The organism is Spirillospora sp. NPDC029432 (assembly GCF_040703975.1).
Classification (GTDB): domain Bacteria; phylum Actinomycetota; class Actinomycetes; order Streptosporangiales; family Streptosporangiaceae; genus Spirillospora.
In genome coordinates this window covers 1-57,020 of the sequence record NZ_JBEZWH010000033.1, presented here as the reverse complement: position 1 = coordinate 57,020, position 57,020 = coordinate 1, and the positions used below count along the sequence as shown (strand labels likewise).

Genomic DNA, 57,020 nt, shown 5'->3' with positions numbered 1-57,020 from the left:
CAGCTCCGGCTCGGCGAGGAGCGTTCTCTGCTGGCCGGAGTCGTGGAGGAGCGCGACCGTGCGGGACGTGCCGGAGGCCCCGGTCTCGGTCCCCGCGATGGCCAGCAGCGTCGCCAGCCCGCGCGCCAGCGGCACGCCGAAGCCCATCTCGCGGCAGCGGCCCAGGATCGTGTCCGGGCCCGCGGTCCGGTACGCCTCCTCCACGCCGGCCGTGATGTCGTCGACGATGGTCCTGGCCTGGGCGAGGACGCCCGGGGCGAGTTCGGTGGAGGCGGTGGTCCCCATCGCCAGGGCGGCGAGCCGCTCCCCGGCGGCGAAGATCCTCCGGTACGCGTCGTCGTCGCGGCCGGCGGGCAGCCCCAGCAGGTCCGCGACCAGCCGCCCGGCCAGCACGCGGGTCGCGTCCGCCACGTCCACGGTGCCGCCGCCGGCCAGCCGGTCCGCGATGGCGGCGTAGTGCGCGCCCTGCGAGCGTTCCACCAGTTCGCGGGCGCTCTCCTCGGTGAAGAGGTCGCGCGCCCTGGTCCGCACCTCGGTGTGCCGGGCGCCGCCGAACAGCTCGCCCATCTCGGCGCCGAACAGCTGGGTCCACATATGGCCGACCCCGCCCTCGCCCGTCATGCCGAAGGCCGCGTGGTCGTTGAGCACCCGCCGCGCCAGGAGGGGGTCCGTCACCACCCAGCCGAGCCGCGGGATGCGCGTGATGGGGCCCGTGTGCCGGGCCGCCTCCAGCAGGGCGTACAGGCCCTTGTTGCCGTTCCAGAGCAGCCGCGCCTCGTGCCGCGCGGCGGGGTCCCCGAGCGTGTTCGTCCTGATCACCCGGCCAGTGTGCCGTCCGGCGGGCGGTGAACCGACCGTTCATATCACCTATTCAGGGGGCGTGGTGGTACTCACTCGGACCTGGGGTAGAACGCCCCCTTTGGGTTACGTAGGGTGCCCCTGGCGACGGAGGACGCGGCCCGGCGAAGGTTTCGGTACCGGGACCGGCACCCGCCGATCTCGGATCTAGGCGAACGGGGGTCCGGACCACCATGAGAGCGCGCATCGCGGGAGTGGCGGCGTATCTGCCGCCGCGCACGGTGAGCAGCGCCGAGGTCGAGGCGCGCGTGGCGGCGTCCGGCGGCGGGTACCGGCCGCATCCGACGATCGTCGAGCGGATGACCGGGATCGCGTCCCGCCACCTCATGCGCGACGACCAGCAGGCCTCCGACCTCGCCGTCGAGGCCGCCCGGCGGCTGCTGGACGAGCACGGCACCGCCCCGGACCGGCTCGACCTGCTGATCTTCGGCTCGGCCTCGCAGGACATGATCGAGCCCGCCACCGCGCACATCGTGGCCGCCAAGCTCGGCGCGGACTGCCCGGTCTTCGACGTCAAGAACGCCTGCAACAGCTTCCTCAACGGGCTCCAGATCGCCGACGCGCTGATCCGCACCGGGCAGCACGAGCGGGTCCTGGTCTGCACCGGCGAGTCCCCGTCCCGCGCGATCCGCTGGAAGGTGAGGGACCGCGCGCAGTTCGTGGACGCGTTCGCCGGCTACACGCTGTCCGACGCGGGCGCCGCGATGCTGGTCGAGGCCGCTCCGGACGGCGGGATCTTCTACCGCGACTTCGCCGCCGTCTCCACCGCCTGGGACGTCGGCACGCTCCCCGGCGGCGGCTCGCTGCACCCGCGCGACCCCGAGTTCTCCTACTTCAGCGGCGACGGCCGCCGGCTCAAGGACGCGTTCGTCGGGCACGGCCCCGAGATCTTCCACACCGCCCTGCAGAAGACCGGCCTGACCTGGGACGACTTCGCCTTCATCGGCGTCCACCAGGTGACGGTGCCGTACCTGGAGGTGCTCCGCTCGATCCTGGACGTCCCCGCCGACCGGCTCGTGGTGACGCTGCCCGAGCACGGCAACGTCGCCTCGGCCTCGCTGCCGCTCCAGCTCGACACCGCGATCCGCGCCGGCCGCTGCGGGCCCGGCGACCGGATCGCGCTGGTCGGGCTGGCCGGCGGCGTCAGCCTCGGCGTCACGTTCGCGGAGCTGTGACGGTGGCCATGACCGCGCGGGACCTCTGGGTCGTGATCCCCGCGTACGACGAGGAGCGCTCGATCGGCGCCACGCTGCGCCGGCTCGCGGAGCAGACCGACACCGGCTTCACCCTGGTCGTCGTCGACAACGGCAGCACGGACCGCACCGCCGAGGTCGTCCGGGAGTTCGCCGCCGCGAACCCCGCGCCCGAGGTGCGGCTCATCGCCGAGCCGGAGAAGGGCACCGGCGCCGCCGCCGACACCGGGATCCGGCACGCGATCTCCGCCGGGGCCACGCACATCGCCCGCACCGACGCCGACTGCCTGCCCGCCCCGGACTGGATCGCGGCGGTGCGGCGCGCGTTCGCCGAGGGGCTGGAGATGGTCAGCGGGCCGCTGCGGCCCCGGACCGACGAGTTCGACCTGAAGCTGTGGGAGCGGCGGCTGCTCCCCGCCGTGATCGGCGTCGCCGCCATGTTCGGCCGGTTCCGGCCGGGCAACCAGGACCCGCTCGCGCTCGGCCCGTACATGATGATGCCCGGCTGCAACGTCGCGATCACCGCCGCGCTCTACGAGCGCGCGGGCGGCTTCCCGCGCACCCGCATCGAGGACGTGCACGAGGACCGCGCCCTGGTCAACGCCGTGCGCCGGCTGACCACCGCGTACGGCCTGCGCGGCGACGTGACCGTGTACGGCTCGGTGCGGCGGCTGCGCGCGTACGGCCTGGTCGGCACCCTCGGCTGGTACGCCGACCACCGCTACAAACCGGAGGTCGTCGACATCCGCATCGGGGACGTCCGGTGACCGGCTGGGAGCGGCGGCTCTACCTGTCCGCGCACCCGTTCGCGTACCCGCTGCTGCGCGGCCTGGCCCGACGCGGCCCCGTCGTCCGGGTACCGGGCGTCGGGGTGGTCGTGAACGACGCCGCGCTCGCCCGCGACGTCCTGATGGACGGCGCCGCGTTCCGCAAGGACGGCCCCGGCTCGCCCGGCGACCTCTGGACGCCCGTGCTCGGCCCGTCCGTGCTGCTCAACATGGAGGGCGAGGCGCACCGCGCGCTCCGCCGCCGCCTCACCGACCTCTTCACCCCCTCGTACGCCGACGCGCTGTGCGCGCGCGTGCTGGCCGGGCCGCTGGAACGCCTCGCCGGCCGCCTCGCCCGCGGCGCCGTCGTGGACCTGGTCGACACCATGCGCGTCATGGCGGGCGCCGTGATGAGCGAGGTCATCGGGCTGGAGGCCCGATCCGAGGACGAGAGCCGCCGGCTGTTCGAGCAGGGCGAGCGGGTCGTCTCGATGATCTCGCTGCGCACCCGCCGGCTCTCGCCCGCGCAGGTGGCGCGGGCCCGCGCCGTCCTGGACCCGCTGGGCGACATCGCCGCCAAGGCGTACGCGGCCGGCGACGAGGGCACCGTCATGGGCCGGATGCGGCGGCTCGGCCTGTCGGAGGCCGAGGCGCGCGGCGCCGCCGGGGCGTTCTTCCTCACCGGCACCGAGACCGTCGCCACGCTCGTCCCGCGCCTGGTCGCGCTGCTGCACGACACCGGCCGCCTGGACCCCGGCCGCCTGGACCCCGGCATCGACCTCGACCGGGCGATCGACGAGGCCATGCGGGTCGCGACGCCGACGCCGGTGATGCTGCGCGGCGTGCACGCGGCCGCCACCATCGGGGACGTCGCGGTCCGGCCCGGCGACCGGGTCCTGATCGCGACGCACAACTGCTGCCGCGCGTACGGCCCGTTCGACCCGGACCGGCCGCACCCGCCGGAGCTGCGGCGGCTGTGGTTCGGCGCGGGCCCGCACTTCTGCATCGGCTACCCCCTCGCGATGGCCGAGACCCGCGCGGTCGCCCGTACCGTCCTCGCCGCCGCGCCACTGAAGATCACCCACCGGCGGGCGGCGCGCCGCGTGCTGATCCCGACGTACGCGCGCCTGGAAGTGAGGGCCGTATGACGCTCGTACGGCGCCTGCTGGACCAGGCCGCCGAGACACCCGCCGCCGTCGCGCTCGTTGCCGGGGACGGGCGGGAGCTGACGTACGGCGAACTGCGCCGCCAGGTGCTCGCCGTACGGCACGGGCTGCTGGCCGCCGGGATGGAGCCGGGGGACGGGGTGCTGTTCTCCGTACGGCCCTCGCCCGAATCGCTCGTGCTGGCGCTGGGCGTGGTCGCGGCCGGCGGAGTGGTCGTCTTCGCCGACCCTGGGGCCGGGCCGGAGATGTTCACGGCCCGGCTCCGCCTGGCGAGCCCGCGCTGGTCGGCGGCCGAGTCGCTGCTGTACGCGGCGAGCCGCCTGGGACCCGTCCGGGCGTACGCGCGGCGCCGCGGGCTGCTGCTGCCCGACCTCGCCGACCTGGGCATCCCGCACCACATCCACGTGGGACGGTGGCTTCCCGGCGTGCCGCGCGGAGCCCTGCCTTTCGCGCGGCTCGCGCGCGGCACGGCCCCCGAGCCGCGCGACGACGGGGACGCGGACGCGCCCGCCGCCGTCATCTTCACGTCCGGCACCACCGAGAACCCGCGCGCCGTCGTCCACACGCAGGGCTCGCTGTCGGCGGCCCTGGACCTGTTCCGCGAACGCCTCCCGCTGGGGCCGGGCGACGTCGTCCACACCGACCAGCTCATGCTGGGCCTGCCGACGCTGATCTCGGGCGCGCGCTGGTCGATGCCGCCGCTTTTCTGCTCGCCGGGCGACTTCGCGCGCCTGCTGGAGGAGCGGGGCGCGACGCACACGTTCTGCGTGCCCGTCCACCTGGCCGAGATCCTGGACGCGCGCCCGCGGCTGCCGGACGCGCTCCGGTACGTCCTGCTGGGCGCGGCGCCCGCCCCGGCCGCGATCCTGCGCCGCGCCCTGGCCTCGGCCCCGTCCGCCGAGGTCCTGTCCGTCTACGCGATGACCGAGATCCTGCCCGTCGCCATCGCGTCCGCCCAGGAGAAGCTCGACCACGCGGGCGAGGGCGACTTCGTGGGCGCGCCCCTAGCGGGGACCTCCATCGCCGCGGACGGCGAGCTGCTGCTGTCCGGACCCAACCTCTGCCGCGGCTACCTCGGCGACCCGCCCCTCACGGAACTGCCCACCGGCGACCTGGCCCGGCACGACGCCGCCGGCCGGCTCGTCCTCCTCGGCCGCAAGAAGGACATGCTGATCAGAGGCAAGTTCAACCTCTACCCGGGCCTGTACGAGCCGGCCATCGCCGCCCTCGACGGCGTCACCGAGGCCGCCATCGTCGGCGTCCCCGACCCCGGCACCGGGGACGAGGAGGTCGTCCTGGCGATCACCGGCGACGCCGACCCGGACCGCCTGCGCGCCCGCCTGCCCGGAGTGATCGACCACGGCGCGCTCCCGGACCGCATCGTCGTACTGCCCGAGTTGCCCCGATCGGGCCGAGGCCGCAAGCTCGACCGGGACCTGTTGCGGGCACATGTACGGGAGGCACGGTGAAGGTCGCGGTCACGGGGGCGTCGGGGTTCGTCGGGGGCGCGGTCTGCCGCGCCCTGCGGGACCACGGGATCGAGACCTACGCGTACGGGCGGCGCGCCGAGATCCCGCCCGGCCATGTCGGCGGCGCCCCGTACCGCTCCTGGGACATCACGCGCGGCCCGCTCCCGGACGCGCCCGAGGTCGGCGCCGTCGTCCACTGCGCGGGCAGCGTCACCGACTGGGGCCCGGCGGCCGCCCTCTTCGCCGCCAACCTGACCGGCACCAAGAACGTCCTGGACGCCTTCCCGCGCGCCCGCTTCGTGCACGTGAGCACCGCCAGCGTGTACGACCCGTACCGCCCGACGGTCATGGCCAGGGAGGAGGACGCGCCCGCGGCCCGCCACCTGAACGCCTACGGGGCCTCCAAGGCCGCCGCCGAACGGGCCGTCCTCGCGGTCATGCGCGGCCACGGCCGCTCCTCGTGGCGCGGCCCGAACCGGCGCGAGGCGATCGTCCTGCGCCCGCACGCCGTCTACGGCCCCGGCGACACGACGCTGCTGCCGCGCGTGCTGGCGTCCGTGCGCGGGCCGGTCCTGCCCGCCGTGGGGAGCGGGCGGCGGCGCGTCAGCCTCACCTCCGTCGGCAACCTCGCCCAGGCGTGCCTGCTCGCCGCCTGCGGCCCGGTCGGCACCGGCGTCTACAACGTCACCGACGCCGAGCCCGTCAGGCTCGGCGACGCGCTCCGCGCCATCCTCGCCGAGCGGGGCGTCCGGGCCCGGCCGGTCTACCTGCCGGCCCTGCCCGTCCGGCCGCTCGCCGCCGCCGTGGAGGGCGCGTACCTGCTGGCCCGCCGCCCGGAGCCGCCCCGGCTGACCCGGTACGCCATCAGCCACCTGGCCGTGGAGCGCACCCTCGACATCACCGCCGCCTGCCGCACCCTCGGCTACAAGCCCGAGGAGACCGACTTCACCGGCGCGGCCGCCTGGTAGAGCGCCGCCGCGCTGGGCAGGAACGCCCGCATGGAGATCGAACTCACCGGCCGCACGGCCCTCGTCAGCGGGTCCACGCAGGGCATCGGCCGCGCCATCGCCGCCGGCCTGGCGCGGGCCGGCGCCCGTACCGTGATCAACGGCCGTTCCGGGCCCGGCGTGACGGCGGCCGTCGAGGAGCTGCGCGCCGAGGTCCCCGGCGCCGACCTGGCCGGCGTGGCCGCCGACCTCGCCACCGCCGCCGGCGCGCACACCGTCGCCGAGCGCTTCCCGGCCGTCGACATCCTGGTCAACAACCTGGGCGTCTTCGGGGCGCGGCCCGTATTGGAGATCGACGACGCCGAGTGGCGCCGCTACTTCGAGATCAACGTGCTGTCCGGGGTACGGCTCGCCCGCCGGTACATGCCCGGGATGATGGAGCGGGGCTGGGGGCGCGTCCAGTTCATCGCCAGCGACTCGGCCGTGGTGACGCCCGAGGAGATGGTCCACTACGGCATGTCCAAGACCGCGCTGCTGGCCGTCTCCCGCGGCTACGCCAAGGCCGCCGCCGGCACCGGCGTCACCGTGAACACCGTCATGGCCGGCCCCACCCACACCGAGGGCGTCGAGGACTTCGTCGCCGAGATGGTGGACGGAGACCCGCCCTGGGACGAGGCCCAGCGCCGCTTCATGGCCGAGCACCGCCCCCAGTCCCTCCTGCGCCGCCTGATCGAACCGGACGAGATCGCCAACATGGTCGTCTACCTCGCCTCCGACCGCGCCTCCGCCACGACGGGCGGCGCGCTACGCGTGGACGGCGGCTACATCGACGCGATCCTCCCCTAGCCGGGCGAACCGGGCCCGTGCCGCGGCGAGCGGTGTTCCTCGGGGGTGCGGAGGCCGGCCCCGTCCGCGGTCCGTACGGGGGGCAGCGGCCGGTCGATGGCCTCGATCAGCCAGGTGGGGAGCCGGGCCGGCGGGATGCCGCCCTGGACCTGGCGCAGCCCGGCGCGCCAGAGGGCGTCCGAATGCCGGCCGACGAGTTCCCGGACGCCGGCGGGCCAGAGCGTGTCGTCGGACCAGATGACCCCCGCGAGGGCCTCGAGATCGACGTCGGGCAGCTCCGACAGGTCGGCGCCGACCGCGTTGACGGGGATCTCGGCGAGCTGCTGGAGGAGGCTCCGCGCCAGGAAGAGCGCGCGCTCCAGCTCGCCCTGGAGCCTGCGGGCCAGTTCGAGATGGTTCTCGAGCACGGGACGGATGTCGATGGCGAGTTTCAGGACGGGCGAGCGGTCGGGGTCCAGGTGCCAGGCGATCGTGAGCGGCTCCCCGAGGGCGTGCAGGAGCGAGAGCTTGCGGTGATGGGCCGCGTCCTGCCGCAGCAGGCCTTCGGCCTGTTTGCGGGCCGCCTCGATCCGGCGGTTCAGGGCGCGGCCGTGGAGGTTGACGATGTCGTAGTTGCGTTCCAGGTCCAGGTCGTACCTGAGCGCGTTGCGGACGGTACGGATGAAGCTCTCGACGGACGATTCCGCGTACTTGAGCGAACTGTGGATCCCGCGCACCTGGCCGCGCATGGTGATCACGGCCGTCGTGTCGCGGGCGCGGTCGTCGAGGGAACGCTGGCGCCGCAGGAGCATGTCGGCGGCGATGTCGCCCTGGTCCTCGTCGATCAGGGTCAGCAGCACGGTGGTGGAGCCGGGGGCGGTGCCCGCGTAGTCCAGCAGCTCCTCGCCGGAGGCGGCGATCACGGTTTCCAGCGGCTCGTCGCCGGTCTCGAGTTCGCGGGCCAGCGACGACAGGATCCCGTCCCACTCGGCGGCGACGGCGCGCGGGCCGGTTCCGAGCCGTTCCGCGATGTCCTCCGCGGGGACGCCTTCGACGCGAAACGCGGCGATCGCCCTCGCCCGTTCCGGCAGCGCGGTGATGAGGGCGTGCATCCGCCGGGTGCGCGCACCGAGGCCGGGGGCCGCGGGCAGGGCGCGCCGGTCCACGGCGAGCCGCCGGTCCGTCTCCAGGATCCGGGACCGGAGCCAGAGGGAGATGTCGGCCGCCTTCTCGTGGCGCTGCGGATCATGCCGGAGCCCCCAGGCCTCGAGCAGGGCCCCGTCCGCCAGCATGCGCGCCTGCTGGAGATCGGCGCCGTTGAGCAGCGCGAACCGGATCAGCCGGGGGAGCTCGCCGTCGTAGAAGTCCAGGAAAGCGGCCCGCCGGGCGAGCAGCGCCCAGTCGGACGATCCCTGCCGACGTCCCGCGTCCCCCGCCGGCGGCATGGCGGCGTCACCGCTCCCGCGGTCCTCCTCCTCCGGGGGCCGGTCGGTGCGGACGGGTTCCGCGACCACGGTGGAAGGGACCGAGGAGGGGACGGCGGACCGCCTCTCCCGGGCGCCGGCCGGCCGGTTGGCCCGCCGCCACAGCTCCCACCACGAGCTCAGGGGCGCCTCGAAGTCGGGCGGCGGGACGGGCCGCGTGGCCTTGGTCCACTCCTCCTCCCTCTCGCAGGCCAGGTACCAGTGGCAGCAGAGGACCCAGCTGCGGACCGTCTCCCACTTCGGCGCATTCTTACGTTCCCCGCGAAGAATGGGAGACATCGTCCCTTTTGGCAGGAGAATGTAGCTCCTGCCCTTCGCGGCGCGCAGTTGGTGCGAGATCTTTTCGATCTTGCTCAGGGCCGGCTTCCGGCACTTGACATGAAGGTCGTTCATATTCTCGATCAGCGCTGCGAGCGCCCTGTCGTTCTCTGACTCGGAAGGAGAATCGGGCATTCCCGTTCCTTGATCGCTGAGGTGGATAGGGGGCGTTCTTCGATCGGCCGGGGTATCTGGGCGGCCATGCTATCCCTTGTCATGCGGTTGGGGATCGCCGCCCATGTGGCGTACTTTTTCCTTTGGCGCACCTCCCTGTCGAGCGATGCGGGAAGGCGCGGCGCACGCGGAACGAGACGGAACGCCGTGGAACGTTCGCATGGGTTCCGCCCTGTTTCCGAGCCTCTCGTCGGGAGCGTGTGAGTTCCGCTTGATCCGGTTATCGGTCGGCTTTCCAATGCCCTATGGCCTACTGGTCGTATCCCCTTCAGGGGCCGGAGGACGGAGGAGAGAATTGAAGGTCACAAGAAAGCGAACCCGTCGTTTTCTGGGAGCCGTCTCGGTGGTGTGCGCTGCGGCCGTCGTCACGGCGATGATCGTTTATCCCGGCCTCTGGCCGTTCGTCAGCGCGGTCGGGGCGCTGATGGGCGGAGTGGCGGGCCTGGTCACCCTGCTGCGGCGCCCTCCCGCGTGCCAGGGCCACGCCCACCGCCCCGCCCCCGATCCGCTCGCCGGTGAGCGGCCGCGGGCGGTGCCGGAAGCGGACGGCCGGCCGTCGCCGGACCGTGCGGAGCCCCCGCGCGAAGGCCGCGCTGGCATCGACGGCGCGCTGCCGGGCGCCCGGGCGGATCGTGCCGCCGGACGGGAAGGCCGGCACGAGGGAGCCGACCCGGCCCGCCGCCCGCCGCCCGGCCCGCCCCTCGGGCGCGGGCGTTACGGAGCATGACGGACCCTGTCCGGCGTGCTCGTTCCGTAGGCCATGAGAGCCCCCGGTTCCTCGGAACCGGGGGCTCTCCTGTTCGCGCGTTCACACGCTCGCACGGATCACGCCGTGGCGGCGTTCTCCAGTAGTGAGCGGTGGCGGATCATCCAGGCGGCCGAGCGCGCCTGCCAGGCGAGCGCCCACAGCGGGGCGGGGTCGCGGCTCTCCTTGGTGATGCCCGCCGCCACGGCGACGTTCGCGCAGTCGCGGACCGCGTACTCGATCATGCGGTCCACCACGCCGGCCCGGCCGGCCGCGGGCAGCCGGTAGCCGTCCAGGAACAGCCGCAGCTGGCCGGCGCGCGCGGCGGCGTCCGGCAGGCCGTTCAGCTCGGCGACGTCGTCGTCGTGCAGCTGCGCGTTCCACCACGCGGTGCCCGCGACGTCGTCGAGCGCGTCGGTCGGCCCGGCGGCCGTCCAGTCGATGAACCCCACCGGCAGGCCGTCGCGCGCCACGATGTGCCACGGCCCGGCGTCCCGGTGGCTGTAGACCGCGTCCGGCGCGTCGCTGTGGAACGGCCACGGCCGCCACACCGCGCCCGGCGGCGGCCGGAAGCCCGCCGCGGCGTCGTGCAGCTCGCGCAGCATTCGGCCGGCGTTCCAGACGCCCTCGTCCGACCACGCGCGCGGATGCGGGGTCGTCCCCTCGATGAAGGTGACCGTGTCGGGATCGGCGGCGACGACGCGCGGGGCGCCGGAGAAGCCCGCGCTCTCCAGGTGGCGCAGCAGCGCGTGCACGGCCGGGGTGTACGGGGTGGCGGGGCGCACGACGGTGTCGCCGTGCCGCGCCACAGGTGTCGGTTGTCCTTCCGCGCCGGTCAGCGGCACGAAGGATGGATCGGAAGGCATGTCGCTCCTCTGTCGGTGCCGTACGGGACGGCCTCGGCGCGGGGAGCGGTCCGCGGCGGGGACTCAGCCGGCCGCGCGCTCCGTCGCCGAGGCGGAAGCGCGAACCTTGGTGTCCATGTGACCTCCTGAAGACCAGAGCCGTCACCGGCACGCTCGCACGAGCGCGCCGGTGACGGCAAAGGGTTTAGCAGTTGCCCGCCGCGGGCTTGCCGGCGAACCGGTCGGCGAGCCAGTTCTGCGCGTCACCGGCGGCCGCGACCATGGTCAGCGCGTGCTCCGGCGTCGGGTACTCGCGCCAGTTCACGTTGGCGCCCGCCGCGCACCACTCCTTGCGCAGCGTCCTGGCCTGCGGCGCGGCCACCATCTCGTCGCTGACGCCGTGGAACTGGAAGACCGGCACCGCCGGCGCGGCACCGCCGCCGAGCCGGTTGGCGCGCAGCTTCTCCTGCCAGGCCGGGGTGTTCATCAGGTCGGCGTCGAGGAAGTCCGACATCTTCTTGAACGCGCCCTTGCCCGTCGCGAACGCCTCACCGATGCAGTCGTCGCTCGCGTCCTGCATCAGGGCCCTGCCCTCCGCGTTCAGATGCTCGTCGAACGGCAGCTCCGGGTACGCCGAGTCCAGGCCCACGGCCGCGGCTCCCAGCAGGATGAAGAACAGGCTCCCGTCCAGCTGCTTCGCCACCTCCGTCAGGTCCGCCGGCACCCCGCCGGCCACCGCGCCCTTGACGGTGAGCTCGGGAGCGTAGCCCGCCTTCAGCTGCGCGGCCCACGCGCTGGACGCGCCGCCCTGCGAGTAGCCCGTCAACCCCATGGGCGATCCCGCCGGCAGCCCGGCCTCGGGCAGCCGCGTGGCCGCGCGCAGGGCGTCCAGGACGGCGTGCCCCTGCGAGCGCCCCACCATGTACGTGTGGGTACCGGGCGTCCCGAGCTTCTCGTAGTCGGTCACGACCACGGCCCAGCCCTTCTCCAAGTGGCTGTTTATGAACAGCCCCTCGTAGTCGAGCCCGATCGTCAGCCCGTACGACGGCGCGCACTGGTCGCCGAGCCCGTGCGTACCGATCGCGTACCCGACCACCGGCCGCTGCCCGGGCCCGGTGTAGGCCTTCTTCGGAACGAGCACCGTACCCGTGACCGCGTTCCGCTGCCCCTTGGCATCGGTCGACAGGTACATGATGCGCCACGCGTGCGCGTTCATCGCGATGCCGGGAGCGAGCTGCGCGGTGACGGACTGGTGGCGGATGACGTCGCCCGGCCGGCCGGCCGGGAGGGGGGATGGGGGCTTGTAGAAGGCGTCGTTCTGCGGCGGCGGGGGAGCGGAGTGCGCGGCGGGCGCGTTCAGCGACACCGCCACCAGGAGCGCGCTCACCAGCGCCGCGAGGATCGGCCCGCGTCTCTTGCCTGGTCTCATGGGCAACCTCTCTTCACGGGCGCGCCGCCCACCGGGTCCCGGCCGGAGGACGACGTCGCCGAGTGATGGTGCGCCAGATCACAGGGGTCGCGCTATGGGATCGATCCACTAATTGGACGTCGCGTTCACTAAGGAAAATACAAAGTCACGCAACGTGACGACGGCCGCGTGACCGGTCAGGCCCGGACGAGCAGCAGCGCCTGGTTCCTCGGTGGGCCGGACGGGGACTCGGCCAACGAGATCAGCGACGCCATGACGCGGGCCAGATCGCTCGCGAGCTGCCGCTGCCCGGCGTCGCGGACCTGCGCGATCGCGGCGAGGAGCGCGAAGGCGGCCGCGAACAGGACCGCCGGGCTCCCCTCGGCGGTCCGGTCGAAGACCGGCTCGATGAGGTTCTGCGCGTGCTTGATCAGGGTTCGCGCCAGCGGCGAGTCCAGGTTGCGATCACGGATCAGGAACAGGGAGGCGAGTATCTCGCGCAACGCGGCCACCGGTTGGTCGGCCGCCATCCCGCCCCTGTGTTCGGCCACGAGATCGGCGGCGAAGCGGTTGAAGGGGCTGAAGGCCCTGCCGGTCGCCCGGCGCCTGGCCACGGTCGCCGACCAGGAGTGGATCGACGCCGCGGTGGCGAGGGCCATGGTGGGCAGGATCCTGGTGCAGTCGGCGCCGTACGCCGTACCGAAGCGGTGGGCGAGATCGATCGCGCAGAGGAAGCCGGTGTGCCCCGGCGCGATGTCCTCGATGCTCCCGACGCGCTCCGCGGGAGAACGATGCATGACGATCTTCCTGGGGAGCCTGCCGAGTCCCTCGCCGGCGAGCGCGTGCGCGAGGACGAGGGTCTCGTGGTAGAGGCGGGCCCGATCCGGTTCGGTGACCATGTCCAGGACCTGGCCCCGGGCGGCGGCAGAGTCCGGCAGGGCGGCGACGCCGACGAGGGCCGTGTCTCCCGCGGCGATGGCGAGCGCCGCCCTGCGGGCGGTGAAGCGTGCGTCCTCCAGAAGGGCGCCGGTGATCCCGTGCCGCGATCCGCGCGTTCCGTACAGGATGTCGAGTAGATGCGCGGTGGACGGCCCGGGATGGTCCCGGTGGAGGACGGCGGCGAGAGGGCCGGTGGCGTCGAGGAGCGCGTCGACCGCCTCCGGATGCTCCGGGGACGAGCCGTCCTCCGCGCCGCCGGCGCGGATATCGAAGACTCGGGCGAGGCCGAGCGCCGCCAGCAGCGGGAAGGCCCGTGCGTGCGGCGGGTCGGTAGCGTACAGATGCAGGTAGGCCAGGAACTCATGGAGGTCGACGACTCCGTCCCGTGAACAGTCTTCGACCAGGTTGAGCAGCGCGCCGGTGTTCTCGTGGATCGCCGTGAAGAAGTCGGTGAGCTGCTTCTCGGTGGGGCTGTAGGGCCAGGGGGTTCCGTGCGGGCGATGGAGACGCGTGCCCCTCTCCCGCGTCCAGATGGTGTGGTCGGAGAGGTGGGGCAGCTTCTCCACGGCCTCGGCGGCCTCGGCCGGCGTGGGCAGCCGGTAGACGGTGCCGTCGTCGAAGAGGCCGTTGAGCCAGGTCGTGAATCGGACGGCGTCGGCCGCCTGCATCCCGGTGGCCGCCCCGCTCTTCCGTTCTCCGCGGCGGAGACCCAAGGCCGGGGTCCGCAGCCCGCGGGTCCGCTCCTGCTCGATGAAGGAGTCGTAGAGCAGGTGAGAGACCGGTTGCGCGCACACGGCCGTGGTGTCGTCCAGCCAGACGGGTTCGCGGAGGTTGCGGGAAGCCCTCACTGCGGCGATGAGCCGCTTCCGCGTCCGGGCGAGTTCGGCGTCCCCGTCCCCGTCATCGGGTGGGACGTGAAGGCGGTCGAGCCGTTCCAGCGTGCCCGGATCGGCCTCCAGGGCCTCCTCGGCGCAGTCGAACGCGAGGGTGAGGGCGTTGACCGTGCCCGCCTCCAGGCAGGCCTCGATGACGGCGGTGGCGTCGACCTCGGCCGCCCACAGCAGGATGGTCTCCCGCCACCACGGGTCGTCCGCGGAGCCCGTCACCAGCCCGGCGTTGGCGGACGGCTGCTGCCGGATCTGGACGGCGGCGAGGTACTCCTGGAGCGTGAGGTGGGCGAAGCCGTAGACGCCCTGCTCGCGCTCCACCAGGAGGCCGCTCTTGCGGATCTCCTCGAGGAAGAGGTCGGGCGTGAGGTCCGTGTCCCTGGCGACCTGGCGGAGCGGGCGGCGCACGGCGCGCCGCGCGTCGGCGATCGGGATGTCGCGGAGGCGTTCGCGCATCATGTGCAGGGCCAGGTGCCGCATCACGCGTTCCTTCTGCGGGCCGCGCAGGCCGGTGGCGTCGGTGAGGTTCCGGTCCTCCTGGCGGCGGTGCAGGAGCGCGTCGCACATCTCGCCGTACAGGTCCGCGCGGCTGCCGGGCAGCGCGCCCCTGTAGCGGTGCACGTTGGCGATCATGGTGAGCAGCAGCGGGTTGGCGGCGAGCTCGTACAGGGCGGGCTTCTCGCGCAGCCTGCGGACGAGATCGCGGGTCTTGCCGTCGGCGGCCGCCCGGACCTGCTTGCCGGTACGGTCCTGGGCGCGGCACTCGACGGCGTAGTACCAGTGGTGCAGGAACAGCGAGATCTGCGCGCCGGTGAAGCGCTGCACCTGGAGTACGTCGGTGCTGGGGATCGGGTTGGTCAGGTAGCCGTGGGGGCGGGACGTCACCACGTACGTGTTGGACGGGTAGCGCTCGGCCTGCCGCCTGACCCATGCCACCACCCGCTTGCGGTCGCGCTCGTCGGCGACCTCGTCCAGGCCGTCCATGAGGACGACGCACCGGCCGCGGTCGAGCCGCCCCCGCAGCCAGGAGGCGGGGACCTTCCCGTGGAGCCAGCCGGCCGCGGCGGCGACGTCCGCGAGGTCCTTCGCCGCGTCCTCGTCCAGGATGTCCGCCGCGTGGTCGCGCAGGTACAGCAGGACGGGCAGCCGCCGGCGGAGCCGGAACCGGCCGCACAGGCCGAGCGCGGTGTGGCGGGCCAGCGTGGTCTTCCCCGACCCCGGGCTGCCGAGGACCGCGTAGACGCCGCCGTCGCCGAGGAAGGACGGCAGCGAGCGCCGTTCGGGGGCCGGACCGGGCGGGGTACGGCCCACTCCCGGGTCGGCGGCGGTCTCGTGGGCGGCCTTGGGGCGGAGCGCCACGTCCACGTACACCTGGCGCATCTTCAGCGCGTACTCGCTCTGCGTCCGTATCCCGACCGTCTCCATGTGGAGGACCGAGGCGCGCAGCTGCCGGAGGTACGCCCGCCGCCGCACCCGAGCCGGGCCGCGCCCGCCCTGCCCGGGGGCCGCCGCGTAGGACGTGATCAGGGCGGCGAGCAGGGCGAACCCGAACGCCAGGTACGCCCAGTTCCAGGTCAGCTTCTCTCCGTCGAGCACCTGGTTGGTGGCGACCCCGGCCGCCACCGCGGCGGCGGCACCGGCCACCGCCAGCGTCATGCCCCGGACGTGCCGCATGCCGTCTCCCCGATGCTCGTGATCGCCGACCCCACAAGGATCCGTAGCCGATCAGGGGGGCCGGGTGGTTCCGGCGGGACGGAACTGGCCGGATCAGGACGCCTTCGCCCGCCCGGCCCGGTCCTCGAACGGGGTGACGCGGAGCAGGACGCGGTCCCAGGCGCGGTCGGGGACGAGGCGGCGGACGGTGGGCGTGATCCTGGCCTCGCGGCCCAGCCGGTAGCGGGTCCTCGGGCGGCGGGCGTTGATCGCCTTGACGATGGTGCGGGCGACGTCCTCCGGCCGCAGCGCGCCGCGGGCGTTCTCGCCGGCGGCGCGTTCCGCCATCGCGCCGACGTTGCGGAGGAACGCGTCGTACGGGCCGCCGGTGGGCTGGAGCGAGTCCCGCCCGGTGTTCATGAACTCCGTCCGGACGGCGCCCGGTTCCAGCAGGACCACGCGCACGCCGAAGGACGACACCTCGATCCGGAGGGCGTCGGAGAGGGCCTCCAGGGCGAACTTCGTCATCGCGTACGCGCCCGAGGCGGGCGGCGCGACGAGGCCGGCGCCGGAGCCGAGGTTGACGATCGTTCCGTGGCCCTGGGCGCGCATGCCCGGGAGGACCAGCTGGCACATCCGGACGAGGCCGAACACGTTGGTCTCGAACTGGCGGCGCAGCCCGTCCAGCGGCAGTTCCTCGACGGCGCCTCCCAGGGCGTAGCCGGCGTTGTTGACCAGTGCCCCGACGGCGCCGTGCTCCTCCTCGACCGCCTTGACGGCCCGCTCGCGGGACGCCTCGTCGGTCACGTCGAGTTCCAGCGTGCGGCAGCCCGCGTCCGCGAGGCCGGCGAGCGTCCCGATCCGGCGGGCGGTCGCCCAGGTCGGGACGCCGGCGCGGGCCAGGGCCAGTGCGGTGGCCCGGCCGATGCCGGTCGAGCAGCCGGTGATCAGTACGGCTTCGGACGGTGCCATGAGGTGCTCCTCCTACTGAACGGTCGGTAAGCAGCGCCAGTCTGCGTCGCTTACCGACCGTTCGTCAAGTAGAGTCGCCGCCATGAGCGCCGACCGCACCCGTGCCCGCATCCTCGACATCGCCGCGGAGCTGTTCCGCGCCCAGGGGTACGCAGGGACGTCGATCGCCGACATCGCGAAGCGGCTGGGGAGCAGCAAGGCCGCCCTCTACTACCACTTCGCGTCCAAGGAGAAGATCCTCGACGCGCTCCTCGCGGACGCGCTCAAGGCGCACGCGGGCATCGCCGACCTGGCCGGGGACGCGGGTCCGGAGGCGGTGCTCGCCGCGGCGATCGACATGGTGGCGGGCGCGGGCGGGCTGCTGGCGATCTTCGGTGACGACCCGTCGGTCCAGGCGGTCCTGGCCGGGCGCGCGGAACTCCGCGAGCGCGACGACCGGATCGTCGCCGCCCTCGCCGGTTCCGGCCCCGGCGGGAGGGTGCGCGCCCTGGCGGCCTTCGCGGTCGCCAAGGAGGGGACGAAGGACGTCATGGCAGCCAACGGGGGCGTGCTGCCGGACGGTGCCCGCGCGGAGCTGCTGGCCGCCGCCCTCCGCGCGCTGAACCCCTAGGTCAGCCGGTGTCGATGGAGCGCTGCTGGCCCGGGTAGCCGGGTTTCTGCTCGGGGAGGCCGGCCATCTCGTCGTCGTGCGAGCCCGGCTTGAACGGCGTGTCGGGCGGCCCCTCCACCGGGTCCGGCGCGATGATCTTCGCCTCCTCGCTCAGGGGCGCGTCGATCGGGCCGCCGGCGTTGACGCCCTGCGGCTCCGTGAGCAGGTCGTCCGTCTCGTCCTCGTGTCTGCGCGACATCTTCCCCACGTACCCGCCTGGATCATCATGATTCGGGAGGCCGGCGGAGGCGGAGGGCGAGGAAGAAGTCGACGCGGTCCTCCAGGCGCGACAGGTCGCGGCCGGTCAGCTCCTCGATCCGCTGGATGCGGTAGCGGACGGAGTTGACGTGCAGGTGGAGGTGGTGCGCGCAGCGCGTCCAGGAGCCGGAGTGCTGGAGGAACGACTCCAGCGTGCGGATCAGGTCGGCCCGGTGGATCTCGTCGTACGTGCGCAGCGGGTCCAGCAGGCGTTCCTTGAACATGTGCCGCACGTCGTCGGGGACGGCGGCCAGCAGCAGCATGTGGGTGCCCAGCTCGTCGTGGCCGACGGCGCAGACGGGCTCGGTGCGGGTGGCGGCCAGCCGGCGGGCGTAGCGGGCCTCCTCCACGGCGCCGCGCAGCTCGCCGGGGGCCACCAGCCCGCTGACGCCCGCGGCCAGGGAGTCCAGCGCCGGGGCGAGGTCCGCGAGGGAGCGGCGCAGCGCCGGGGCCGGGTCCTCGGCGGCGGGGACGAGGGCGATCGCCTCCTCGCCCAGGACGCCGATCAGCGGGCGGCCGGGGAGGATCTCGGCGAGCACGGTGCGCAGCTCGCCCGGGCGCAGGCCGCCGCCGGCGGTGGCGGCGACGGCGCAGTACGCCGCGCCGGGGTCGGCGCCCGCGAGCTTCAGATGGGACGCGATCTCGGTGCCTTCGGCGGCGACGAGGCGGATCAGCTCCTGGGCGAGGCGGCCGCCGGCGCTGAGCCGGTCGTCCAGGCGGGCGCGTTCCAGGGCGACGATCGCGGCGAGCTCGTCGGTGAGGGCGCGGCGCTCGGCGGGCCATTCGGTCATGTCGCTCTCGCACGCGATGAACCAGTCGGCGGCCCGCGAGGTGGTCTCGGCCGCGACGGGCAGGATCGAGAACCCCTCGTGCACGCACGGCAGCCGGGGCGCGGCCAGGTAGGCGCGGGCGAGCGCGGCCGGGTCGGCGTCCGGGGGCGGGCCGGCGATCAGGCGGCCGGTCGGGGTCAGCACCCAGCAGCGCAGCCCCAGGTCGCGGCCGACCAGTTCCAGGACGGGGTCCAGGCCGAGGCCCTCGACCAGCCGGCGGTGCCGGTCGAGGACGGCGCGCAGGTCGGCGGCGCGGGCGACCGACAGCCGCCGCACGACCTGCTCGGTGATCGTCGCGAACGCCACGTCCTCGGGCACCCGGAACAGCGGCAGCCGGTGCCGCTCGCAGGCGGCGACGAGGTCGTCGGGGATGGCGCCGCGCGCCACGTCCCAGGCGGCCAGGCCGGAGACGCCGGCGTCGGCCAGCGCCCGGACGAACGTCTCGGAGTCCTCCGGGCGGGTCCACCAGACGAGCCCGGTCAGGACCAGCTCCCGCCCGCTCAGGTAGCGGCCGGGGTCGATGAGGTCGGTCGTGACGACCCAGCGGATCTCCCGGTCCAGGCCCTCCTCGCCGGTGACCGCCCGCAGCCGCAGCTCGGGCATCGACAGCAGTGCGCGCAGCTTCACGGGACCTCCTTGGAGCAACGCACGAAAAGTACCCGCCGGGCGGGCATGTAGTTCGGACGTCCTGTCCCTCGACCGGCCGCCGGGCCGGTGTGTGTACTTCAGGGAGCGGAGGTGGGGAACGTGACGCCGGACGAGTCCGAGCTGCTGAGCTGCTGCGCGTCGCGGCGCTGGGCCGCGGCCGTCGCCGCCGGGCGGCCGTACGGCGGCTTCGAGGAGCTGTGGGCGGCGGCGAAGGCCGAGCTGGACGCGCTGGAGTGGGCCGACGTGGAGGAGGCCCTGGCGGCCCATCCGCGCATCGGCGAGCGTGCCCGGGGCGCGAGCCGGGAGGCCGCGTGGTCCCGGAGCGAGCAGTCCGGCGTTGACGGGGCCGCGAAGGCCGCCCTTGCCGAGGGGAACCGGCGGTACGAGGAGCGCTTCGGCCACGTCTTCCTGATCTGCGCGACCGGGCTGGACGCGGCGGAGATGCTCGCGGCCCTGGAGCGGCGACTCGGGAACGCCCCGGAGGTGGAACGGGCGATCGTCCGGGAAGAGCTGGGGAAGATCGTGCGGCTGCGGCTGGCCAGGCTGCCGGAGAGGGGATGAGACCGGGTGGACGTCGTGCTGGGCCCCAACCGCTACGGCAAGGCGGAGACGCGGGTCGTGCGGGTCACCAGGGACGGGGACACGCACCATCTGCGGGACCTGAACGTCAGCATCGCGCTCTCCGGCCACATGGAGGCGGTGCACCTGTCCGGCGACAATTCGGCGGTGCTGCCGACGGATTCGCAGAAGAACACCGTCTTCGCGTTCGCGAAGAAGCACGGGATCGGGGAGATCGAGGAATTCGCGCTGCTGCTCGCCCGCCATTTCGTGGACGCCCGGCCGTCGATCACGCGGGCGAGCGTGGTGGTCGAGGAGTACGGCTGGGAGCGGATCCGGGGCGGCCATTCGTTCGCCCGGTCCGGCACCGAGGTCCGTACGGCGCGGGTCGGCAGCGAGGGCACGGGCGGACGGGAGTCGGTCGTGTCGGGGCTGGCGGATCTGGTGGTGCTGAAGACGACCGGGAGCGAGTTCCGCGGTTTCGTCCAGGACGAGTACACGACCCTGCAGCCCACCGACGACCGGGTTCTCGCGACGGCCGTGACGGCGAACTGGCGGCACCGGACGGCGGACGCGGATTTCGCCGGGGCGTTCCAGGAGGCGCGGCGATGCCTGCTGGAGGCGTTCGCGGAAACGCACAGCCGCTCCCTCCAGCAGACCCTTTACGAGATGGGCCGGAGGGTCCTCGAAGGGAACGGCGGGATCTGCGAGGTGCGGCTGTCGATGCCCAACAAGCACCATTTCCTGGTCGATCTGGAGCCGTTCGGGTTGGACAACGAGAACGAGGTCTATTTCGCGGCCGACCGGCCGTACGGGCTCATCGAGGGCGGCGTGCGCGCCGGCGACGCGGCCGAGGACCCGGCCGCCTGGAGCTAGGGGGACTCCGGAGACATGGGAGACGAAGGAAGCGCGGGAGCCGCGGCAGAGGCGGGAGGCATGGCGTTCCTGCGTCCCGCGACCTGGGAGGACGCGCTGGCGGCGCGCGCGGAGCATCCGGGCGCGCTGCCCATCCAGGGCGGCACCGACGTCATGGTCGAGATCAACTTCGATGCGCGCCGGCCGGCCGCGCTGCTGGACCTGAATCCGGTCCGGGAGCTGGCCGAGTGGGACCTGGCCGACGGCCGGCTGCGGGTCGGCGCCGGCGTGACCTACACCCGGCTGATCGAGGAGCTGGGGGACCGGCTGCCCGGCCTGGCGCAGGCGTCCCGGACGGTCGGCTCGCCGCAGATCCGCAACCGCGGCACGGTCGGCGGCAACCTCGGCGCGGCCTCGCCCGCGGGCGACGCCCACCCGCCGCTGCTGGCGGGCGACACGGTGATCGAGGTGGAGTCGGCGGCGCGCGGCGTCCGGATGATCCCGGCCGGCGCGTTCTACACGGGCGTGAAGCGGAACGCGCTGGAGCCGGACGAGCTGATCCGGGCGTTCTGGACGCTTCCCGCGACCGGCCCGCAGTACTTCGCCAAGATCGGCACCCGGAACGCGATGGTGATCGCGGTGTGCTCGTTCGCGATCGCGCTGCATCCGGCGGAGCGGCGGGCCGGGACCGGGCTGGGCTCGGCGGCGCCGACCCCGCGCCGCGCGGCCGCCGCCGAGGGGTTCCTGAACGCCGAGCTGGACTGGGAGGGCCGCTCCCCGCTGCCCGCACCGGTGGCCCGGCGCTTCGGCGAGCTGGTCGCGGAGGCCGCCGCGCCGATCGACGACGTCCGGGGAACGGCCGGCTACCGCGCCCACGCCCTGGCCGTGCTTGCGCGCCGCGCCCTGACCTGGGCATGGAACGACTACACCGGAACGACCGGCCGGAGGGAGGCGTCCTGATGCGGGTGACCTTCGTCGTGAACGGCGCGGAGCAGACCGTGGACGGCGTGTGGGAGGGCGAGAGCCTGCTGTACGTGCTGCGCGAGCGGATGGGCCTGCCGGGCTCCAAGAACGCCTGCGAGCAGGGCGAGTGCGGGTCCTGCACCGTCTACCTGGACGGGGTCCCGGCGTGCGCGTGCCTGGTGGCGGCCGGGCAGGCGGCGGGCCGCGAGGTCCGCACGGTCGAGGGCCTGGCGGGGCCCGGCGGGCTGGATCCGGTGCAGGAGGCGTTCGTGGAGGCGGGCGCCGTCCAGTGCGGGTTCTGCACGCCGGGGCTGGTCGTCCAGGCGCACGACCTGCTCGGCCGGGTGCCCGACCCGTCCGACGCCGAGATCAGGGAGGCGCTGGCGGGGAACCTGTGCCGCTGCACCGGCTACGAGAAGATCCTGGACGCGGTGCGGCTCGCCGCCGCCCGCAAGCGCGAGGAGGCGGCGCCGTGACGATCGTCATCGAGAACGCCCATGTCGTCACGGTCTCCGGCGCGGAGCACCCGTCCGGCCACGTGGTCGTCGACGGCGACCGGATCACCGCGGTCGGCCCGGGACCGGCGCCGGCCGCCGAGGGCCCCGGGAGCACGGAACGGATCGACGGCACCGGCTGCCTGCTCACGCCCGGCCTGGTCAACACCCACCACCACCTCTACCAGTGGGCCAGCCAGGGCATGGTCGCCGACGGCACGCTGTTCGAGTGGCTGACCGCGCTCTACAAGCCCTGGTCGAAGATGGACGCCGAAGTGGTGAGCGGCGCGGCGACCGCGGGGCTGGCGTGGCTGGCGCTGTCGGGCTGCACGACGTCCACCGACCACCACTACCTGTTCCCGCGGGGGCGCGGCGACCTGTTCGCGGCGGAGATCGAGGCGGCGGCCGAGGTCGGCGTCCGGTTCCACCCGTGCCGGGGGTCGATGGACCTGGGCGAGTCGCGGGGCGGGCTGCCGCCGGACGAGGCGGTGGAGGACCTGGACACGATCCTGGCCGAGACCGAGGCGGCGATCGACCGGTACCACGACCCCTCGTTCGGCTCGATGCTGCGCGTCGCGGTGGCGCCGTGCTCGCCGTTCTCGGTCACGCGGGACCTCCTGGTCGAGTCGGCGAGGCTGGCGCGGGCGAAGGGCGTGCGGCTGCACACCCACCTCGCCGAGACGCTCGACGAGGAGGACTACACCCGCGAGCACTTCGGGAAGACGCCGGTCGAGTACATGGACTCGCTCGGCTGGCTCGGCGCCGACGTCTGGCTCGCGCACTGCGTCCACCTGCACGACACCGACGTGAAGCGGCTCGCCGAGACCCGTACCGGGACGGCGCACTGCCCCAGCTCCAACGCCCGCCTCGGCTCCGGCATCGCCCGAGTGTCGCACCTGCTGGAGGCGGGCGCGCCGGTCGGGCTCGGCGTGGACGGCTCCGCGTCCGCCGAGCTGGTGCCGCTCGCCGGCGAGATCCGGCAGGCGGTCTACATGCAGCGGGCCCGGTACGGCCCGCGCGCGCTGACCGCCCGCCGGGCCCTGGAGATCGCGACCCTCGGCGGCGCCCGCTGCCTGGGCCGCGAGGACGAGATCGGCACGCTGGAGCCCGGCAGGCTCGCCGACCTGGCGCTGTGGCGGGTGGACGGCTTCCACGCGGCCGTCGACGATCCGGTGGTGGCGTTGGCGTTCGGCGCGACCCCGCCGCTGGAACGCCTGATCGTCGCCGGCCGGACCCTCGTCGACGGCGGCACGCTGGTGTCCGTACCGCAGGACGAGGCCGGGCGGCGCGGCGCCGAGGCCCACCGCCGCCTGATGCGCCTCGCCGGGGAGGCGTCGTGAAGAGGCTCGACGAGCGCACCCGGCCGGCCGGCGGGATCGGCGAGAGCCCGCGCCGGCCGGACGGCACGCTGAAGGTCGCGGGCGAGTTCGCGTACGCGTCCGACCTGTGGATGGACGGGATGCTGTGGGGCGCGACGCTGCGCAGCCCGCACCCCCGCGCCCGGATCAGGTCCCTGGAGACCGCCCCGGCGCTGGCCGCGCCGGGCGTGCACGCCGTCCTCACCCACGAGGACGTGCCGGGCCGCAAGATGTACGGCCTCGACCACACCTCCGACCGGCCCGACCAGCCCGTGCTGGCGATCGGCGAGGTCAGGTACGAGGGCGAGCCCGTCGCCATCGTCGCCGCCGACCATCCCGAGACCGCCCGCCGCGCGCTGGAGCGGATCGCGATCGAGTGGGAGGTGCTGGAGCCGATCACCGACGCCCGGGCCGTCGCCGCCGACCCCGAGCGGCTCAGGGTGCAGCCGCGCGGCGGCATCACCCGCCACCAGCCGGTCCGGGCCGGCGATGTCGGGCGGGCCAGGGAGCGGGCGCCGGTCGTGGTCACCGGCGAGTACGAGGTCGGCATCCAGGACCAGGCGTTCCTCGGCCCCGAGTCCGGGCTGGCGGTGCCCGCCGAGGACGGCGGCCTCGACCTGTACGTGTCCACGCAGTGGCTGCACAACGACGTCCGGCAGATCGCGCCCTGCCTCGGCCTGCCCGAGGACATGGTCAGGATGACGCTGGCCGGGGTCGGCGGCGCGTTCGGCGGCCGCGAGGACCTGTCGATGCAGATCCACGCGGGCATGCTCGCGATGCGCACCGGCCGGCCGGTGAAGATGTCGTACAACCGGTACGAGTCGTTCTTCGGGCACGTGCACCGGCACCCGGCGTGGATGCGGTACGAGTACGGCGCCGCCGAGGACGGCCGGCTGCTCTACGCAGACGTCGAGATCGTCCTGGACGGCGGCGCGTACACCTCGTCCACCGGCGCCGTCGTCGGCAACGCCGCCTCGCTCGGCGTCGGGCCGTACGAGATCCCGAACATCAGGATCGACGCGTACGGCGTCTACACCAACAACCCGCCGTGCGGCGCGATGCGCGGCTTCGGCGCCGTGCAGGCGTGCTTCGCGTACGAGTCGATGATGGACAAGGTGGCGGCGGCCTGCGGGATCGGGCCGCTGGAGGTGCGCCGCCGCAACGCCGTGTCCCAGGGGGCGCGGATGGCGACCGGCCAGGCCATCGACTCCCCGGCCCCGATGGCGGAGATGCTCGACCGGCTGGAGGCGGTGCCGATGCCCCCGGCCCGCGCCGGGGACGACCTGCGCGAGCTGCCCGGCGGGGTGTCGCAGGCGACGCGCGGCGAGGGCGTCGTGCGCGGCGTCGGCTACGGCGTCGGGATCAAGAACATCTGCTTCTCCGAGGGCTTCGACGACCTGTCCACCGCCCGCGTCCGGCTGGAGGTGATCGGCGGCGAGCCGGCCGTGCTGGTGCACACCGCCGCCGCCGAGGTCGGCCAGGGCCTGGTGACGATCCAGGAGCAGATCGCCCGTACCGAGCTGGGCGTCGAGAAGGTCACCGTGCAGCCGGCCGACAACCGGGTCGGCGACGCCGGCTCCAGCTCCGCCTCGCGCCAGTCGTACATGACGGGCGGCGCGGTGAAGGCGGCCTGCGAGGCGGTCCGGGCCCGGCTGCTGGCCCTGGCCGGGGAGCGGCTCGGCCGCGACCCCGCGGAGCTGGCGGCCCGCGGCGGCAAGATCGTCTCCCGTGCGGCCGGGGTGCTCGCCGCCGTCGAGGACGTGCTCGGCGCGGACGCGATCGAGGAGACCCGCGAGTTCCACCACCGCCCCACGACCGCGCTCGACCCCGTCACCGGGCAGGGCGCCAGCCACACGCAGCTGGCGCTGTGCGTGCACCGCGCCGTGGTGGACGTGGACACCGAGCTGGGGCTGGTCAAGGTGGTCGAGCTGGCCGCCGTCCAGGACGTCGGCCGCATCCTGAACCGGCAGGCGCTCGAAGGGCAGATCCACGGCGGCACGGCGCAGGGCCTCGGGCTGGCGCTGATGGAGGAGATCCAGGTCGCGGGCGGCAGGGTCCGCAACCCGTCGTTCACCGACTACCTGATCCCGACCGTTCTCGACATGCCGCCGATGCGGCTCGACATCCTGGAGTATCCGGACCCGAACGCGCCGTACGGCCTGCGCGGCGCCGGCGAGCCGCCGACGCTGTCGTCCACCCCCGCGATCGTCGCGGCGGTCCGGGACGCGACCGGCCGTCCGCTCACCCGGGTCCCGGTACGCCCCGAGCACATCGCGGGCGTGGAGGGCTGACATGGGGCCGGTGGACGGTGACCTGGTCGTCCGGTCGTCGCGGGTGGTGCTGCCGGACGGGGAGCGCCCGGCGGCGGTGACCGTGCGGGACGGCCGGATCGCCGCCATCACCGGCCCCGGCACGGCCGCCGACGTCGATCTCGGCGCGACCGCCCTGCTCCCGGGGCTGGTCGACACCCACGTCCACATCAACGAGCCGGGCCGTACCGAATGGGAGGGGTTCGCCAGCGCGACCCGGGCCGCCGCTGCCGGCGGCGTGACGACGCTGGTCGACATGCCGCTCAACTCGCTGCCGCCCACGACGACCGCCGCCGCGCTCGGCGCGAAGCGGGCGGCGGCGCGGGGGGCCGTCCACGTGGACGTGGGGTTCTGGGGCGGCGCCGTCCCCGGCAACCTGCCGTCGCTGCGCCCCCTGCACGAGGCGGGCGTGTTCGGGTTCAAGTGCTTCACCGCCGACTCCGGGGTGCCGGAGTTCCCGCCGCTGCCGGACGCGGCGATGCGGGCGGCGGCCGCGGAGATCGCCGCGTTCGGCGGGCTGCTGATCGTGCACGCGGAGGACCCGGCGGCGCTGGCGGCGCCGGCCGACGGCGGCTACCCGGCGTTCCTCGCGTCGCGGCCGCCGGAGGCCGAGCGGCGCGCGGTCGAGCGGGTGATCGCCCTGGTCGAGGAGACGGGGGTGCGGGCGCACATCCTGCACCTGTCGGCCGCCGCCTGCGTGGAGCCGCTGGCGGAGGCGCGGGCGCGCGGGCTGCCGGTCAGCGCCGAGACCTGCCCGCACTACCTGGTGCTGGCGGCCGAGGACGTGCCGGGGCCGGCGGCGACCGCGTACAAGTGCTGCCCGCCCATCCGCGGCGCCGCCAACCGCGAGGAGCTGTGGCGGGCGCTGGCGGACGGCGTGATCTCGTGCGTCGTCACCGACCACTCGCCGTGCGTCCCCGAGCTCAAGCGCGGCGACTTCGCGACCGCGTGGGGCGGGATCTCCTCGCTCCAGCTCGGGCTGCCGGCCGTCTGGACGGCGGCGCGCGAGCGCGGCCACGGCCTCGCGGACATCGCGCGCTGGACGGCCGCGGGGCCCGCCGCGCTCGCCGGGCTGGACGGCCGCAAGGGCCGCATCGCCGTGGGCGCGGACGCCGATCTGGTGGCGTTCGACCCGGACGCGTCCTTCGTGGTCGACCCGGCCGGGCTGCGGCACCGCCACCCCGTCACCCCGTACGCGGGCCGCGCGCTCACCGGGGCCGTCCGGACGGTCTGGCTGCGCGGCCGGACCATCGACGGCGCCGGCGACGGCGCCCCGCGCGGCGAGCTGCTCGCCCGTCCCCGTTAGGAGCCACGTGACCGAGCCGCCCGCCCCGCCCTTCGCGTCCCATCCCGACCTGGCGCTGCGGACCCTCGGCGGGTCCGTGATCGCCGCGAGCGACGAGTCGTTCGAGGAGAAGGAGAACCTCGTCAACCCGTGGCCGCCGGCGTTCAGCCCCGGGACGTTCGGGGCGCGGGGGCAGGAGTACGACGGCTGGGAGACCGCGCGGCGCCGCCCGGACGCGGACGGCCGGCTGGGCCACGACTGGGCGATCGTCCGGCTCGGGCTGCCCGGCGTGATCCGCGGGATCGTGGTCGACACCGCGTGGTTCACGGGCAACTTCCCGCCGTACGCGTCCGTCGAGGCGTACGGGGCGGACGGCGCGTACCCCTCGGTCGCCGAGCTGGCCGGTGCGGACTGGACCGAGATCGTCCCGCTGAGCCCGCTCAAGGGCGACGCGGTGCACGCCTTCCCGGTGGACGCCGCGCGCCGCTTCACGCACGTGCGGCTCAACATCCACCCGGACGGGGGAGTGGCGCGGCTGCGCGTGCACGGCGAGCCCGTCCCGGACCCCCGCCTGCTGGACGGGCTGACCATCGACCTGGCGGCGCTGGAGAACGGCGCCCGCGTGGTCGAGTGCTCCGACATGTTCTACTCGTCGCCGGACCACATGCTGTTCCCCGGGACGGCGCGGAACCAGTCCGAGGGCTGGGAGACCGCCCGCCGCCGGGGTCCCGGCAACGACTGGGCGATCGTCCGGCTGGCGGCGCCCGGCGTGATCCGGCTGGCCGAGTTCGACACCGCGCACCTGAAGTTCAACGCGCCGGCCGAGGTGGCGCTGGCGGGGATCGACGCCCGTACCGGCGACCCGGGCGATCCGGGCGCCTGGCACGAGCTGCTGGGGCGGACGCGGGTGCAGCCGGACGGGTGTCACCGGTTCCGCCTCGCGGCCGGCCGCGAGGTCACGCACGTGCGGCTGGACGTCCACCCGGACGGCGGCCTGTCCCGGCTGCGCCTGCTCGGCGACCTGTCGCCGGCCGGGACGCGGCTGCTCGCCGACCGCTGGAACGCGTTGACCGGCGGCCGCGGGGAGAGGGAGCGGGGCCCCTCCCCGGGCGCGGTCACGACTCGGTGACGGGCTCCTCCTCGAGGAGGTCGTCGAACTCGCCGTCCTTGACCCCGGCGACGAAGGCGTCCCACTCGGCCTCGGTGAAGTAGAGGATCGGCCCCTGGGGGTTCTTGGAGTCACGCATGACCACGGCCCGCTCGCCGAAGTCCTTGTGGCTCACGGGCACGTCCTTGCCGTCGACGAACTCGATGACGACACCGTCGCTGATAAGCGGTTCCTGTTCGGTCACTGCACACCTTCTCCGTCCGGACACTCGGGTGGGCCCCAGGCTAGTAGGGCGGTGCCCGCGCTCGGCCATGACGGCGTTATGTCCAGGATGGGGCGCCACCGAAACGCCGCGAACGCGATGCCGCGCACCCGACCGGGGCTCAGAAGTCGGTGAGGAGGCGGGCGGCGATCGTCTCCAGCCGGCCCTGGATCTCGTCGGCGGTGGTGGTGCCGCGCAGCAGCTCGATCATCTCCATCGTCCAGACGCCGGTCAGCGCCCGGACGACGACCCGGCGCGGGTCGTCCTCGGGGATGTCGCCGGTGTCGGCGGCGCCGGCGGCGGCGCGCAGCAGCATCGCGCCCATCCGCCGCCCGAAGTCGTGGAAGTCGGTCTTGGCGTCCGACAGCAGCAGCGAGCGGATCAGCGCCTCGGCCAGCTCGGGCTCGCGCATCAGCCCGCGGCAGGCGCGCATCAGCACGTCGATCGCCCGCCGGGCCGGGTCCTCCGCCCGCGGCGGCCGGCGCTCTATGCTGGCCTCCAGCAGGTTGAGCTCCTCGCTCACCACGGCGACGACGAGGTCCATCTTGGACGGGAAGTAGCGGTAGAGGGTGCCGAGCGCGACCCCGGCCCGCTCGGCCACGGTGCGCATCTGCATCGCCTCGACCCCGCCCCGCGAGGCCAGCGCGGCGCCGGCCTGCACGATCCGCCGCCGGCGCTGGTGCTGGCTGCGAGATCGCACGCCCCGCTCGGTGGCCGTAGGCTCTGCGGTCACGGTTGGAGTCCCTTCGGTGGCGGGCGCGCGGCGCCCGGTCGGCACCCCTAGCGTACCGCGCGAGCGAGAACGTGTTATCTGATCGGCGGTCCGATAGTCCGGCCGGGGTCCGGTCAGGCGACCGGTCAACGGGTGCTCGCATGGCGAATCGGCTGGATCTCGGAGCTCGGCGGCCCTCTGGACAGGAACTAGAATCTGTTCTAGTTTGCTCGCCGAGAGGTGGTTCCGGCGGGACCGGGCGCCTCCCGGCGTCCGGAAGGAGTGGACTGGTGGACTTCAACCTCGACGAGACCCGGCAGGAGCTGCGGGATCTCGCCGCCGGACTGCTCGGGCGGGAGGCGTCCCGCGAACGGCTGGAGGCGTTCGAGAAGACCGGCGCGCCGTACGACGCCGCCGTCTGGAAGGCCCTCGGCCAGGCCGGGCTGCTCGGCGCCTGCCTCCCCGAGGCGGTCGGCGGCGCGGGCCTCGGCACGATCGAGCTGACCGTGCTGCTGCGGGAGATCGGCGCGCATGTCGCGCCCGTCCCGGCGTACGCCTCGCTCGCGCTCGCCGCGGCCACGATCGGCGCGCACGGCACCCCGGAGCAGCAGGCCCTGCTCGCCCCCCTGAACGACGGCGAGGCGGTGCTCACCGGCGCGTACCGCGAGGTCGGCGCGAGCGGCACGGTCGCCGCCACCGCCCGCCCCGACGGCGACGGCTACGTGCTCGACGGCGTGAAGACCTACGTCCCGTACGCGGCGGAGGCGTCCCGCATCCTCGTCCCGGCCCGCGTCGGCGGCCCGGACGGCGCGATCGGCGTCTTCCTGGTGGAGCCGGCCGCGGTGAAGATCGCGCCGCAGCACTCGGCGACCACCGAGCCGCTGTCGCGGATCGAGCTGGCCGGCGCGCGGGTCGGCGCGGACGCCCTGCTCGGCGGGGCCGCCGACGGCGCCGCCTGGACGACGTTCCGCCGCGCCGCCGTCGCGGGCGCGGTCGCGCTGTCGTCCGGCGTGATCGAGGGCGCGCTGAACCTCACCACCGAGTACGTCAAGACCCGCGAGCAGTTCGGCCGCGCGCTCGCCCAGTTCCAGGCCGTCACCATGCAGGTCGGGGACGTCTACATCGCCAAGCGGACGCTGGACGTGGCCGTCTGGGCGGCGGCCTGGCGGATCGCCGAGGGCCGCGCCGACGCCGACGGCGACCTGGCGGTGGCCGCGTACAGCGCGTGCGGCCCGGTCGTGGAGGCCCTCTACACCTGCCAGCACCTGCACGGCGGGATCGGGCTGGACGTCACCTACCCGCTCCACCGCTACTTCGGGTGGGGCAAGCAGATCGGGCACATGCTGGGCGGGGCCGCGGACCAGCTCGACGCTCTCGGCGGCGTCATCGCACAGGAGGCGTGAGTTGTTCATCGACCTGACCGACGAGCAGAAGCGGCTGCGCGCCGAGCTGCGCGAGTACTTCGAGAACTGCATGGACGCCGCGACGCGCGCGGCGATCACCGCCGACCCGTTCGGCGACGCGTACCAGGAGCACTGCCGCAAGCTGGGCCGCGACGGGATGCTGGGCGTCGGGCTGCCCAAGGAGTACGGCGGCCGCGGCTTCGGCCCGGTGGAGCAGCAGCTGTTCGCCAACGAGATCGCGCGCGCCGAGGTGACGTACCCGATCATCACGCTGAACTCGGTGGCGCCGACGATCCTGGAGTACGGCACCGACGCGCAGCGCGAGTTCTTCATCCCGCGGATCCTGGCGGGCGAGTGCCACTTCGCGGTCGGCTACAGCGAGCCCGGCGCCGGCACCGACCTCGCCGCGCTGCGCACCACCGCGGTCCGCGACGGCGACCACTACGTGATCAACGGCCAGAAGATCTTCACGTCCGGCGCGCACACCGCCGACTACGTGTGGATGGCGTGCCGCACCGACCCGGACGCCAAGAAGCACAAGGGCATCTCGATGCTCATCGCCGACTGCAAGGACCCCGGGTTCTCGTGGACGCCGATCATCACGATGGACGGCCGGCACCACACCAACGCCACGTACTTCCAGGACGTCCGGGTGCCCGCCGACATGCTGATCGGCGAGCCGAACAAGGGCTGGGACCTGATCACCAGCCAGCTCAACCACGAGCGCGTCACGCTGGGGCCGGCGGGCAACATCGCGTCCAAGTACGTCCGGTTCGAGCGCTGGGCCCGCACCACCGCGGGGCCGGACGGCGCGCCGCTGCTGGACGACCCGGCGGTGCGCCGCGAGGTGGCCCGCGTCTACTCCTACCTGCGCCTGAACGAGCTGCTCAACTGGCAGGTCGCCGCCAACCAGGACCTCGGCTGGCTGGGCGCCCCGGACGCGTCGGCCACCAAGGTCTACGGCTCCGAGCGCACGCAGGAGGTGAGCCGGATCATCGGCGACGTGGTGTCCCGGTACGGCGACCCCGGCGACCCGGCGACGGCGGAGCTGATCGCGGAGATCGACGCCCGGGCCAAGGGCGCCCTGGTGCTGACGTTCGGCGGCGGTGTCAACGAGATCCAGCGCGAGCTGATCGCGATGATCGGGCTGGGCCTGCCGCGCGCCCCGCGCTGACGCCCGCCCCGCGCCGACGGTTCGCCCCGCGCCGGCCGCCCGTCCCGGCGTAGACTGCCGCCGAGCGGGACGGAAGGCCATGAGGAAGGCCGGGGATGGGCAAGCACAGCAAGCCGCCCACGCGTACCTGCCCAGGTTGCGACGGGTCCGGGACGCACCGGGGGCAGACCTGCGGGGTCTGCCGAGGCGAGGGGATCATTTGACGACGTATCCGCCGGACGGCTGCACGTTCGAGGTGTCCTACACCCTCGGCAGGCGGGGGACGGGGCACGAGTCGTTCGGCGACGTCTACGCGCTCGGCCGCTGGTTCCGGGAGATGGAGCGCCGCGGCGCGTTCGCCCCCGAGGACTTCCGGACGCCCGACGAGGACGGCCGCAACGGCTACCGGATCGTGTGCGTGACGGCCGACCAGCGGGTGCCGATCAGCTACTTCCACCCGCTGCTGGTCATGGGGCGCATCGAGGGCGCCCGCACCGCGTTCGCCGAGTAGCCGACGTTCGCCGAGCAGCGAGTGTTCGCCGAGCAGCCCGCGTTCGCCGGGCCGCCCGGTCAGCCGCTCGTGGTGGGGCTGGGCGCCGGGTTGGACGTCGGGCTCGGCTCCGGCTCCGGCGTCCCGGTGGGCGGGTCCGTCGGCGGCTGCGAGGGGTCGGTGGGCTGCCCGGTGGCGGGCGGCTCGGTGGTGGGCGGCGCGGACGGGTCGGTCGGCGGGGGCGTCTCGCCGGGGTCGGACGGTTCCGGCGCGGAGGAGTCCGGCGGCGCCGTCTCGGACGGCGGGGCCGTGGTCTCGGGCGACTTCCCGGGCGTGGAGGTCTCGGGTGCGGGTGTCTTGCCGCCGGGCGCCGCGCCGGCCCCGGGCGGGGCGGTCGTCGCCGGCTGCCGCTCCTCGGTCGCCGCGCTCGGCGCCGGAGCGGACGTCCGGTCGGCGCCGGGCCCGCCGGAACGGGTGGCCGAGCCGGTCGGGGTGTTCTCTCCCGCCGACGGGCCGCCGGCCTGGCTGTTGCCGGCGGACGGGACCACGGCGTTGACGCCGCTGCCCTTGCCGGTCGGCCAGCTCACCAGCATGCCGACCGCGGCGGCGACGGAGGCGGCCATCCCGGCCACCGCGCCGACGCCCTTGAACGCCTTGCGCCGCCGGGCGCGGTCGCGTCCCGGGGAGTCGGCGACCTCGGAGCCGATCACGACCAGCGGGCTGGGCGACACCACGCCGGTCAGCGGCCGGCCGGCCTCGCCCTCGCACGCGGCGAGCACCTGGTCGCGCAGCCACGCGGGCGGCCGGTCGGGGACGCGCCCAGCCAGCAGCCGGGGCAGCCTCCCCTTCTCGAACGCGGCGACGACCTCGGCGTGCCGGGCCGGGTCGGCGGCGCCGCGCATCAGCAGGTCCAGGACGGCGTTCTCCAGCCGGGTGCGCGCGGTGGCCAGCAGCGCCTGCGCGGTGTCGGGCGCGATGCCGAGCACCCGCGCGATGTCGGGCACCTCCAGCCACTCGCCGGCGTGCAGCAGCAGCGCCTCGCGCTGGTCGGGACGCAGCCCGGCGGCGGCGCGCAGCAGCGGGTCGGCGGGGTCGCCGAGGTCCGGCCGGGTCCCGGCGAAGGCGCCGAGGGACGCGCAGGCCGACCGCGACAGCGCGTACAGCCACAGCACGGTGTCACCGCGCGGCGGGTGCTGGACCGCCGCCACGAAGGTGTCCCGGACGCCGGCCGCCGCGCCCGCGCCGCCGGTCAGCGACCAGCAGTGCGCGTGCACCCGGACGGCGTGCGCGTCGTAGAGGGCGCCCAGGTCCCCGCGCATGTGACCTCCGTCGTACTCCCGGTCGTGACCCCGCCTGCGGCTCGGACAAATCAGTGGGAAACGGGACTCTAGTGCACTGGCCGCACGTCTGAGAAGTCCGGGTCGTCCGATCGTGTCGGTTGTAACGGAAAGTAGCGGTTTCGCCGTTGAACACAGCGTTCACGGAGATTTAAGGAATTCCCCGGCAAAACGCTGAATGGTGATGCGGTTCACCAGGGAAGGGTCCGTGCCCTGTCGGTTACTCGCAGGAGGGGCACATGACCCGGCTGACCGTGGACGGCGTCTACCAGCACATTCGCGGTGTCTGCTTCAAGAACGGCCCGCCCGGCAAGGTCGGCGCGGAGACCGAGTGGCTCGTCCTGGACGCCGCCGATCCGGCCGCCCGCGTCCCCACGTCCCGGCCGCGCGCCCTCCTGGAGGCGGCCGGGGCCCCGCCGCACGATTCCAAGATCACCTACGAGCCGGGCGGGCAGCTGGAACTCAGCTCCCTGCCCTTTCCCGGCGTCGCCGCGCTGCACCGCGCGCTGGCCGCCGACGTCGCCCACGCCGGCCGGGCGCTGGCCCGGGGCGGGCTCGTCCTCGCCGGGCACGGCGTCGACCCGGTGCGGCCGCCGTTCTTCCAGGCCGACCACCCCCGGTACGCGTGCATGCGCGGCTACTTCGTCGCCGGCGGCTTCGCCGACGCGGCCGCGGCGATGATGTGCTCCACCGCGTCCGTCCAGGTGTGCCTCGACATCGGCGCCGACCCCGCCGACGCGGACCGCCGCTGGCGGCTGGCGCACGCGCTCGGGCCGGTGCTGGTCGCGGCGTTCGCCAACTCGCCGCTGCGGGCCGGCCGCCGCACCGGGCTCCGCTCGACCCGGCAGGCCGTCTGGACCGCGCTCGACCCGTGCCGGACGCTGCCCGTGCACACCGCGCCGCCGGGCCGCCCGGCGGCCGACCCGGCCGAGGAGTGGACCCGGTACGCCCTGGACGCGCGGGTCATGCTCATGCGCACCGGGGACGGCTGGGTGTCGGACCCGGGGATGACCTTCCGCGAGTGGCTGCGCAAGGGCGAGCCGGGCCCGGCCGACCTCGGCTACCACCTGTCCACGCTGTTCCCGCCGGTCCGCCCGCGCGGCTGGCTGGAGCTGCGGATGATCGACGCGCTGCCGGAGCCGTACTGGCCCGTCCCGGTCGCCGTCGCCACCGCCCTGCTGGACGACCCGCGCGCCGCCGCGGCGGCCGAGGCCGCGGCCGAGCCGGTCGCCGGCCGCTGGGCGGAGGCGGCCCGGGACGCCCTCACCGACCCGCCGCTCGCCGCCGCCGCCCGCGCCTGCTTCACCGCCGCGCTGGACGCGCTGCCCCGGCTCGGCGGCGCCTCGCTCGTCCCGCTGGTGGACGAGTACTCCCGCCGGTACGTGGAGCGCGGCCGCTGCCCCGCCGACGACTTCACGACCGGCGGGCTCGCGGCGGGCGGCCGCCCCGCGCCGTCCAGGAGGGCGGCGCCGTTCCCCGAAGAGCTGCCCGAAAAGCTTCCCGAAGAGCTGCCCGAAGAGCTGCCCGAAGAGCTGCCCGAAGAGACGGAGACACTCAGATGACGGCCCCCGGCTCTCTCGACGAGAGCGCGCTGAAGGAACTGATCGCCGGCGAGCTGGGCGCGGTACGGGACCGCAGCCTCGGCCTGACCACCGGTGCGCTGGACGAGGCGGAGCTGACCGCGCAGGTCTCCCCGCTCATGTCCCCGCTGGTGTGGGACCTGGCCCATGTCGGCAACTACGAGGAGCTGTGGCTGCTGCGGGCCGCCGCCGGGATCGAGCCGATGCGGCCCGAGATCGACGACCTGTACGACGCGTTCGAGCACCCCCGCTCCGAACGCCCCTCGCTGCCGCTGCTGGCGCCCGAGGAGGCGCGCGCGTACATCGCCACCGTCCGCTCCAAGGTGCTGGACGCCCTGGACGCGGTGCGGTTCGACCCCGCGGACCCGCTGACGTCCGGCGGGTTCGTGTACGGCATGGTCGTCCAGCACGAGCACCAGCACGACGAGACCATGCTGGCCACCCACCAGCTCCGCAAGGGCGCCCCCGCCCTCCTGGACCCGCCCGCCTCGCCTCAGGCGGGCGCGGCGGCGGGCGCGGCGGGCGAGGTGCTGATCCCGGCGGGGACGTTCGAGATGGGCACCTCGGACGACCCGTGGGCGTACGACAACGAGCGCCCCGGCCACCTGGTGGACCTGCCCTCCTACTACATCGACGCCGAACCGGTGACGAACGCCGCGTACATCGCCTTCATGGAGGCGGGCGGCTACGACGACCCCTCCCATTGGCACCCGAAGGGCTGGGAGTGGCGGAGCGAGGGCGGGAAGCGCGCCCCCGCGTTCTGGTCGCGCGACGGGGGCGGGGAGTGGCTGCGGCGCCGGTTCGGCCGCGTCGAGCCCGTCCCGCCCGCCGAGCCGGTGCAGCACGTCTCCTGGTACGAGGCGGACGCCTACGCGCGCTGGGCCGGCAAGCGCCTCCCCACCGAGGCGGAATGGGAGAAGGCCGCGCGCTGGGACCCGGACGCGGGCCGCTCGCGCCGCTTCCCCTGGGGCGACGCCTACGAGCCTGGCCGCGCCAACCTGGGGCAGATCCTGCACCGGCCCGCCGAGGCCGGATCGTTCGCGTCGGGCGCCTCCGCCTACGGGGTGCGCCGCATGCTCGGTGACGTGTGGGAGTGGACGTCGTCGGACTTCCACGGCTATCCGGGGTTCCGGTCGTTCCCCTACAAGGAGTACTCGGAGGTCTTCTTCGGCCCCGGCTACAAGGTCCTGCGGGGCGGCTCCTGGGCGACGCATCCGCTCGCCGTCAGGGGCACGTTCCGGAACTGGGACTACCCGATCAGGCGGCAGATCTTCACCGGCTTCCGCTGCGCCCGCTCCACGGAAGGGGCCGCCTGATGTGCCGCCACGTGGGCTACCTGGGCCCGGCCAGGACGCTGCACTCGCTCATGTACGAGGGCGAGTACTCGCTGGAGCACCAGTCGTACGCGCCGCGCATGACCCAGGGCAACCTGCTGAACGCCGACGGGTTCGGCGCGGGCTGGTACCACGGGGAGGGCCGGCCGGTGCGGTTCCGGCGGGCCGGGCCGATCTGGGCCGATCCGTCGTTCCGGGAGATCGCCGAGGTCGTGGAGACGACCTGCGCGGTCGCGGCGATCCGTTCCGCGACGGTCGGCTTCCCGGTGGACGAGTCGTGCGCGCAGCCGTTCCGCACCGGCGAGGGCGCCGCCACCGGCCCGCGGCCGGGCCGGTTCTTCAGCCACAACGGGAAGATCGAGGGCTTCGCCGGGGTCGAGGGCAAGCTGCGCGAGCTGGCCGGCGACCCCGGCGGGCTCGCGGACGCGCGGGCACCGGTCGACTCTGCGCCGCTGTTCGCGCTGGCCGCGCGGCTGTGGAACGAGGGCCGCACGCTCGGCGAGGGGCTCGCCGAGGTCGTCCGCGAGGTGACGGCGCTGGCGCCCGGCCGCTACAACCTGCTCGCCGCCGACGGCACCACCCTCGCCGCCACGACCTGGGGCGACTCGCTGTTCGTGCGGGAGCGCCGGCACGAGGCATGGCGCGTCGAGCACGCGACCGGCGCGCCGATCAAGGGCAGCCCGCGCCTGGGGGAGCTGTGGATCTCCTCCGAGCCGCTCGACGACGACCCCGCCTGGACGCCCGTTCCGGACCGCTCGCTGGTGACCGCCGACCTGACGTCCGGCGTCCGCGTCACTCCGCTCTGAGTCACCGCTCTGGGCCACCCGCCCTGGGGCACCCCATCTGAAGGGAAGACCGCATGGACCGCTTCCTCACCGCCGACGACCTGGCCAAGACGCTGCGCCGGGACGTCCGGGAGGGCCTGGCGAACGACCCGAAGACGCTGCCGCCCAAATGGTTCTACGACGAGCGCGGCAGCGAGCTGTTCGAGGAGATCACCAGGCTGGAGGAGTACTACCCGACCCGCCGCGAGCGGGAGATCCTGGCCGCCCGCGCGCCCGAGATCGCCGCCGCGACCGGCGCCCGCACGCTGCTGGAACTCGGCGCCGGGTCGGGGGAGAAGACCCGCCTGCTCCTGGACGCGCTGCGCGGCACGCTCCGCGCGTACGTCCCGGTGGACGTCAGCGGCGACTTCCTGGAGGGGGCCGCGGCCCGGATCGCCGAGGAGCATCCCGCGCTGGACGTGCGTCCCGTCGTCGCCGACTACGAGCAGCACCTGCACCTGCTGCCCGGCGGCGAGCGCCGCCTGGTCGCGTTCCTCGGCGGGACGATCGGCAACATGCCGCCCGCCGAGCGGATCGGGTTCCTGGCCGGCCTGCGCGCCGCGATGGGGCCGGACGACGCGCTGCTGCTTGGCGCCGACCTGGTGAAGGACGAGCGGCGGCTGGTCGCCGCCTACGACGACGCGGCCGGCGTCACCGCCGAGTTCAACCGCAACGTCCTGCGCGTCATCAACCGCGAGCTGGACGCCGACTTCGTCCCGGAGGCGTACGAGCACGCGGCCGTCTGGAACGCCGCCGACGAGTGGATCGAGATGCGGCTGCGCTCCACGCGGGCGCAGACCGTCCGCGTCGGGGGCCTCGATCTGGAGGTGGAGTTCGCCGCCGGGGAGGAGATGCGCACCGAGATCTCCGGCAAGTTCCGCCGCGAGCGCCTGGCGTCCGAGCTGGAGAGCGCGGGGCTCGCCCTGGCGGAGTTCTGGACCGACGCCGCCGGCGACTTCTCGCTGAGCCTGGCCCGCCCGGCCGGGGCCTAACCGGCGGTGGGGTGCGCCAGGCCGTGCCGCTTCAGGTCCTTCACGAGGCGGATCGCGATGTAGCGGTGGCCCTCCGGGGTCGGGTGGACGCCGTCCCGCTTGATGAAGCGCGGCGCGTTCCCCGTGCCCTGGAGGCGGTGGCCGGTGATCCAGTGTCCGGCGATCGGGTCGATGAACGGGATGCTCATCCCCTTCGCCACCCCCTGGAGGGCGTCGCGCACGGCGAGCGCCTCCGGCGGCGGTGACTGGTTGCCCCAGATCGGGCCGACGAACGCCATCCGGGTCCCCGGCCACCGCTTGCGGGCGCGGTCCAGCACGTCCTGCGCGGCGGCCGCCACCTGCTGCGGCGGCTTGTCCCAGTCGTTGTGGCCGCCCGACACGATCAGCAGGTCGGGGGCCGGGCGCCAGCCGAGCTGGCTCTCGAACAGCAGCCCGTACGCCTGGCCCGCGCGGCCCCCGGTCGCGAACCCGGTGCCGCTGCGGCCGGCCACGATCACCTGCCAGCCGAGCAGCCGGGCCGCCGCCGACGCGTAGGTGTGCTCCTCCAGCGTGCCCGCCTCGCCCACTGTGTAGCTGTCGCCCAGGAACATCACCACGGGCGCGGGGGCCGTCACCGGCTTGGCCGCGGCCGCGGCGGGGCTCGACCGCGGTCCGGCGCCGCCGCCGGAGAGCGCGCCGCAGCCGGTCGCCGAAACGGAGGCCAGGCACAGCGCGAGGATCGCCGCGCCGCGGCGCGCGCGGCGAGAAGTCATGGGGGGTCCACCCGGTTTTCGTGAGGAGCGTCCCGCCGATCTTAGGAGAACTCGTGGCCGTCCGCGTACCGTCCGCGAACTCCTGTGCCGTCCTGTTACATCCGCACGTGTGGGCGCATGTCCCGACTCCTACATCCGGCGTTCACCGCGGGCTCACACCGCCGACCCGAACGGGCCATCCGCCGCCGCCATGGTCTCGCGGGTGACCCGACACGACCGCCGCCTCCGCGAACTCGACCTGCTCCGCTTCGTCGCGGCCCTGGCGGTGGTGCTGTTCCACTTCACCGGATTCGACGGCGAGGGCCCCTGGCCGGAGCCGTCCCGGGAACTGTTCGGGGCGCTCGGGGAGGTCACCAGGTACGGCTACCTGGGCGTCGACCTGTTCTTCCTCATCAGCGGCTTCGTCATCCTGATGAGCGCCTGGGGCCGCTCGCCCGGCGAGTTCGGGATCTCGCGGCTGACCCGGCTGCTGCCGGCGTACTGGGCGGCGGTCCTGCTCGGCCTGGCCATCTACGCCGGCTTCCGGCTCGGCAACGGCGTGCCGGGGCTGGTCGTCCCCAACCTCACCATGCTCCAGGCCGGGCTCGGCCTGAAGAGCATCGACGCGGTCTTCTGGACGCTCTGGGTCGAGATGCACTTCTACGTGCTGATCGCCGTGCTGGCCGCCCGCGGCATCGGCTACCGGAGCTGCCTGGTCTTCATGGCCGGCTGGACGCTGGCCGGGATCTTCGCCGACGAGGCCGACCACAAGCTGCTGCAGGTCATGCTGATGCCGACGTGGAGCCCGTACTTCATCGGCGGCATGGCGCTGTTCATGATCTACCGCTTCGGCCCGACGCTGCTGCTGTGGGGGTACGTGGCGGTGTCGTGGCTGCTGGCGGTCCACTGGAGCGTCTGGCGGACCGGCCACGTGTTCGAGGGCTCGGACGAGACGGTCGTGGCGGCCGCCGTCACCGGGATCTTCGGCGTGATGGCGCTGGTCGCCACCGGCCGGCTGCGGCGGCTGAACTGGCGCGGCCTGACCGTCCTCGGCGCGCTGACGTACCCGCTCTACCTCACGCACTCGCAGATCGCGCTGCCGCTGCTGGAGCACGCCTACCCGGCGCTGAACAAGTGGGCGGCGCTCGCGCTGGCCACCGCGGCGTCGCTGCTGCTGGCGTACGCGGTGTACCGCCTGGTCGAGCGGCCGGGCCAGGCGTGGATGCGCGCGCGCCTGAAGGCCTCGCTGGTGCCGATCCGGGCGCAGGACGTCCCGCCGGTCCCCGAGCCGCGGCCCGAGGGCCGGCCCGAGGCGCCGCCGCGCGAACTCGTCCGGAACTGACGCGCCGGGGAGTGCCGGCTTCCCGATCAACACGGTGTGGTGGTGTGCTCTACGCCCGGTGATGGCCTAGTTTGTCGCCCCATGCTGGTCGTCGATCTCGCGGTGCTCGCGTCCGTCCTGGTCACGGTCCCCCGGGCGCCCGGGTGTGCCGGGGCAAGCGCGTCATGGCCTGGACCGGCCAGATGGCGCTCTCGGCCCTCACCGGGGGCCTGCCGGCGTACGCGGCCGTGCGGTCCGTGACGGCGCGTACTGCGAGGCAGGGCCGCTGCGGGGAGCGGCCGTGCTCCTCGCCGCGGTGGTCGCCGTGTGCGCTGTGGCCGATCACATGACCGCCCGCGGGGAGCCACCCGAACGCGGACCCGGCGCGGCGCGTACGGCAGCCTGAAAGGGACCAGGACGGCCAGGAGGGCCGAGAGGCCAGCAGGGCCAGGAGGGGAGGAGAGGGCGGGGCATGGGGCTCTTCGGCAGGCGCCGGGAGGAGCGGCGGCCGCGGGACGGCGCGCCGCCGGTGATCGACCCCTGCGGGTACGACCCGGCCGCGGCCGACCTGCGGGCGGCGCTGCTGCACGAGGACTGGCCGTGGGCGAGCGAGTTCCTGACCACCGTGACCGACCCGGACGACCGCGCGTTCTACCTCTCCGTCTGCGCGGGCGTCCCGGGCCTCCAGGACTGGATCGGCTCCTGGATCAGGGGCGAGCCCCGCTCGACGCTGCCGCTCCTGGTGCGCGGCGCGCACGCCGCCGGCTGGGCCTGGGAGGCGCGGAACGCCCCGTACGGCGGCGAAGGAGCCGCGGCCGAGCGCTTCCCCGGCTTCAGCGAGCGCCTCGAACTCGCCGAGGCGTGCCTGGGCGAGGTGGCGGCCCGCGATCCGGGCGAGACGGGCGCCTGGACGTACCTGCTGGCGTGCGCGCTGGGCGGCCGGGTGCGGCCGGACGAGGCGCACCGGCGGTTCGAGCGCGTCCTGGAGCTGCATCCGGGGCACCTGCGCGCGCACCGGGAGATGCTCGCCTACCGGTGCGAGCGCTGGTACGGCGGCCACGACGAGATGTTCGCGTTCGCGCGCGGCGCCGTGGCGAACTCTCCCGCCGGGAGCCCGCTGGGACGGCTCGTCGCCGACGCGCACATCGAGATGTGGCGCTCCCTCCCGAAGGGGCGGGCGGAGGACTACATCGCGCGAGGCGAGGTGCGCGACGATCTGCGCGCGGCGGCCGACCACTCGATCCGCCATCCCGCGTACCGGCCCCGGGTGGGCTGGCCGGAGGTGCACAACGCGTTCGCGTTCGCCTTCGCGCTGGCGGGGGACGCGCCGGCGGCGCGGGACGAGTTCGAGCTCATCGGCGACTGCGTGACCGCGTCGCCGTGGGACCTCTACGGCCCCGACCCCGCCGCCGCCTTCGCCGAGCTGCGCGAACGCGTCGCGCGGACGGGGGTGTGACGTTCCCGCGCGGGCCGGCGCTGACATCTGTAGAGGGCGGGCGTCCGGTCAGAGCGGGGATCTGGCGTCCCGCCCTCGCCATCGTCCGGCCTAGGCGGGCCGGTCGAGCGGGCGCAGCTCGTCGGCGTAGCTGACCGACGCGCGGCGCATGAGGCCGTCCTCGGCGATCGTGTACTGGCCCAGCCGCCACAGCGGCGGCGAGTAGGCGTGGATGGACACGCTCGCGGGCGCGGCCCCCACCAGCCGGTGGATGTGGTCGGGCCCGAAGCAGAAGGACGTCCCCTCCGGGACCACCGTCCGCACGTGGGCGCCGCCGATGCGCGGATTGCACTCCTCCAGGGCGCCGCTGACGACCCGTACCGCGCCGGAGGAGACGTCGTGGTCGTGCCAGCCGGTGTCGTTCTCGGGCGTCCAGCACAGCAGCCACACGTCCACGTACTCGTCCCGGTAGAGGGACGCGTAGTGCCGCCGCTCATCGGAGAAGCGGACGTGCCGCCGCCACAGCTCGGGACGCTCCGCGAGCGCGTCCGCCAGCGCGCGCAGCTCGGCCTTGCCGAGCACCCGGGCGGGCAGGTCCGCGGGCAGGCCCTCCAGGCGGTCCGCCACCGGCACGATTCCGGTCGACAGGGATTCGGTTGCCAGGGACTCGGCCGACAGGGATTCAGCCGACATCGATTCAGCCGACATCGATTCGCTCCTTTCCCAGCAGCATGCGGTGCGGATTGGACACGCGGAACGCGTGCTCGGCGGCCTCGCCCAGGGCGAGGTCGCGGGGGCCGGCGTAGGGGCGGTCCGTGCCGTGCACGACCACGTCGACCCCGAGGGCCCGGACGACGGCGTCGGCGGCGCGCGGCCCGTACGACGAGGTCTCGACGAACACGTCCGGATCGACCTCGCCGCGGCCGCCGCCGCGCGCGGCGAGCCGCTCCCCGTGCAGCGGGGCCAGCCCGGCGAGCATCGCGAAGCAGACCCGCAGCCGGGGGTGGCGCGGACGGCCGAAGGCGCGGAACGCGAACCACGCGGCGTGCATCTGCTGCGCGTACGGCACCATCGCCGCCCACCATCCGGGCTCGCCGCCTCCGGTGGCGCCGGCCGGGCCCGGATGGACGAACAGGGGGAGGCCGCGCTCTTCGAGCAGGTCGAGCAGCGGGGCGCACCGTTCGTAGCCTTCGGGTCCGGCCAGCGCCGTCGCCGGCAGTTGGAGGCCCGCGAAGCCCGCGTCGAGGACCCGCGCGGTCGCCGCGGGGTCGATGTCGCGCACGCAGGCGGACGCCCACGCGCCGAACGGTTCCGGGAGCGCGGCCGCGCCCTCGTGGTAGGCGTCCAGGAGGGGGCGCGCCTCGTCCGCCGGGAGGTGTTCGACGCCGAGGGGCGAGGAGAGCGAGACGAGCGCGCGGTCCAGGCCGTCCTTCCGCGCCGTCTCGGCCCTGCGCCGCACGTCGTGGTCGTCCGGGTCCACCTCGAACGGCGGCTCGCCGGCCAGCCGGAGCGTCCAGCCGTTCAGGAGCGGCGGCGTGCGCCGGGCGCGGAGCGCCGCGACGAATGGCACGCTCCAAACGTGCTGGTGAACATCTGTCCCGGCCATCGGCCCCTCTCCTCCTGAACCGCTTCAGTGAACCGCTTCAGTAGCGCCGCCGTCAAGAGCTGCGCGAGTTCTGTCGGAGGGACCGTCTAGGGTTTGCAGGGTGCCAGAAAGGCGCAAGCGCGCGACCATCCGGGAGGTGGCGCAGGCGACCGGGCTGTCGCCTGCGGCCGTGTCGTACGCGCTGCGCGGCATCCAGACCTCCGAGGAGACGCAGGAGCGCGTCCGCGCCGCCGCCCGGGAGCTGGGCTACGAGGCCCATCCGATCGCCCGCGCGCTGGCCAGCGGCCGCACCGGCATGGTCGGCCTGCTGTGCGGCTCGCTGGAGGACTACTGGCAGCAGTCGCTCGCCGTCGGCATCAGCCGCTCCCTGCTGGCCCGCGACCGCTACGCCCTGATCGTCGACGCGTTCAACGACCCCGCCCGCGAGCTGTCCCTGGCCCGCCAGCTGCGCGACCAGCGGGTCGACGGGCTGATCGTCCAGCCGCTCGACCCGTCCGCCCCGCTGTGGGCCGAGCTGTCGGAGACCGTCCCGGTGGTCTCGGTCGGGGACGCCCTGCACGGCGGCCGGTCCCAGGGCGAGGTCGTCTTCGACAACCGCCGCGGCGTCACCCTCGCCCTGGAGCACCTGCGCGACCTCGGCCACCGGCGCATCGCCGTGCTCACCCCGACGCTGGCCAGCACCCCCGACCGCCCCGCCGACGTGCACGTCAACGCCGAGGCCGACCGGCTGCGGCTGGACGCCGAGGTCGTCGTCGCCCCGCAGGCGCTGGCCGAGGCCACCGAGGTGGCGACCGGGCTGCTGCGCGGCCCCGGCCGCCCCACCGCCGTCTTCTGCTTCTCCGACTCCATCGCGTACGCCGTCTACGCCGCCACCCGCGTCCTCGGCCTCGACGTCCCCGGCGACGTCGCCGTGTGCGGCTACGACGCCCACCCGATGTCGGCCCTGCTCACCCCGCCCCTGACCACCGTCGACTGGGACATCGACGGCATCGTCCACTCGGCCGTCCGCCTGGTGGTGGACGTCATCGACGGCAAGCCCCGCAAGCGCCGGGTCGTCCGCGAGCCGTCCCTGCGCGTCCGCGAGTCCACGGCCCGCCCCTGAGCGCCGGCCGATGCGGTTCCTACAGCAGCCGGGCGAGGGCGGGCAGATGGTCCGCCGCGATCGCGATGTCAGTGTCCAGCGGCCGGTCGTCGACGCGCGGATCGAGCGAGCCGGCCGCGATGTCGTACGCCGCGCGCAGCGGGCCGGCGGACGGCGCCCGCCCCTGCATGCGCAGGGCGCGGACCGCCGCGACCAGCTCGCAGCCCAGCGCGATGCGGTACGCGCCGAGCGTCTCGGTGGTGGCGCGGGCCGACTGGGTGGAGAAGCCCGCGTGCTCCTCGACGCCGCGCGACAGCACCGCGCTCCCGAGGGCCGCCGGGGTCGCCAGCCGGCGGACGTCGGCGAGCGCCGAATGCGCCACGTACTCCAGGATCATGATCCCGGAGCTGGCCTCGGTGGCGCCCTGGAACGGGTAGAGCCCCGTGAACGACGGCTCCGACAGGGTGCCGAGCCGGGCGGCCGACAGCGCCATCGTCTGGAAGAGCGCGGCCCGCGCGGCGTCCAGCGCGAGCCCCGCGTACGCGGTGTGGAAGTTGCCGTTGTGCCAGACCGCGCGGCCCGGCACGTCGATCAGCGGGTTCTCGGCGGCGGCGTTGATCTCCCGGGTGACGACCGCCTCCGCGTACGCGGCCGCCTCCAGGGCCGGGCCGTGGACCTGCGGGAACGCCCGGTAGCCGTACGGGTCCTGGATCCGGGCCGGCGCGGGCCGCTCGTAGGCCAGCAGCGTGCGCATCGCGCCGGCCGCCTCCTGCTGGCCGGGGTGCGGGCAGGCCCGGTGGACGGCCTCGGCGTACGGCTCGTCCGAGCCGCGCACGGCGAAGTGGGAGAGCGCCGCGACGGCGGTGGACGCGGCCAGCAGCGTGCGCAGGTCCGACACCGCGAGCGCGGACTCGCCGAGGGTGGCGGCGTTCGAGCTGATGAAGGCCAGCGCGTCGGCCGAGCGGAGGGTGAAGCCGGGGCCGCGCGGCCGGGAGCCGTCGGCGGCGGGCAGCCAGGCGCGCTCGCCGAGCAGGCACAGCGCGGTCGAGGCGAGGGCGGTCAGGTCGCCGGTGCCGATCGCCCCGTACACCGGCACCGGCGGCAGCAGGCCCAGGTTGAGCACGTCGGTCAGCGCGGCCAGCACGCCGGGGTCGACGCCGGAGCCGCCGGCGGCGATCTGGTTCAGCCGCACCGTCAGCATCGCGCGGACGATCTCGGGCGCCACCAGCGGCCCGGCGCCGGCGGCGTGGCTGCGCAGCAGCCGCAGGCCGTGCGCGTCGGAGTCCTCCCACTCCACGCCCACCTCGCGGTTGGCGCCGACGCCGGTGGTGCGCCCGTACACCGGCTGCTCGGCGGCCAGCGCGCGGGCCGTCTCCCAGGCCGCGCGGGCGCGTTCGACACCGGCGTCGGCCATGACGATCGTCACGTCCGCGCGGGCGGCGCGCGCCACGGCCGGGCAGGTGAGGTCCGTCCCGTCGATAACGATTCGACTGTTCTCCACGGGCTCACGCTACTTTCTACTCTATTCCGATCGTTAAGCTACGAATGCGCCCTATGGCCGTGTCGGCCCGCCGCCGCGTCGGGCCGGAGGTGACCACGGACTAACCTGGATCCGAGCCGAATCCGATCATCACCCTGTCAGCGAGCGGAAGAACGGCGTTGCACCGACGCCCACCGAGGACGTGAATCGTTTGATCACCTTTGCGGGCGTGACCAAGCGCTACCCGGACGGCACCGTGGCCGTCGACGATCTCGACCTGGAGATCCCGGCCGGCCGGATCACCGTGCTGGTGGGCCCGTCCGGCTGCGGCAAGACCACCACCCTGCGCATGATCAACCGGATGGTCGAGGCCACCGAGGGCACCGTGACCGTCGACGGGAAGAACGTGCGCGACATCGACCCGCCCGCGCTGCGCCGCGGCATCGGGTACGTGATCCAGCAGGCCGGGCTGTTCCCGCACCGCACGATCGTCGACAACATCGCGACGGTGCCGTACCTGCTCGGCTGGGACAAGAAGAAGGCCCGCGCCCGCTCGCACGAGCTGATGGAGCGCGTCGGCCTCGACCCCAAGCTCGCCAAGCGGTACCCGGCGCAGCTGTCGGGCGGGCAGCAGCAGCGCGTCGGCGTCGCCCGCGCGCTGGCCGCCGACCCGCCGATCATGCTGATGGACGAGCCGTTCAGCGCCGTCGACCCGATCGTGCGCGGCGACCTCCAGGAGGAGTTCCTGCGGCTGCAGGACGAGGTCGAGAAGACGATCGTGTTCGTCACCCACGACATCGACGAGGCCGTGAAGCTCGGCCACCGCATCGCGGTGTTCCAGGTCGGCGGCACGCTCGCGCAGTACTCCACGCCCGAGGAGCTGCTGGCCGAGCCCGCGAACGACTTCGTCCGCGACTTCCTGGGCGGCGACCGCGGCATCCGCCGGCTGCGCTTCTTCCAGGAGCTCGACGCGGAGGAGGCCGCCGGGGAGGCCGGGGCGCCCCCGCCCAAGCCGTCCGGCGGGCCGGACACGGGCCCGGAGGGCGCGTCCGCGGCGGTGGCGGACCGGTGACCCCGGTGATCCCGGTGCTGGCGGCGCCCGAGGGCGAGCCGCTGATCCGGTGGGACTGGATCGGCCGCAACCTCGGCGGCGACATCGCCGAGTCGCTGACCGAGCATCTGGTGCTGTCGTTCACGCCCGTGCTGCTCGGGCTGCTGATCGCGCTGCCGGTCGGGCTGGCCTGCGCGCGCTGGACGCGGCTCTACCCGCCGGTGCTGGCGGCCACCAGCGTCCTGTACGCGGTCCCGGCGATCGGGCTCTTCGTCATCTTCGTCGCGTTCAGCGGGCTGACGTACACCACGGTGATCGTCCCGCTGGCGCTCTACACGCTGTCGGTGCTGGTGCCCAGCGTGGTGGACGGGCTGCGGTCCGTTCCCGACCATGTGCGGCAGTCGGCGGTCGCGATGGGCTTCGGCCCGCTGCGCCGGCTGGTCCGGGTCGAGCTGCCGATCGCGGTGCCGGTGCTGATGGCGGGGCTGCGGGTGGCGACGGTCGCCAACATCAGCCTGGTCAGCGTGGGCGCGCTCATCGGCATCGGCGGGCTCGGGCAGCTGATGGTCAAGGGCATGAAGTGGCCCGGCGGCGGGTTCACCACCCCGATCATCGTCGCGATCGTGCTGATCATCCTGCTGGCGCTGGTCGCCGACCTGATCCTGCTGCTCGTGCAGCGGCTGCTCACCCCCTGGCAGCGGGCCGGCCGCGGCCGCCGCGCCAAGGCCGAGCGCGCCGCGGACGCCGCCGACGCTGAGGCGAGCGCCCCCGTACCGGCCGAGCCCGAGGAGGCACGGTGAACGCGATCTGGGAGGCGCTGGGCTGGTTCGGCCGGTCCGCGCAGTGGACGGGGGCCGACGGCATCCCGAACCGGCTGGTCGAGCACCTGTGGTACTCGCTGCTCGCGTTCGCGCTCACCGTGCTGATCGCGCTGCCGCTGGGGCTGGTGCTGGGCCACCTGCGCCGCGGCCGCCCCGCCGCGGCCGCGGGCTTCCTGGTGCTGTCCTCGGCGAACGCGGCGCGCGCGCTGCCCACGCTGGGCCTGCTGATCCTCGCGGTGATCCTGACGAGCGCCGGCGACCTGGTCCCGATCCTGATCCCGCTGATCGCGCTGGCGATCCCGCCGGTGCTGGTCAACACTTACGCCGGGATCCAGCAGGTCGAGGGCGGGCTGCGGGACGCGGCCGAGGGGATGGGCATGACCGGCCGGCAGGTGCTGCTGCGGGTCGAGCTGCCGGTGGCGCTGCCGCTGATCCTGCTCGGCCTGCGCACCGCGCTGATCCAGATCATCTCCACCGCCACGATCGCGGCGTACGTGGGCCTCGGCGGGCTCGGCCGCTACATCGTCGACGGCTACTCCCGGCAGGACTACGACAGCATGGCGGGCGGCGCGATCCTGGTGATCCTGCTGGCCGTCCTGACCCAGGTCGCCTTCGCCGGCCTCTACCGGTACGCCGTGTCCGCCGGGGTACGGCAGCGGGCGGCGGTGTCCTGAGCCGGCCCCCGGCCCGGCCACAGCACGACCCGGGCGCGCAGGCGCGTCCGGTCCCGGAGGAAGGAACACCACACATGTCCCGGATGATTCGCGGCGCCGCCGCGCTGGTCACCGCCGTACTGGCGCTGACCGCCTGCGGCGGCGGAGGCGACGGTGACCCGCTGAGCGGCGGGGGCGGCAAGGGCGGCAGCATCACGATCGGCGGCGCCGACTTCCCCGAGAGCGGCCTGATCGGCGAGATCTACGCGCAGGCGCTGGAGGCCAAGGACGTCAAGGTCGAGCGGAAGTTCAGCATCGGCTCCCGCGAGGTCTACTACGAGCAGGTCAAGAGCGGCGCGATCCAGGTGTTCCCCGAGTACAACGGGGCGCTGCTGGCGCACGTCGACAAGGAGAACCCGGCGAGCACCACCCAGGAGGTGGACGCGGCGCTGAAGCAGAAGCTGCCGGCGGAGCTGGAGATCCTGACCCCCTCGCAGGCCGAGAACAAGGACGCGCTGGTCGTCACCGCGGCCACCGCGCAGAAGCACGGCCTCAAGTCGATCGAGGACGTCAAGCCGGTGGCCGGGCAGCTGGTCGTCGGCGGGCCGCCGGAGTTCAAGACCCGCAAGCAGGGCCTGGTCGGGCTGGAGAAGGTGTACGGGCTGAAGTTCAAGGAGTTCAAGTCCCTGGACACGGCCGGCCCGATCACGGTGTCCAACCTGCAGAAGGGCCAGATCCAGGCCGCCGACCTGTTCACCACGGACGCCGCCATCAAGAAGAACGGCTTCGTGGTGCTCGGCGACCCCAAGAACGTGTTCGGCGCCCAGAACGTCGTCCCGCTGGTCTACAAGGCCAAGGTGAACGACACCGTCCGCAACACCCTGAACGCGGTGTCCGCCAAGCTCACCACGGCGCACCTCCAGGACATGAACACCGAGATCTCCGAGAAGAAGACCGACCCGGAGACCATCGCCAAGAACTGGCTCGGCCAGAACGGCCTGGCCTGATCGCCGGCCTCAGCGCGGCGCCGGCGGCCGGCCGCCGAGCCGGGCGGTGAGCCCGGCGGCGGTCGCCCGCACGGCGGCGGCGAGGTCCGGCCAGGTGTCCTCGGGGCGGCGGTCGCGGCGGAACGTCACCGTGACCGCCGCCGCCGGGTGGCCGGTGTGGTCGAACGAGCACGCCGCGATGCTCGCGAACCCCTCGGTGACCTGGCCGTCCTCGGCCGACCAGCCGCGCCGCGCGTCCTCCGCCAGCACCCGCCGCAGCTCCCGCGGCGACGCCGGGCCGCGCCCGGTCCGGTCCACGAACGCGGCGGGCCCCGGGAACAGCGCCCGCACCTGCGCCGCCGGGAGGTGCGCCAGCATCGACCGGCCGCTCGCCGTGAGCTGGGCGGGCATCCGCACCCCGACGTCGGTCACCAGCGTCGCGTGCCGCGGCGGCTGCTCCTTCAGCAGGTAGAGCGTCTCGGCGCCGTGCAGGACGCCGAGCTGCGCGATCTCCCCGGCCCGGTCGACGAGGCGGCGCAGCAGCGGCCGCGCCAGCCGTTCGAGCGGCCCGTGCCGCAGGTAGGCCGAGCCGATCTCGAACGCCGCCACGCCCAGCCCCCAGCGCCGCTCCTCCGGCACGTACGCCACGAACCCGTCCTCGGCCATCGCGGTCAGCAGGTGGTACGTGCTCGACCGCGGCAGCCCCAGCTCCCGCGCGATCGCCGACGCCGGCAGCGGCCCGGCCGACCCGGCCAGCAGCCGCAGCACCGCCAGCGCCCGCCGCGCGGCCGGAACCTGCCCGTTGGTCGCCATGGGCCGATTGTCTCGTATCTGAGACACAACGCCCGCCGCGGCCCTCCTCCCGCGCGACGCATGCGGCTCCAATGGAGGGTATGAAATCGCGCATGGGGGAGAACGGCGTCGAGGTCGGGCCGGAGCCGCTGGACTTCGGCCAGGTCGTGGCGGTGGCCCGGGAGGGCGCGCCGGTCTCGCTGACCGGCGAGGCGCTCAAGGCGATGGAGGCGGCGCGGGCGCACATCGAGGAGCTGTCCTCGCGCCCCACACCGGTGTACGGGGTGTCGACCGGGTTCGGGGCGCTCGCGACCCGGCACATCGCGCCGGACCTGCGCGCCCAGCTGCAGCTGAACATCGTCCGGTCGCATGCGGCCGGGTCGGGGCCCGAGGTGGAGCGGGAGGTCGTCCGCGCGCTGATGCTGCTGCGGCTGCGCACCCTCGCCACCGGGCGGACGGGCGTCCAGCCGGTCACGGCGCGGACCCTCGCCGCGCTGCTGAACGCGGGGATCACGCCGGTCGTGCACGAGTACGGCAGCCTCGGCTGCTCGGGTGATCTGGCGCCGCTCGCCCATGTGGCGCTGGCGCTGATCGGGGAGGGGCCCGTACGGGACGCGTCCGGCACCCTGATGCCCGCCGCGCAGGCGCTCGCCGCCGCCGGGATCGAACCGGTGACGCTCGGCGCCAAGGAGGGGCTCGCGCTGCTGAACGGCACCGACGGGATGCTCGGCATGCTCGTCCTGGCGATCGGCGACCTGCGCCGACTGCTCACGGCCGCCGACGTCGCCGCGGCGATGACGGTCGAGGCGCTGCTGGGCACCGACCGGGTGTTCGCCGCCGACCTCCAGGATCTCCGGCCGCATCCCGGCCAGTCCGAGTCGGCCGCCAACCTGCGAAAACTGCTGGCCGCCTCGGAGATCATGGAGTCGCACCGCGGGCCCGACTGCACCCGCGTCCAGGACGCCTACTCGCTGCGCTGCTCCCCGCAGGTGAACGGCGCCGCCCGCGACACCCTCGCGCACGCCGAGCTGGTCGCGTCCCGGGAGCTGGCCTCGGCCGTCGACAACCCGGTGGTGCTGCCGGACGGCCGGGTGGAGTCCAACGGCAACTTCCACGGCGCGCCCGTCGCGTACGTGCTGGACTTCCTGGCGATCCCGGCGGCCGACCTGGCCTCGATGTCCGAGCGCCGCACCGACCGGATGCTGGACCGCGCCCGCTCGGCGGGGCTGCCCGCGTTCCTCGCGGACGACCCCGGCGTGGACTCCGGGCACATGATCGCCCAGTACACCCAGGCGTCGATCGTGTCCGAGCTCAAGCGGCTGGCCGCGCCCGCCAGCGCCGACTCGATCCCGTCGTCGGCGATGCAGGAGGACCACGTCTCGATGGGCTGGAACGCCGCCCGCCAGCTGCGCCGCTCGGTGGACGGGCTGGCGCAGGTGATCGGGATCGAGATCCTCACCGCCGCCCGCGCCCTCGACCTGCGCCGCCCGCTGCGCCCCGGCCCCGCGACCGCGGCCGTCGTCGCCGCGCTGCGCGAGCACGTCCCCGGCCCCGGACCCGACCGCCACCTCTCACCCGAGATCGCCCTGGCCACCGGCCTCGTCCGCGACGGGACGCTCGTCGCCGCCGCCGAGTCCGTCACCGGTCCCCTCTCTTAATCCACAGGAGCACTGATGTCCGGACCCCGTCCCGTACGCGCGCCGCGCGGCACGTCCCTGACCTCGGCCAAGGGCTGGCCGCAGGAGGCCGCGCTGCGGATGCTGATGAACAACCTCGACCCGGAGGTCGCCGAGCACCCCGACGAGCTGGTCGTGTACGGCGGCTCCGGCCGCGCCGCGCGCAGCTGGGACGCCTTCGACGGCATCGTCCGCTCCCTGAACGGCCTGGAGGGCGACGAGACGCTGCTCGTCCAGTCCGGCAAGCCCGTCGGGATCTTCCGCACGCACGAGTGGGCGCCGCGCGTGCTCATCGCCAACTCCAACCTCGTCCCGCAGTGGGCGGACTGGGAGGAGTTCCGGCGGCTGGAGTCGCTGGGCCTGACGATGTTCGGGCAGATGACGGCCGGCTCGTGGATCTACATCGGCACGCAGGGCATCCTCCAGGGGACGTACGAGACGTTCGCGGCCGTCGCCGCGAAGCGGTTCGGCGGCTCGCTGGCCGGGACGATCACGCTGACGGCCGGGCTGGGCGGGATGGGTGGCGCGCAGCCGCTCGCCGTGACGATGAACGGCGGCGTCGCGATCTGCGTCGAGGTGGACCCGTCCCGGATCGAGCGCCGCGTCGCGCACCGCTACTGCGACCGCCGCGCGGACTCGCTGGACGAGGCGCTGCGGCTGGCCGAGGAGGCCAGGGACCGCCGGGAGCCGCTGTCGATCGCCGTCCTCGGGAACGCGGCGGAGATCGTTCCGGAGCTGCTGCGGCGGGGCGCGCCGATCGACGTCGTCACCGACCAGACCAGCGCGCACGACCCGCTGATGTACCTGCCGCGCGGCGTGCCGTTCGAGGACTGGGCCGCCGAGCGCGGCAAGGACCGCGACGGCTTCATCGCGAAGGCCCGCGAGTCGATGGCCGCGCACGTGGAGGCCATGGTCGGCTTCCAGGACGCGGGCGCGGAGGTCTTCGACTACGGCAACTCGATCCGGGGCGAGGCGCAGCTCGCGGGGTACGACCGGGCGTTCGCGTTCCCGGGGTTCGTGCCGGCGTACATCAGGCCGCTGTTCTGCGAGGGCAAGGGCCCGTTCCGCTGGGCCGCCCTGTCCGGCGACCCGAAGGACATCGCGCGGACGGACCGGGCGATCCTGGAGCTGTTCCCGGACAACGAGCCGCTGGCCCGCTGGATCCGGATGGCGGGGGAGCGGGTGCACTTCCAGGGGCTGCCGTCCCGGATCTGCTGGCTCGGGTACGGCGAGCGCGACAGGGCCGGGGCCGTCTTCAACGACCTGGTGGCGCGCGGCGAGATCAGCGCGCCGCTGGCGCTGGGCCGCGACCACCTCGACACCGGCTCGGTCGCGTCCCCGTACCGCGAGACCGAGGGCATGGCGGACGGCTCGGACGCGATCGCCGACTGGCCGCTGCTGAACGCGATGCTCAACACCGCCTCGGGCGCGACGTGGGTGTCGATCCACCACGGCGGCGGTGTCGGCATCGGCCGGTCCGTCCACGCCGGCCAGGTCTGCGTCGCCGACGGGACCGAGCTGGCCGGGCGCAAGCTGGAGCGCGTCCTGACCAACGACCCCGGCACCGGCGTCATGCGGCACGCCGACGCGGGCTACGAGCGCGCCGCGGAGGTCGCGGCGGAACGGGGCGTGCGGATCCCCATGGCGGAGGCATCGGAGTGAGGGCATGAGCTTCGAGGAGATGTGGGCGGCGCTGCGCCCGGTGGGGCGCGACGCGGAGACGGGCGGCTACCACCGCTTCGCGTGGACGCCGGCGGAGGTGGAGTGCCGGTCGTGGTTCGCGGACGAGGCCCGCCGCCGCGACCTGGAGATCGAGACCGACCCGAACGGCAACCTGTTCGCCTGGTGGTTCCCGCCCGGGAACGGCCGGGGCGACGCGGTCGTGACGGGCAGCCATCTCGACTCGGTGCCGGGCGGCGGCGCGTTCGACGGCCCGCTCGGGATCGTGTCCGCGTTCGCCGCGATCGACCTGCTGCGCGAGCGCGGCGTCCGGCCGTCCCGCCCCATCGGCGTCGCGGCGTTCGCGGAGGAGGAGGGCGCCCGCTTCGGGGTGGCCTGCCTGGGCTCGCGCCTCCTCACCGGGGCGATCGCCCCGTACCGCGCCCGCGGCCTGCGCGACCGCGACGGCCGCACGCTCGCGGACGTGCTGACCGGGCACGGCCTGGACCCGGAGCGGATCGGCCCCGACGAGGGCCTGCTGTCCCGGATCGGCTGCTACGTCGAGCTGCACGTCGAGCAGGGGCGGGCGCTGGACGCGCCGGTCGGGGTGGCGAGCGCGATCGTCCCGCACGGCCGCTGGCGGTTCGACCTGGCGGGGGAGGGCAACCACGCGGGCACCACGCGGCTGAAGGACCGCCGCGACCCCATGCTGCCGTTCGCGCGCCTGGTGCTGGCGGCGCGCGAGGCCGCGGAGCGCAACGGCACGCTCACCACGGTCGGCAGGGTGGAGGTGGCGCCGAACGGGGTGAACGCGGTCCCGTCGGCGGTGACGGCCTGGCTGGACGGCCGCGGGCCCGCCGACGACGCCGTGCGCCGTACCGTGGCGGAGGTCCACGAGGCGGCCCTGCGGGCGGCGCGCGAGCACGGCGTGGGCGTCGAGCTGGCGGAGGAGTCGTACACCGAGGTCGTGGACTTCGACGTGCCGCTCCGCGACCGGCTGGCGGCGGTGCTCGGCGGGGTGCCGGTGCTGCCCACGGGCGCGGGGCACGACGCGGGGATCCTGGCGTCCCGGGTGCCCACGGCCATGCTCTTCGTCCGCAATCCGACCGGGGTGTCGCACGCCCCGGCCGAGCACGCCGACGCCGAGGACTGCCTGGCGGGCGTGGAGGCCCTCACCACGGTGCTCAAAGAGCTGGCAGGCGGGTAAAGAGTCCTATATGCAATGGCATGCCGAGTTTGCCTGGCTCGGTGATGGTGTGGCCGCCGATGTGCTGATCGAGGCCGACGGCGAGCGCTTCACGTCCGTCACCCGTGGCGTCCCGGCCCCGCCGGGCGCGCTCCCCCTGACCGGACTCACCCTCCCCGGTCTCGCCGACGCCCATTCCCACGCCTTCCACCGCGCCCTCCGCGCCCGCGCCCAGGCCGGGTCCGGAACGTTCTGGACGTGGCGCGACCGGATGTACGAGGTCGCCGGCCGCCTCGACCCCGACACGTACCGGGCCCTGGCCCGGGCCGTCTACGCCGAGATGGCCCTCGCGGGCGTCAGCTGCGTGGGCGAGTTCCACTACCTGCACCACCGGCCGGGCGGCGCCCCGTACGGCAACCCCAACGCGATGGGCGAGGCCCTGATCTCCGCGGCCGCCGACGCGGGCATCCGGATCACCCTCCTCGACACCTGCTACCTCGCCGGCGGCATCGAGCAGCCCCTCAAAGGGCCCCAGCTGCGCTTCAACGACGGCAGCGCGGGCAACTGGGCGCGCCGCGTCGACACCCTGTACGAGCAGACCGACAAGGCGGGCCGCCTGCACGCCCGGGTCGGCGCCGCGATCCACTCCGTGCGCGCCGTGCCGCGCGAGCAGATCAGCGCCGTCGCGGGCTGGGCCAGGGACCGCGGCGCGCCGCTGCACGTCCACCTGTCCGAGCAGCCCGCCGAGAACGCGGCGTGCCAGGAGGCGTACGGGATGAGCCCGACCCGCCTGCTGGCCGAGTGCGGCGCGCTGGGCGCCCGTACCGTCGCCGTCCACGCCACCCACCTGTCCGAGGAGGACATCGGCCTGCTCGGGACGACCATGACCGGCGTGTGCATGTGCCCGACCACCGAGCGCGACCTGGCCGACGGCATCGGCCCCGCCCGCGACCTGTCCCGCGCCGGCGCCCCGATCTGCCTGGGCACCGACCAGCACGCGGTGATCGACCTGTTCGAGGAGGCCCGCGCGGTCGAGCTGAACGAGCGGCTGCGCACCCGCGAGCGCGGCCACTGGACGGCCGGCGAGCTGCTGGCCGCCGCCACCTCCAACGGCCACTACGGCCTCGGCTGGCCGGAGGCGGGGCGGCTGGAGCCCGGCGCGTACGCGGATCTGGTGACCGTCGCGCTCGACTCGGTCCGCACGGCGGGCGCGGGGCCGGAACTGGCCGCCGAGACCGCCGTCTTCGCCGCGACGGCCGCCGACGTCCGCACGGTGGTGGTCTCCGGCCGCGAGATCGTCCGGGACGGCCGGCATCTGCTCGTGGCGGACGTGCCGGGCGCCCTGGCCGAGGCCATCGCGGCGGTGGCCGCCGAGGAGGGCTCCTGACAGCCTCACTGCGGGCGGGGGCGGACCCGCCCGGTTGGGGGAGTCCGTCCCGTACGGACCCTTCCGTCCCGGGACGGGGTGGACCGTACCGGGAAAATTCCGGCGCGTGATATCTCCGTTTTCCCGCGCGGGTGGCCCCGGATGTGATTGCTTGCATCGTTGGGAACTCTGGGTTGTGCGGGGATGTGAAGAATGTTGCGGCGTTTGTTGCTGTTTGTGGGGATTCTCGGGGCGGTCCTCGCCCTGAGCGGCCCGGTGCCGGCCATGGCCGCCGGGCCGGCGATGATCATTGATACGGCCGGCGTGCTGCGGACCTCCGAGGTGCGCACCCACGCGGAGGCGCTGCCCATGCCGGTCCGGATCTACACGGCGCGGCAGCCGGCCACCCGGGCGGAGTTCGGGACCTGGGTGTCCGCCCGGCGCACCTCCTCGGACATGCTGGTGATCGGGTTCAACCCGTCGCTCGACTACATGTACTACAGCGCCGGCCCGGCGTCGGGCCTCACCCGGCTGGACATGTCGACGGCCACGAACCGGTTCACCTCGACCGGCCGCACCACGAACGACCTGACGCGCGCCTTCAATTCGATGCTGATCTCGCTGCGCGGCGCCGCGACCCCGTCGTCCTCGCCGACCACGGGGATCCCCACGCCGACGACCACGTACAACGCGCCGGACACCGACGTGGACACCGACGTGAGCACCGGGCGGCGCCGCGGCGGCGGCATCGGCAAGATCATCATCTTCGGGGTGATCGCGCTGATCGTGCTCGCGGTCGGCGGTGTGGCCAAGCTCGCCTCGGGCGGCCGCAAGCCGCCGTCCGGCCCGCCGATGGGGCCGCCCATGGGCGGCCCGCAGCCGCCGATGCCCGGGCAGCAGCCCGGCGCGCCCTACCCGCCGGCGCCCCAGCCGGGCGCCCCGTACCCGCCGCAGCCGCAGCCCCAGCCGCAGCCGGGCGGCGGAGGCTGGCCGCCCCAGCCGCCCGCCCAGCCGCCGGGGCAGGGCTACCCGCCCGCGCCGCCCGCCGGCCCCGGGTACCAGCCCCCGCCCGCGCCGCGACCCGAGTGTCGTGGCGGCGCCGTAGACTCACCCCTGATGTCGAA

At 74.4% G+C, this 57,020-nt stretch carries 50 protein-coding genes and 1 pseudogene (1 of these 51 running past the window's edge); 35 read left to right on the top strand and 16 right to left on the bottom strand.

The features are described 5' to 3' along the window. Window positions 1-819 carry the 5' portion of a cytochrome P450 gene (locus AB0881_RS24585; RefSeq protein WP_366620257.1) on the bottom strand. Its footprint begins 375 nt before the window's first position, so only the first 819 of its 1,194 coding nucleotides appear in the window; the start codon lies at window positions 817-819; its stop codon lies beyond the left edge, outside the window. Between the two features lie 212 nt (window positions 820-1,031). On the opposite strand from AB0881_RS24585, the gene AB0881_RS24580 reads away from it, so the two are divergent. The 6 genes from AB0881_RS24580 to AB0881_RS24555 are packed head-to-tail and all read left to right on the top strand — an operon-like array spanning window position 1,032 to window position 7,246. Further along, window positions 1,032-2,033 (top strand): ketoacyl-ACP synthase III, encoded by a 1,002-nt coding sequence (locus AB0881_RS24580; RefSeq protein WP_366620255.1) that lies wholly within the window; start codon window positions 1,032-1,034, stop codon window positions 2,031-2,033. Between the two features lie 8 nt (window positions 2,034-2,041). Further along, complete coding sequence (locus AB0881_RS24575; RefSeq protein ID WP_366620253.1) at window positions 2,042-2,818, top strand: glycosyltransferase family A protein; 777 nt, start codon at window positions 2,042-2,044, stop codon at window positions 2,816-2,818. After that, entirely contained in the window at window positions 2,815-3,966 is a 1,152-nt protein-coding gene (locus AB0881_RS24570) for a cytochrome P450 (protein WP_366620252.1), read from the top strand. The genes AB0881_RS24575 and AB0881_RS24570 overlap by 4 nt, the downstream gene beginning before the upstream one ends. Further along, window positions 3,963-5,453 (top strand): class I adenylate-forming enzyme family protein, encoded by a 1,491-nt coding sequence (locus AB0881_RS24565; RefSeq protein WP_366620250.1) that lies wholly within the window; start codon window positions 3,963-3,965, stop codon window positions 5,451-5,453. The genes AB0881_RS24570 and AB0881_RS24565 overlap by 4 nt, the downstream gene beginning before the upstream one ends. After that, window positions 5,450-6,421, top strand: a complete 972-nt coding sequence (locus tag AB0881_RS24560) for an NAD-dependent epimerase/dehydratase family protein (RefSeq protein WP_366620248.1) — start codon at window positions 5,450-5,452, stop codon at window positions 6,419-6,421. Before AB0881_RS24565 ends, AB0881_RS24560 begins: the two co-directional genes overlap by 4 nt. A gap of 30 nt (window positions 6,422-6,451) precedes the next feature. After that, a complete protein-coding gene (locus tag AB0881_RS24555; RefSeq protein ID WP_366620247.1) occupies window positions 6,452-7,246 on the top strand; it encodes an SDR family oxidoreductase in 795 nt (264 codons plus the stop codon). On the opposite strand, the gene AB0881_RS24550 is transcribed toward AB0881_RS24555, so the two are convergent. Next, on the bottom strand, window positions 7,243-8,988 hold the full coding sequence (locus AB0881_RS24550) for a hypothetical protein (protein WP_366620245.1): 1,746 nt from the start codon (window positions 8,986-8,988) through the stop codon (window positions 7,243-7,245). The genes AB0881_RS24555 and AB0881_RS24550 overlap by 4 nt on opposite strands. Before the next feature lie 556 nt (window positions 8,989-9,544). Between AB0881_RS24550 and AB0881_RS24545 the strand changes: the two genes are divergently transcribed. Then, the gene (locus tag AB0881_RS24545; protein WP_366620243.1) at window positions 9,545-9,928 is read left to right on the top strand and encodes a hypothetical protein; all 384 of its coding nucleotides are present in this window, start codon (window positions 9,545-9,547) and stop codon (window positions 9,926-9,928) included. A 98-nt stretch (window positions 9,929-10,026) separates the two neighbouring features. Here AB0881_RS24545 and AB0881_RS24540 read toward each other — a convergent pair whose 3' ends face one another. The 4 genes from AB0881_RS24540 to AB0881_RS24525 form a co-directional block, all read right to left on the bottom strand. Beyond that, on the bottom strand, window positions 10,027-10,812 hold the full coding sequence (locus tag AB0881_RS24540; protein ID WP_366620241.1) for an aminoglycoside phosphotransferase family protein: 786 nt from the start codon (window positions 10,810-10,812) through the stop codon (window positions 10,027-10,029). Between the two features lie 184 nt (window positions 10,813-10,996). Then, window positions 10,997-12,220 (bottom strand): lipase family protein, encoded by a 1,224-nt coding sequence (locus AB0881_RS24535; protein ID WP_366620239.1) that lies wholly within the window; start codon window positions 12,218-12,220, stop codon window positions 10,997-10,999. Window positions 12,221-12,396: 176 nt separating this feature from the next. Continuing rightward, complete coding sequence (locus AB0881_RS24530; protein ID WP_366620237.1) at window positions 12,397-15,699, bottom strand: NACHT domain-containing protein; 3,303 nt, start codon at window positions 15,697-15,699, stop codon at window positions 12,397-12,399. A 93-nt stretch (window positions 15,700-15,792) separates the two neighbouring features. Next, entirely contained in the window at window positions 15,793-16,650 is an 858-nt protein-coding gene (locus AB0881_RS24525) for an SDR family NAD(P)-dependent oxidoreductase (protein ID WP_366620235.1), read from the bottom strand. An 82-nt stretch (window positions 16,651-16,732) separates the two neighbouring features. Here AB0881_RS24525 and AB0881_RS24520 point away from each other — a divergent pair, with 82 nt between their 5' ends. After that, complete coding sequence (locus AB0881_RS24520) at window positions 16,733-17,260, top strand: helix-turn-helix domain-containing protein (RefSeq protein ID WP_366620233.1); 528 nt, start codon at window positions 16,733-16,735, stop codon at window positions 17,258-17,260. 1 nt (window position 17,261) lies between these two features. Here AB0881_RS24520 and AB0881_RS24515 read toward each other — a convergent pair whose 3' ends face one another. Next, the gene (locus AB0881_RS24515) at window positions 17,262-17,498 is read right to left on the bottom strand and encodes a hypothetical protein (protein ID WP_366620232.1); all 237 of its coding nucleotides are present in this window, start codon (window positions 17,496-17,498) and stop codon (window positions 17,262-17,264) included. A 25-nt stretch (window positions 17,499-17,523) separates the two neighbouring features. Beyond that, on the bottom strand, window positions 17,524-19,014 hold the full coding sequence (locus AB0881_RS24510) for a PucR family transcriptional regulator ligand-binding domain-containing protein (RefSeq protein ID WP_366620230.1): 1,491 nt from the start codon (window positions 19,012-19,014) through the stop codon (window positions 17,524-17,526). A 111-nt stretch (window positions 19,015-19,125) separates the two neighbouring features. Here AB0881_RS24510 and uraD point away from each other — a divergent pair, with 111 nt between their 5' ends. Genes uraD through alc form a run of 8 tightly spaced genes read left to right on the top strand, consistent with a single transcriptional unit; the run spans window position 19,126 to window position 27,986 of the window. Beyond that, window positions 19,126-19,596: a 2-oxo-4-hydroxy-4-carboxy-5-ureidoimidazoline decarboxylase gene (gene uraD / locus AB0881_RS24505; protein WP_366620228.1), complete on the top strand. Its 471-nt coding sequence runs from the start codon at window positions 19,126-19,128 to the stop codon at window positions 19,594-19,596. A gap of 6 nt (window positions 19,597-19,602) precedes the next feature. Then, window positions 19,603-20,469 (top strand): factor-independent urate hydroxylase, encoded by an 867-nt coding sequence (pucL, locus tag AB0881_RS24500; protein ID WP_366620226.1) that lies wholly within the window; start codon window positions 19,603-19,605, stop codon window positions 20,467-20,469. A gap of 60 nt (window positions 20,470-20,529) precedes the next feature. Further along, complete coding sequence (locus AB0881_RS24495; protein WP_366620224.1) at window positions 20,530-21,408, top strand: FAD binding domain-containing protein; 879 nt, start codon at window positions 20,530-20,532, stop codon at window positions 21,406-21,408. Next, window positions 21,408-21,887, top strand: a complete 480-nt coding sequence (locus AB0881_RS24490; protein ID WP_366620222.1) for a (2Fe-2S)-binding protein — start codon at window positions 21,408-21,410, stop codon at window positions 21,885-21,887. The genes AB0881_RS24495 and AB0881_RS24490 overlap by 1 nt, the downstream gene beginning before the upstream one ends. Then, window positions 21,884-23,245, top strand: a complete 1,362-nt coding sequence (locus tag AB0881_RS24485; protein ID WP_366620220.1) for an 8-oxoguanine deaminase — start codon at window positions 21,884-21,886, stop codon at window positions 23,243-23,245. The genes AB0881_RS24490 and AB0881_RS24485 overlap by 4 nt, the downstream gene beginning before the upstream one ends. After that, window positions 23,242-25,554, top strand: coding sequence for a xanthine dehydrogenase subunit D (pucD, locus tag AB0881_RS24480; protein WP_366620218.1), 2,313 nt, complete (start codon window positions 23,242-23,244; stop codon window positions 25,552-25,554). Before AB0881_RS24485 ends, pucD begins: the two co-directional genes overlap by 4 nt. 1 nt (window position 25,555) lies before the next feature. Continuing rightward, window positions 25,556-26,878 (top strand): allantoinase AllB, encoded by a 1,323-nt coding sequence (gene allB, locus AB0881_RS24475; protein ID WP_366620216.1) that lies wholly within the window; start codon window positions 25,556-25,558, stop codon window positions 26,876-26,878. Between the two features lie 7 nt (window positions 26,879-26,885). Beyond that, on the top strand, window positions 26,886-27,986 hold the full coding sequence (alc, locus tag AB0881_RS24470; RefSeq protein ID WP_366620214.1) for an allantoicase: 1,101 nt from the start codon (window positions 26,886-26,888) through the stop codon (window positions 27,984-27,986). Here alc and AB0881_RS24465 read toward each other — a convergent pair. Further along, window positions 27,973-28,209 carry a DUF397 domain-containing protein gene (locus AB0881_RS24465; RefSeq protein ID WP_366620212.1) on the bottom strand — a complete coding sequence of 79 codons (237 nt, stop codon included), beginning with the start codon at window positions 28,207-28,209 and terminating at the stop codon, window positions 27,973-27,975. The two genes, alc and AB0881_RS24465, sit on opposite strands and share 14 nt — an antisense overlap. 139 nt (window positions 28,210-28,348) lie before the next feature. After that, the gene (locus tag AB0881_RS24460) at window positions 28,349-28,960 is read right to left on the bottom strand and encodes a TetR family transcriptional regulator (protein ID WP_366620210.1); all 612 of its coding nucleotides are present in this window, start codon (window positions 28,958-28,960) and stop codon (window positions 28,349-28,351) included. Window positions 28,961-29,229: 269 nt separating this feature from the next. On the opposite strand from AB0881_RS24460, the gene AB0881_RS24455 reads away from it, so the two are divergent. From AB0881_RS24455 to AB0881_RS24445, 3 genes are all read left to right on the top strand, one after another. Further along, window positions 29,230-30,342: an acyl-CoA dehydrogenase family protein gene (locus AB0881_RS24455; RefSeq protein WP_366620208.1), complete on the top strand. Its 1,113-nt coding sequence runs from the start codon at window positions 29,230-29,232 to the stop codon at window positions 30,340-30,342. A 1-nt stretch (window position 30,343) separates the two neighbouring features. Further along, complete coding sequence (locus tag AB0881_RS24450; protein WP_366620206.1) at window positions 30,344-31,516, top strand: acyl-CoA dehydrogenase family protein; 1,173 nt, start codon at window positions 30,344-30,346, stop codon at window positions 31,514-31,516. A gap of 199 nt (window positions 31,517-31,715) precedes the next feature. After that, a complete protein-coding gene (locus AB0881_RS24445; protein WP_366620204.1) occupies window positions 31,716-32,006 on the top strand; it encodes a hypothetical protein in 291 nt (96 codons plus the stop codon). A 59-nt stretch (window positions 32,007-32,065) separates the two neighbouring features. Here the strand turns inward: AB0881_RS24445 and AB0881_RS24440 are convergent, their stop codons facing one another. Next, complete coding sequence (locus AB0881_RS24440) at window positions 32,066-33,304, bottom strand: sigma factor-like helix-turn-helix DNA-binding protein (RefSeq protein WP_366620202.1); 1,239 nt, start codon at window positions 33,302-33,304, stop codon at window positions 32,066-32,068. A 257-nt stretch (window positions 33,305-33,561) separates the two neighbouring features. Here AB0881_RS24440 and egtA point away from each other — a divergent pair, with 257 nt between their 5' ends. From egtA to egtD, 4 genes are read left to right on the top strand one after another with little or no spacing between them, the layout of a single operon-like run. Further along, entirely contained in the window at window positions 33,562-34,884 is a 1,323-nt protein-coding gene (gene egtA, locus AB0881_RS24435; protein ID WP_366620200.1) for an ergothioneine biosynthesis glutamate--cysteine ligase EgtA, read from the top strand. Continuing rightward, a complete protein-coding gene (gene egtB / locus AB0881_RS24430; protein ID WP_366620198.1) occupies window positions 34,881-36,218 on the top strand; it encodes an ergothioneine biosynthesis protein EgtB in 1,338 nt (445 codons plus the stop codon). The genes egtA and egtB overlap by 4 nt, the downstream gene beginning before the upstream one ends. Further along, entirely contained in the window at window positions 36,218-37,042 is an 825-nt protein-coding gene (egtC, locus tag AB0881_RS24425) for an ergothioneine biosynthesis protein EgtC (protein WP_366620197.1), read from the top strand. The genes egtB and egtC overlap by 1 nt, the downstream gene beginning before the upstream one ends. A 53-nt stretch (window positions 37,043-37,095) precedes the next feature. Next, window positions 37,096-38,052: an L-histidine N(alpha)-methyltransferase gene (gene egtD / locus AB0881_RS24420; protein ID WP_366620195.1), complete on the top strand. Its 957-nt coding sequence runs from the start codon at window positions 37,096-37,098 to the stop codon at window positions 38,050-38,052. On the opposite strand, the gene AB0881_RS24415 is transcribed toward egtD, so the two are convergent. Beyond that, window positions 38,049-38,804 (bottom strand): SGNH/GDSL hydrolase family protein, encoded by a 756-nt coding sequence (locus AB0881_RS24415; RefSeq protein WP_366620193.1) that lies wholly within the window; start codon window positions 38,802-38,804, stop codon window positions 38,049-38,051. The two genes, egtD and AB0881_RS24415, sit on opposite strands and share 4 nt — an antisense overlap. Before the next feature lie 202 nt (window positions 38,805-39,006). On the opposite strand from AB0881_RS24415, the gene AB0881_RS24410 reads away from it, so the two are divergent. Next, the gene (locus AB0881_RS24410; protein ID WP_366620191.1) at window positions 39,007-40,125 is read left to right on the top strand and encodes an acyltransferase; all 1,119 of its coding nucleotides are present in this window, start codon (window positions 39,007-39,009) and stop codon (window positions 40,123-40,125) included. 451 nt (window positions 40,126-40,576) lie between these two features. Beyond that, complete coding sequence (locus AB0881_RS24405; RefSeq protein ID WP_366620189.1) at window positions 40,577-41,560, top strand: hypothetical protein; 984 nt, start codon at window positions 40,577-40,579, stop codon at window positions 41,558-41,560. Between the two features lie 90 nt (window positions 41,561-41,650). Here the strand turns inward: AB0881_RS24405 and AB0881_RS24400 are convergent, their stop codons facing one another. Then, a complete protein-coding gene (locus AB0881_RS24400) occupies window positions 41,651-42,247 on the bottom strand; it encodes a cysteine dioxygenase family protein (RefSeq protein WP_366620187.1) in 597 nt (198 codons plus the stop codon). Then, window positions 42,237-43,109, bottom strand: a complete 873-nt coding sequence (locus AB0881_RS24395; RefSeq protein ID WP_366620185.1) for an amidohydrolase — start codon at window positions 43,107-43,109, stop codon at window positions 42,237-42,239. The genes AB0881_RS24400 and AB0881_RS24395 overlap by 11 nt, the downstream gene beginning before the upstream one ends. A 136-nt stretch (window positions 43,110-43,245) precedes the next feature. On the opposite strand from AB0881_RS24395, the gene AB0881_RS24390 reads away from it, so the two are divergent. Continuing rightward, complete coding sequence (locus tag AB0881_RS24390) at window positions 43,246-44,247, top strand: LacI family DNA-binding transcriptional regulator (RefSeq protein ID WP_366620183.1); 1,002 nt, start codon at window positions 43,246-43,248, stop codon at window positions 44,245-44,247. 19 nt (window positions 44,248-44,266) lie between these two features. On the opposite strand, the gene AB0881_RS24385 is transcribed toward AB0881_RS24390, so the two are convergent. Further along, window positions 44,267-45,727: an aromatic amino acid ammonia-lyase gene (locus AB0881_RS24385; protein ID WP_366620181.1), complete on the bottom strand. Its 1,461-nt coding sequence runs from the start codon at window positions 45,725-45,727 to the stop codon at window positions 44,267-44,269. A gap of 190 nt (window positions 45,728-45,917) precedes the next feature. On the opposite strand from AB0881_RS24385, the pseudogene AB0881_RS24380 reads away from it, so the two are divergent. The 4 genes and pseudogenes from AB0881_RS24380 to AB0881_RS24365 form a co-directional block, all read left to right on the top strand. Then, window positions 45,918-46,664, top strand: a pseudogene (locus tag AB0881_RS24380) (ATP-binding cassette domain-containing protein); the annotation flags it as partial. A gap of 119 nt (window positions 46,665-46,783) precedes the next feature. Continuing rightward, entirely contained in the window at window positions 46,784-47,557 is a 774-nt protein-coding gene (locus AB0881_RS24375; RefSeq protein ID WP_366620296.1) for an ABC transporter permease subunit, read from the top strand. Beyond that, the gene (locus AB0881_RS24370; protein ID WP_366620179.1) at window positions 47,554-48,252 is read left to right on the top strand and encodes an ABC transporter permease; all 699 of its coding nucleotides are present in this window, start codon (window positions 47,554-47,556) and stop codon (window positions 48,250-48,252) included. The genes AB0881_RS24375 and AB0881_RS24370 overlap by 4 nt, the downstream gene beginning before the upstream one ends. Before the next feature lie 74 nt (window positions 48,253-48,326). After that, window positions 48,327-49,238, top strand: a complete 912-nt coding sequence (locus tag AB0881_RS24365; protein WP_366620177.1) for an ABC transporter substrate-binding protein — start codon at window positions 48,327-48,329, stop codon at window positions 49,236-49,238. Window positions 49,239-49,247: 9 nt separating this feature from the next. Here the strand turns inward: AB0881_RS24365 and AB0881_RS24360 are convergent, their stop codons facing one another. Continuing rightward, a complete protein-coding gene (locus AB0881_RS24360; protein WP_366620175.1) occupies window positions 49,248-50,030 on the bottom strand; it encodes an IclR family transcriptional regulator in 783 nt (260 codons plus the stop codon). Between the two features lie 92 nt (window positions 50,031-50,122). Between AB0881_RS24360 and hutH the strand changes: the two genes are divergently transcribed. The 5 genes from hutH to AB0881_RS24335 all read left to right on the top strand — a co-directional run. Next, the gene (gene hutH / locus AB0881_RS24355; protein ID WP_366620295.1) at window positions 50,123-51,667 is read left to right on the top strand and encodes a histidine ammonia-lyase; all 1,545 of its coding nucleotides are present in this window, start codon (window positions 50,123-50,125) and stop codon (window positions 51,665-51,667) included. Window positions 51,668-51,682: 15 nt separating this feature from the next. Beyond that, window positions 51,683-53,347: a urocanate hydratase gene (hutU, locus tag AB0881_RS24350; protein ID WP_366620173.1), complete on the top strand. Its 1,665-nt coding sequence runs from the start codon at window positions 51,683-51,685 to the stop codon at window positions 53,345-53,347. 4 nt (window positions 53,348-53,351) lie between these two features. Then, window positions 53,352-54,551 (top strand): allantoate amidohydrolase, encoded by a 1,200-nt coding sequence (locus AB0881_RS24345; RefSeq protein WP_366620172.1) that lies wholly within the window; start codon window positions 53,352-53,354, stop codon window positions 54,549-54,551. 10 nt (window positions 54,552-54,561) lie between these two features. Then, on the top strand, window positions 54,562-55,917 hold the full coding sequence (locus AB0881_RS24340) for a formimidoylglutamate deiminase (protein WP_366620170.1): 1,356 nt from the start codon (window positions 54,562-54,564) through the stop codon (window positions 55,915-55,917). A gap of 216 nt (window positions 55,918-56,133) precedes the next feature. Beyond that, the coding region (locus AB0881_RS24335; RefSeq protein ID WP_366620168.1) for a hypothetical protein at window positions 56,134-57,020 on the top strand (887 nt) is incomplete at its 3' end.

Excerpts from the sequence above, each read along its gene's own strand:
- AB0881_RS24400 (WP_366620187.1), bottom strand. The coding sequence starts at position 42,247 with ATGTCGGCTGAATCGATGTCGGCTGAATCCCTGTCGGCCGAGTCCCTG.
- AB0881_RS24415 (WP_366620193.1), bottom strand. The coding sequence starts at position 38,804 with ATGACTTCTCGCCGCGCGCGCCGCGGCGCGGCGATCCTCGCGCTGTGC.
- egtD (WP_366620195.1), top strand. The coding sequence starts at position 37,096 with ATGGACCGCTTCCTCACCGCCGACGACCTGGCCAAGACGCTGCGCCGG.
- AB0881_RS24490 (WP_366620222.1), top strand. The coding sequence starts at position 21,408 with ATGCGGGTGACCTTCGTCGTGAACGGCGCGGAGCAGACCGTGGACGGC.
- AB0881_RS24520 (WP_366620233.1), top strand. The coding sequence starts at position 16,733 with ATGAGCGCCGACCGCACCCGTGCCCGCATCCTCGACATCGCCGCGGAG.
- AB0881_RS24580 (WP_366620255.1), top strand. The coding sequence starts at position 1,032 with ATGAGAGCGCGCATCGCGGGAGTGGCGGCGTATCTGCCGCCGCGCACG.
- AB0881_RS24550 (WP_366620245.1), bottom strand. The coding sequence starts at position 8,988 with ATGTCTCCCATTCTTCGCGGGGAACGTAAGAATGCGCCGAAGTGGGAG.
- AB0881_RS24565 (WP_366620250.1), top strand. The coding sequence starts at position 3,963 with ATGACGCTCGTACGGCGCCTGCTGGACCAGGCCGCCGAGACACCCGCC.
- AB0881_RS24345 (WP_366620172.1), top strand. The coding sequence starts at position 53,352 with ATGAGCTTCGAGGAGATGTGGGCGGCGCTGCGCCCGGTGGGGCGCGAC.
- AB0881_RS24530 (WP_366620237.1), bottom strand. The coding sequence starts at position 15,699 with ATGCGGCACGTCCGGGGCATGACGCTGGCGGTGGCCGGTGCCGCCGCC.
- egtA (WP_366620200.1), top strand. The coding sequence starts at position 33,562 with ATGACCCGGCTGACCGTGGACGGCGTCTACCAGCACATTCGCGGTGTC.
- AB0881_RS24535 (WP_366620239.1), bottom strand. The coding sequence starts at position 12,220 with ATGAGACCAGGCAAGAGACGCGGGCCGATCCTCGCGGCGCTGGTGAGC.
- AB0881_RS24440 (WP_366620202.1), bottom strand. The coding sequence starts at position 33,304 with ATGCGCGGGGACCTGGGCGCCCTCTACGACGCGCACGCCGTCCGGGTG.
- AB0881_RS24525 (WP_366620235.1), bottom strand. The coding sequence starts at position 16,650 with ATGGCACCGTCCGAAGCCGTACTGATCACCGGCTGCTCGACCGGCATC.
- AB0881_RS24360 (WP_366620175.1), bottom strand. The coding sequence starts at position 50,030 with ATGGCGACCAACGGGCAGGTTCCGGCCGCGCGGCGGGCGCTGGCGGTG.
- AB0881_RS24340 (WP_366620170.1), top strand. The coding sequence starts at position 54,562 with ATGCAATGGCATGCCGAGTTTGCCTGGCTCGGTGATGGTGTGGCCGCC.
- AB0881_RS24515 (WP_366620232.1), bottom strand. The coding sequence starts at position 17,498 with ATGTCGCGCAGACACGAGGACGAGACGGACGACCTGCTCACGGAGCCG.
- AB0881_RS24540 (WP_366620241.1), bottom strand. The coding sequence starts at position 10,812 with ATGCCTTCCGATCCATCCTTCGTGCCGCTGACCGGCGCGGAAGGACAA.
- egtC (WP_366620197.1), top strand. The coding sequence starts at position 36,218 with ATGTGCCGCCACGTGGGCTACCTGGGCCCGGCCAGGACGCTGCACTCG.
- AB0881_RS24495 (WP_366620224.1), top strand. The coding sequence starts at position 20,530 with ATGGCGTTCCTGCGTCCCGCGACCTGGGAGGACGCGCTGGCGGCGCGC.
- AB0881_RS24365 (WP_366620177.1), top strand. The coding sequence starts at position 48,327 with ATGTCCCGGATGATTCGCGGCGCCGCCGCGCTGGTCACCGCCGTACTG.
- egtB (WP_366620198.1), top strand. The coding sequence starts at position 34,881 with ATGACGGCCCCCGGCTCTCTCGACGAGAGCGCGCTGAAGGAACTGATC.
- hutH (WP_366620295.1), top strand. The coding sequence starts at position 50,123 with ATGGGGGAGAACGGCGTCGAGGTCGGGCCGGAGCCGCTGGACTTCGGC.
- AB0881_RS24405 (WP_366620189.1), top strand. The coding sequence starts at position 40,577 with ATGGGGCTCTTCGGCAGGCGCCGGGAGGAGCGGCGGCCGCGGGACGGC.
- AB0881_RS24555 (WP_366620247.1), top strand. The coding sequence starts at position 6,452 with ATGGAGATCGAACTCACCGGCCGCACGGCCCTCGTCAGCGGGTCCACG.
- hutU (WP_366620173.1), top strand. The coding sequence starts at position 51,683 with ATGTCCGGACCCCGTCCCGTACGCGCGCCGCGCGGCACGTCCCTGACC.
- AB0881_RS24575 (WP_366620253.1), top strand. The coding sequence starts at position 2,042 with ATGACCGCGCGGGACCTCTGGGTCGTGATCCCCGCGTACGACGAGGAG.
- allB (WP_366620216.1), top strand. The coding sequence starts at position 25,556 with ATGGGGCCGGTGGACGGTGACCTGGTCGTCCGGTCGTCGCGGGTGGTG.